Source organism: Staphylococcus sp. FSL H8-0121 (genome assembly GCF_038008425.1).
In the GTDB taxonomy this organism is placed as follows: domain Bacteria; phylum Bacillota; class Bacilli; order Staphylococcales; family Staphylococcaceae; genus Staphylococcus; species Staphylococcus pasteuri.
The window spans coordinates 287,380-345,050 of the sequence record NZ_JBBOZB010000002.1; the positions used below are offsets into that span (position 1 = coordinate 287,380).

Here is a 57,671-nt window from a genome sequence, read left to right on the forward strand (position 1 = left end):
GTAAATTATTCCATATTACATCATAACGATTACTACTTTAATTCACAATAATATTGAAAATTGTTCATTATTTAGTCACAAAAGAAAAAGGACAACCATCATTTTAATAATAATGATTGTCCCTTTATTTACAATTATTCTTCTAATAAAGCTTCTTTATCAACTGTTAATTTATTTCTTAATAAGTAAACGATTAACATCGCTGCTAAAGCACATAATGTTTCTGCGATTAATAGTGACCATACTACCCCTGTTAAACCAAACAAACTATTCATGACAAATAATACTGGAATGATAACTGTACCTTGTAAAATAGCCATAATTGTTGCACCGCGACCTTGTCCAGTCGCTTGTAACATACCAGTGAATAAGAAACCAATACCATTTAATAATAATGATGTCATTGTCACTTGTAACATGAATGTAGCAAGATCAACAATGTGTGAATCTGTACTAAATAATTGAATGATTTGGTGACCAAACACAAATACTATAATCATACTTACTGCAAAAATCGCAGAGATAGAAATGATAACAGCTTTAACCGTATCTTTCATTCTTGATTTATTAGCAACAAAATTATAAGCAATCAAAGGTACAACGCCTTCACTTAATCCCATAATAATTAGTTCTGGAAATTGTACTAATCTAAATTGAATACCATAACTGGCAATAGCATAGTTACCATAATTAGCTAAAAACAAATTCAATACTAATCCAGTTACACCCATAAGTACAACCATTAAGAAAGCTGGAATACCAATTTTGAAAATTTCTGCCATCATTTCTTTATTTGGTTTAGCAAATTTAACATTTACAGAAAGTGATTCAATTTTTTTCATAAAATAAAGAATAAAGAATATTGCAGCTACTAAATTTGAAATTGCAGTACCTAAAGCAGCACCAACTACATTTAAATCAAAACCGAAAATTAAAATCGGATCTAAAATCATATTTAATACAACACTTGCTAACATTCCTACCATAGAAACTATTGGTGCTCCTACTGCACGTGCAAATTGTTCTAAAATAAAGAATAAAATAACAAATGGGGAACTTAAGAACATAATTCTTAAATAATCACTTGTAAATTTGATTGTTTCACCGTGTGCTCCTAAAACTTGTGCAATTTGATCAGTAAACGGTAATGTCACTAATGCAATAATGACGCCAAGTAATAAGCCTCCATACATTGAAAAGCTACTAACGTATTTACTTTTACTGTAATCTTTGGCTCCTAATAATCGTGAAATATAAGTTCCACCACCTACACCAAATAGATTACCGAATCCCATTAATGCAGCAAATATTGGTAATGTTAGTGATATTGCTGAAATCATATGGCTATCATCTAAAAATCCTATGAAATATACATTTAAAATCCCATAAATTACACTTAATAAACTTCCTATCATCATTGGTAATGAGAAATGCATCATTGCTTTAAATATTGGTGCTTTTTCAAAAAAATACAATTGTTCGTCTTTCATTATTCTTACTCCCTTTTAATTAGATGGCTAATAGTTAGATTTCTAACTATATATCGAAAAATATAGTGGCTATTACTCTAAATAATAACCACGCATTATTTCAAGTTTTTCATCATTTGTTCTATAATTTCTTTAAATTTCAGTTGATCTTCATCTGAGATATTTAATAGTAATCTTTCTTCAATTTCATCAAATACTTTAGTAAAAGATTCTACTAATTCTAGACCTTCGTCCGTTAGTTTCAAAATTTTACTACGTGTATCTTCTGGATTAACTTTCCTAAAAACTAAATGATTTGCTTCCAGATTTTTTATTATACTGCTGACCGTTGAACCTTTTCTACCAAAGAATTCCATTAATTCTTTTTGTGATATACCTTTTTCTTGATAACGATATATATATCCTAATGTATGACTTTGTTCTTGTGTAATTCCAAAATCATCTAATCGTCGATCTGCATAATTCTTCATCTCATGTGCTAAGCTTCTTAATAGAAATTGATATGTCACTTCCATCGCTTCACCTCATTTAGTTAGATATCTAATGAATATATTAACACGGTTTTAAAAAATTACAACCGATATATTAAAGTTCTAATTTTCTGATTATTTATCGCTTTTTTTAAATATAAAGAAGGTAATCTCTATATCATTTGTAATAGAAATTACCTTCTTTATTAGTCTGATAACATAATGTCTTAGACCTTTTAAAAATTACAATATTTAATTAGTGATTAACACGTTTCCAAACTAATTTTTGGTTTGGCACATTACCATTAACAATGCTTAAAGTGTCACCTTCAAGTTCGAATAAACGTGGTTGTGTATCGCCTAACCAAGTTGGGTTCATACTTACTTCCATAGTGTGATAAACTGTTGAATTTTCTTCATCTAATTCATATTTACCTGAGTAAGCAACATAACCATGTGCAGCTTCTGCCATTTCATCTTTTGTACCAGTGTGTAAGTCACCAGAAGCATAAGCAGATCTACCTTGTTGCATTAATTGAGCTGACATATAACCATCTGGATTATACATAATAAAACCAGTTGCGTCTTTACCTAAAGGATAGAAGATATTACCATTTTCATCTTCATCTTGATAGTTAACTAATGCCCATGTTCCAATTAATTGTTCTTTTAAATTACTCATATTTATTCCTTCTTTCTATAGATTTTGAAATAATGAATTATGCGTTAGATCCACCAGATACACTAATAGTTTCACCAGTAATAGCTGAAGCACCATCAGAAGCTAAGAATAGAACAGTATCAGCAATTTCATGTGGTTCTAATAAACGATTCATTGGCATTTTACCAGTGATATATTTTTACGTAGCTTCTTGTTCTGTTGAATTATCTTGTTCTGCTAAGTTAGCAAGTTGATTTTCAATTAATTTAGTACGAACTGGTCCTGGTAAAACTGCATTTGATGTAATACCAAATTTAACAGTTTCTAGTGCTACAGTTTTAGCAAATCCGATTTGAGCAAATTTTGAAGCTACATATGCAGATTTGAATGGGTCTGCCATTTCACCATGTGCTGAAGAAATAGTGATGATACGTCCTTTTTCTTGTTGTTTCATACTTGGGATTGTATGTTTTGTCATTAAGAATGTACCTGTTTGAATAACACCTAATACTTGGTTCCATTTTTCTAATGGGAAGTCTTCAACTTTAGAAATAAATTGGATACCTGCGTTATTAACTAATACATCAATTTCACCATATTTACTTCTAATGTCAGAGATAGCAGATTTAATAACTTCTTCATCTGTTACGTCAACTTGATAAGCTACACCATTTTCTAATGAGTCTGCTGCTTTTTCAGCTGCATCTTTACTCATATCAAAGATAAATACACGATCGCCTTGTTTATCAAATCCTTGTGCGATTGCGTAGCCAATTCCTTGTCCTGAACCTGTTACAATTACGTTTCTAGTCATATTAAATTCCTCCTAAAATGTTTATATAAATGCGGATGCGATGATTACAACAATAAGCGCTAATAAATTGGCACCCGTATTAGTAATAAATAAATATTTAAAGCCATTTTTGTGATTTAAACCTGTCAATGCGAATAGTGTTAATACAACACCAGTATGTGGCATAACAGTAAATACAGATGAAGACATTACTGCAACTCTGTGAATTGTATCAGGGTCAATACCCATATCAACATACTGTTTACCAAATGCTTGCATGACAATACCTAGTGAACCTGAAGCAGAACCTGTTATAATACCGAATAACGCAGAAGCTACAGATAAACTTATTAATGGATTTCCTGGTATATTTAATATTAAAGATTTAATACTTGAAAATCCTGGTGCTAAAGTAACTACTGTACCAAATGCAATTGCAGAAGCAGTTAAGAACATTGGTGTTACTGAACTACCAGCACCTTCGTTAATAACTTCTCTATGGATATTGATGTGTTTATGGAATAAAATGGCAGATAAAATAATTGAAATAGCTAAACTAATAAGAATAACGTTATCAATTTTTAATATACTACCAATAATATTGATAATAATTAACACAACGATAGGTAAAATACTTAGATAAAAATTAGGTGTAGATTTTTCTTCATTTTCTAAATCTAAATTACTCGTATTAAAATCATCAAAAGTTTCACCTTTTGCAAGACTTTTATTTAATGCATGTTTCATGTACCATAAACCAAATACTATGGCAACGATTGTTCCAATGATTCCTAATAAAGGTGCTGCTGTTAATGTTGTACCCAAATATTTAGTTGGTACAACATTTTGTACTGAAGGTGTACCTGGTAACATTGTCATAGTAAATGTTCCTAAGCCTAACATGATAGGAATACAAATCAAATTCCATGCAATATTCAATTGTTTGAATAAAGGTTTTGCTAAAGGCACGATAACGAAGACAACCACGAATAAGCTAATGCCTCCGTATGTTAAAATTGCAGTGATTAAAAATATAGAAACTAATATAGAATATGGATTGCTAGTACCAATTTTACTAATTATTTTAGAGGCGATAGAATGTGCTGCACCACTTTGATCCATGTATTTTGCAAGTAATGAACCAAGTAAGAACACGCCAAAGAAACTAATAATAAATTGAGCCAATCCAGTAATATATGATTCTTTAGTTCCAATTAAGGAATTAAAGAAAGGTAAACCGTTTGTTAAAATAACAATAATTGAAGCAATTGGACCTACTATTAAAATAGAATATCCATTCATTGAGAAATAGATAATGAATAATATCCCGATAATAATACCAATTGTACCGATTATTTCCATATTGGCCCTCCCTTAAAGTAGAATTTCAAGTTTAATTTTTGTCTATTTGATGACAATTAATATTATCAACCCAAAATTAGGTTTTGTAAAAGATTGTTTTAGGTATAAAAACTATAACTAAAAGGTTATATAGAGGAAAGAGTGTCTAAATGATAAACACAAGATCAAGTAAATATTTAGAGGAAATCAATAGATTTGGTAGTATTTCCCAAGCAGCAAAATATTTATACATTTCACAGCCGTATTTAAGTAAGTTTATTAAGGAATTAGAAACTGACTTAGGCACAGAGTTATTAAATAGAGAGAAAAATCCAATTACTTTAACGTACGCTGGGGAACGTTATATAGAATATATGAATCAAATTAAATATACGTATGATGAAATGAAATCGGAATTACAAATGATTTCTGGATTAAAAAAAGGTCGTTTAGTCATAGGAATTAATCCTATACTAGCAGCCCATGCATTATATAAGATATTGCCAGAATTTATAAAAGAATATCCAGGTATCGAATTAAAGTTAATAGAAGAATCAGCTCATCGAATTGAGCAATTACTTATTGATAATAAGATTGATATAGCAATTACGATTTTGCCTTTTTATCAAGGTGTATTCCAGTTTGAAACTCTATCTAAAGAACCCATATATTTGATGATTCCATCCAATCATTCATTAATTACAAATGATAATTACAAAAACAAATCAATTTTTGAAATTCATCAAGAACTAGTAAATGATAATTTTATATTGTTAAAACCGAATATGGCTTTGCGTAAAATCACTAATCAAATATTAGAAGACAATGAGCTTGAACCCAATATTGCGATGGAAACGATCAGCATTGATAATGCTTTAAGATTGGTAAATGAAGGCTTAGGGATTACTTATGTACCAGAAAGCGTTAAAAACAGTAGTAAACATTTTGAAGGGTTAAGTATTAAATTAGAGAACCCTAGCTATTTTAATCAAGTTGTAGTGGCATATAAAAGTGATAAATTTAATCACTTGTCTAAAGCTGCACATATGTTTATAGAATTAGCTAAAGCTACATATAATAAAAATGAAGATGAATGAATTTAAAATTATAGCCTGAGACATTAATTGTCCCAGGTTGTTTTATTTTATATAAATTTCAAGAGTAGTAATTATATGAAGACACTAATCAAATAGTGTTTTTAAGTAGTAGTTGAATACAAATGAGCATTCATTTATGTTTCTATGGTGAACTTATTATTTAAAAAATGTAATATGAAAATAAAAATTTATAAAAGTAAGCGTTTGCACTAGGAATTTCATATATCTTATTTTAAAATGGATACATACATAAACATAAGGAGATGGATTAAATGTCAGTATTAGATAAATTCAAATTAGAAAATAAAGTAGCTATCGTAACAGGAGGAGCTTCTGGTTTAGGTAAATCTATGGGAAAAGCTTTAGCTGAAGCAGGTGCTAATCTTGTAATTGCAGATATGAATTTAGAAGTTGGACAACAAACTGCTAAAGAATTTGAAGAAGAAACAGGAAATAAAGCCATTGCATGCAAAGTAGATGTAACAAATGTTGATCAAGTAAACGACATGGTAAAAGAAACAATGGATACATTTGGTCATATTGATATCTTGTTCAATAATGCAGGTATTAATGAACATGTTGATTTTGAAGATATGCCATATGAACGTTGGAAAAAAACAATGGATGTTAACTTAAACAGTATGGTACTAGTTACAAATGCTGTTGGTGAAGTCTTCCGTGAACAAAAGAGTGGTGTTATTGTTAATACATCTTCAATGTCAGGTGTTATTGTAAACACACCACAACCACAAGCAGCATATAATACTTCTAAAGCAGCTGTAATTATGCTTACTAAAAGTTTAGCAAATGAATGGGCTAAACATAATATTCGTGTAAATACAATTGCACCAGGATATATGAAAACAGAATTAACTAAAGATTATTTCGCTAAAGGCGGAGATATGATTGATACTTGGATGAATATGACTCCTATGAATCGTCCAGGTGTACCAGAAGAATTACAAGGTGCAGCACTATACTTAGCTTCAGATGCATCATCATTCGTTACTGGTTCAGTTATTACTGTTGACGGTGGTTACACAGCACTTTAATCGTATTCAAAATTGAAGTGTCTGAGACATTAAGTTTTGAGACAAAGGATAAAAAGCAATTTCTATTGAAAAATATAGAAATTGCCTTTTTCTTTGATTCAATATATACATTACTGAGTAACGAATACATGTTTTATTAACATTTATTTACACAAAAAAACTGCCGATAAGACATATATCTTATCGACAGTTATTGAAATTTATCATGCTATATTATGCTGGAATTTCAGTACGTTTGTTACTATGTTTTCTAAGAGCTGCTGCTAATAAGCTTGATACTACTCCGAAAATCATGAATCCAATAAGCATCCACATTGTTGTATTTAACTCTAGATGATGATTCATATAGATAATTTCTTTTAAGCTTGTTGAGTAATGTGCAAATGGGTTCCAATCATAAATATATTTTTGATAGAACTCAGGTAGCATTTGTTTTGGTAACATTACTAATTGCATACTAAAGAACATTGCAATGAAGAAGATTGGTACTGATTTCATACCTAACCATGTCATTGTTCCAAGAATTAATCCAACGAATCCCATAATAGCTAATGCTACAAATATAGAAACTCTATTTGGATGATCAAAATGGAAATCTAACGCACCTTTCATGAAATATACATATGCGAAACTACCAGCAAATGCTGTAATAGCTGTAAATATCATTTGTGCTACAGACGCAATTAAACGATGTGCAATTTTAACGTTATTACTAGTTCTAAATGCAAAGAATAATAAGATTGATGCAACAATAGAACCCATCCAAACTGGCATGAACATTAAGAATGATGCATTACCGCCACCTTGGTGATCTTTAACTTCATTAATTTTATCGTTATTGATTTTAACTGGATTAGTTACAGCGTTAATATCTTTTGCATCAACTTTAACATTTTGTTTTTCTAATGTTTGAAGACTTTGTTTTGTAATTTGATTATTAATATTGTCACCCATACCTGACAATACGCTACTAGCCATTTGAGAACCTTGTAAACTTGTTCCTTCACTTACAATTGTTTTAAATTGTGCTTTTTTAACGTCAACTTTTTGGTTGCCCATTTTTTTAGCCATTTGTTGTGCTTGTTGAGCTGGAATTTCACCTGATTTTACTTTATCTTGCATTTCAGATTTTTTACTATCCATTACGACTTTTTGAGTTTTACTCATAGCATTTTTTGAAAAGTCTTTTTCAAAAATTGCAGCCCCATAATATTTCTCTTTTTCCATACCTTTTTTAGCGTCTTTTTCACTGTCTACTTTAACCTATTTAACAGCGTCAGAATCGCTATCTAATAGTTTATCTTCTAATTTATCACCAATATTTGTTTTCTTACCTTGAATAGAAGTACCTTCATCGTGATTTACGATAGCAATTGGCATATCTTTTGGTTTAGGATTAAACGCTGGGTAAAATGCAACCGCGAAAATCATTAATATTAAAATGATTGCTATAGGCGTCAACCATAATAATTTACTTTTAAATATATTCATAACTTTTTTTCCTCCCTTGAAACAATTCAACAATTTGTTGAACATTTATCACTTTTACAATTATAATGAGTTTAAATAAATAAACAACAATCAATTAATAGAAAAACGTCTTTTATTGAACACTTTGGTGTATATTGTCTATTAATTATGGGAGGTTTTACATTTTTGAAGGAAGATCGACGTGTCCGTAAAACAAAATCAGCAATAAAGCATGCCTTTATACAATTATTAAAGGAACAAAATATTGAAAATATTACAGTGCAAGACATTGCAGATAAAGCTGATATAAATCGAGGTACATTCTATTTACATTATGAAGATAAATATTTATTATTAACCGATATGGAAGACGAATGTATTGCTCAAATATCTAAATTCACCACCTTTTCAGAAATTGAAGGTGAAAATGTTGAAATGATTTCGACACTATTTATAGATAAAGTATTGCGAAACATCATTCAACATGTATATGATAATCTAGACTTTTATAATACGATTCTTAATTTGGAACGAAAAAGTCGTTTAGAAGAAAAAATAAGCGACCTGATACAATATAATATGAAGAATCAGATCAGTATTAATAATGAAATTGAAGGCATACCAGAAATGTATTTTCATAGTTATGTGTCAGGTGCCACAATCTCAATTATCAGATATTGGGTATTAGATTCTAATCGTATTTCTGTTGATGACCTTGTCACTCATATTTTCAAAATTATTTATTATGGTCCGTTACGAATTATGGCAGAACAAAAATACAATCAGTCTCGTTAAACACATTGCTCGTAAAATATTGTGATGCGTTTGAAGTTAAAAAGCTTGTGAAAGGACTTTTACAAATGATCACTGCATATAAACATTCAAATCAAATTAATAATGAAATTATCGAAACGACTCTTGATCAACAAGCATTGTGGATTAATGTAGTTGAACCTGATAGAGAAGAAATAGAACATTTAATGGAATATTATAATTTACCAGAAGACTTTATTCGAGATCCACTCGACTCAGAAGAAAGTGCTCGTATTGAGTATGACGAAGATACTGGATACTCACTGATTATTATCGACTTACCTCTAGTTAATTCAACAAATCGCAGTGTCCTATCCTTTATTACTATTCCATTAGGCATAGTCATTGGTAATGGTATCGTAATGACTATTTGTGACGCTGAAAATGAATTTTTAGAGAACTTCTCTAGACAAGACAATATTAATCTGAAGTTTCATAGTCGCTTTGCACTAGAAATCTTAACAACGATTGCGAATCATTATAATAGAAATTTAAGATTACTGAATAAATCACGTATTCGTATCGAAAGAGAATTGAAAAATAATATTACTAATAAGCAACTTTTCAAACTAATGGAAGTTGAGAAAAGTTTGGTATACTTCTTAGCGGCTTTGAAAGGTAACGATACAATAATTAAAAAGTTATTCCGTCTACCTGCTATTAAACGTTTTGAAGATGATGAAGAGTTACTAGAAGATTTAATTATCGAAAATAACCAAGCAATTGAAACAACCGAACTACATCAACGTATCTTAGAAAGTATTACAACTTCTTATGCATCATTATTATCTAATGATATGAATACGATTATGAAAACATTAACTATGTTTACTGTATTATTAACCCTACCTACACTGGTATTTAGTTTCTTTGGAATGAATGTACCATTACCACTAAGTGATCATAGTTATATTTCTTGGATTATCGTTGTCGTTATTTCTCTTATTCTTGTTGCAATCGTCAGTGTTTATTTATGGCGAAAACAAAAGCTATAGCTATAACAAAATTAAAAAAATCACTTGGGACATAAATCCCAAAATAATAGCACTAAGACGATTTATTTTAATCATCTTAGTGCTTTCTTTATACCCAATACCCAATACTTCGTATTGTATGGCTCTCTTTGCCCAACTTGCTTTGCTTGTAGAAACTGATTTAATCAGTTTCTCTGTGTTGGCTCCCTTCCCATGGTACAGTTTCAGCCAGAAATACGGCACAGATAAATCTGTGAGTATTTCTAGTGTCTTCAACTAGTACTGTTCCCTCGGGAGTCTCGCCATAAATACTACGTATTTTGTGTGTAATTTTACATTATAATACTTTTAAAGAATAAGGCCTTCTGTATAATTTAATAGATATCATCAAAGTAAATTAACGAGTTGTCTTTTTTATAACCTACTTTATTGAACTTCTTTATATTTATTTCTTTTAGATAGAACAAATGTCACAAGAACTGAAACGACAAATGCTATTACCATTCCTATGAGGTAATGTAGCCACCCACCATGGTTTGGATTGATTGATATAAATCCAGGTATACCTGCTGTACCTAAAGCTATTGCTTTAACTTTAAAGAATGAAATATACGCTGCACCAAGACCTGATCCAATAATAGCACCTATGAATGGGTATCTTAATTTAAGATTTACACCGAACATCGCTGGTTCCGTAATACCTAAAACTGCTGAAATACCTGCAGCTGATGCAACACCTTTTAATTTTTTATTATTTTTAATAATAAAGAATGACGCTAACGCTGCACCACCCTGAGCGATATTTGACATGGTAGCAATTGGGAAGATAAATGAACCACCAGTTTTAGCCTGATCAGCAATTAATGTTGTTTCTACTGCAATGAAACTATGATGCATACCAGTGATAACGATTGGTGCATATAATAAACCAAAGATTAATCCGCCTATTGCACCACCAAATTCGTAAAGCCATGTTAAGCCATCTGATAACCAGTATCCTAATTGTCTTGTAATAGGACCAACAAATAAGAATGTAATAAATGCTGTTACAAAGATTGATAATAGTGGTGTTACTAAATTATCTAATACTGTTGGTATGACTTTGCGAAGCCATTTCTCAATAGTAGCTAATATATAAGCTGCCACTAACATAGGTAAAACTTGTCCTTGGTAACCTACTTGATTAATATGTAATCCAAATACATCCCAATATGGAATTGATTTACCCGCTTCTACTGCTTTCGGAAAATCATAGGCACTCATCAAACTTGGATGTACTAATATCATACCAAGTGCTGCGCCTAAGTATGCATTACCGCCAAATCGTTTTGCTGCACTAAATCCAATTAAAATCGGCAATAATGTAAATGGTGCATTGGCAAAAATATTAATCATCTCTGCTAATCCAGCAAATTGATCATGGACTTCAATCAAAGATTTGCCATCATAAAATAAGTCCTTAGCAGTTAATAAATTGTTTAGACCCATCAACAAACCACCGGCAACGATTGCTGGAATAATCGGAACAAAGATATCAGATAACATTTTCACAAAGCGTTGTAATGGATTCATATATTTAGTTGACTTCTCTTTTACTTCAGAAGTTGTAGACGCTTCTTTACCAGTAATATTCTCCATTTCGTTAAATACTTTATTTACAGTCCCTGACCCAATAATAATTTGGTATTGACCACCAGTTGAGAATGTTCCTTTAACGACATCCATTTTAGATAATGCGTCTTCATCTACTTTACTTTCATCATTTAATATTAATCTAAGTCTCGTCGCACAATGCGCCATTGAATCTAAATTCTCTTCTCCACCTATTGCAGTTAATATATCTTCTGCTGATTGTTTATAGTTCATTTGTATAAACCCTCCCAATTTTTTGGAACCAGTTCCAAAATTACTAACTTTATTGTAAACGGTTGCAATAATTAAATCAACCTCATTCAATAAAGTTTTAAATTTAATCGTTGTCATGACAGTTAATTAACTTATATTAATTTACTCTTCAAATGGGTATAAGAATATAAATAATTAAAAATGAAAGGAGTTAGTTTATTGAAAGAACGTGGATATATTGAAAAGTTATGGCGCGAAGAGAAATATCGTGTATTACTCCATAGTCAAAGTCATTACAATGCTATACGTGAAAGACTTAAACATAATCCCTCATATAATGAAATTAATCTAATAGTAAAAGAAGCAATTCAAATGCCCCCTAGTCAAGGAAGTGTTATGAATGCCTACGATCATATGTGGGGATATTTCAAAAAGTTAGCTACAGAAGAGGAAAAGGAAACTGCTACAAAATTAAAACATCAATTTAAACATCAAGATATTCCAATAGAAGATTTATTATCATTTTTAAGATCGTTAGCGTATCAATATGATGTTCAATATTTAAAAGATAGCACAGTATTAAAAGCATAAAAAAGACAAACCACTCTTTTATAAGTGGTTTGTCTTTTTTGTAAGTAAAGGTAATAAACCTTTATTGACTCATTAAATGTACATTATTATAAATGTCTGAAGAAAGATTAATTCTAAGTTGTATCACTAAATAATTATAAACAATATAAAGGACTTATTTTTACATCCAGTGAAACGAATTGTCATGCTTCATTTAATTTGTTAGTACTTCGGGGGGAGTATTTCAAATTAATGTTTTTAAAAATCGCTACTTAAATATTGATGTTTCATCATACTTTAATTTTCAGAAGATGGTTATTCATTGGATGTCGTTTAAATATTTCTACCAAATATGAAATATGTTGTTGATTCTTGTTGTCATTGCTTCATATATTCAACATTGTTTCATGATGTCTAATTACTAGTTGCTAATGTGTTAGTAAAAATATTTAAAGTATGAATATAATCCTTGTTGTTTATACTAATGTTAAGTTAATCAATTTTTATTCACTAAATATGGTATATGTGATTCTATGTTGTCTCTCTCTTTTTGTTGTTATATCTAAGTTGTGTATATAACGTACATTTAATACCATAGATTACAACCCTTAATCAATTTAAGTTTTTTAAAATTTCTTTTGGATTGGAATCTATATTTATTATGTACTAAAAAATGAGATTACACGCTATTGAAAATTTCCAAATATACAATACTATATTTCTAAAACTCCTTTTATGTTGCAAACAATACAAAAATGGCTACGTTTTCACAAAATTTTTACTATGAACTTTATTTTTAACTATTACTATTTGAAGGCGAATCTATTATAATATCAATTATTATTTAATCGCGTATTAAATGCCACAGACATTGAATATCATAAAAACTATTCAATGCAAACAATTTATAAGTGATGATTTTTTTAGATTTTCAAAACAAACATAGAGGAGCTTCGTAATATCATATGACATGTAACCTAAACCTTTTTCATCAGTACAGCACCAAGCCATTTCGTAATATTAATAAAGTCATCATCTTATTTTCATTAACTAATGACTTGAACATTAAAATCAACGGAGAAGTTAAAGATTTAGATGCACACATTGCTATAATTAATCATGGTGACATATTTGAAGTTGAAAATGCTCATAATATAGTACAATTAACGATTCCGATCTTTTATTTTTATGTAGAAGATGACGACTTTTTCCAGTGCTATTTCGATAGACATTTATTACAATCTAGTGGTTATATCAAAACGCTTATTCTACAAACTATACAACAATATTCAGAGGACCAAACGGTTGATCATCAACTTTGTTCCAAAGTAATTCAGACCTTGTATAAAGAAGCAGTTATAAAATACGATGTTGATTATATCCCCAATATGTCAATTAGTAATACTTTGTTTTCAGAGTGTTTACTTTTTCTTCAAGATAGAATAACTCAAACTATTTCTTTAAAAGATGTCGCTATAAATAGTAGTATTTCAGAATCTTATTGTTCAAATTTATTTATACGTTATTTAAATATGAATTTTAAAGATTACTATACAAGTTTGAAAATTCGTCATGCTATTAAACTATTAATGACTACTAATTTATCAATTAACACTATATCAGAAGAATCTGGGTTTAGTAGCCATACTAATTTTACAAATCAGTTTAAAAACTATTTGAATTTTAGCCCAAAACAGTATCGCTCTTATATAGTCAAAATGGATGCTTTGCCTCATTTAAATATAGAAGATAAGGATTATTCACCTTTTATACCATTAATTAATCATTTTGATTTTAATAATCAATTAGCTACAGAGATTACTGAAATCAATATAGATAACTTTGATCCTAAAGATTATTCCAAACCCTCAAAAGCATTTATTAGACTTGATAATTTTAATGAATTATTTCATTTTACGTTCAATGAGTATTTTGATATTGATTTTTCATTTTTACCTGAACCAGTCATTCTTATTGAAAATGTTAGCGACGTAACTTCTAATCAAATTAACTATCATTTGTTACATAGATGCCTTGATAAATTATTTGAGAGACATATTGGTTTAGCAATAAAAATTAAATCTACAAATCAATTTAATGTAGTTAATCAATTTATTTTGAAGTTTTTACAAGGACATAATGACTATAAATTAAATAAAAAAGTCGTAAAATTAATGCTTATTTTTGATTCGTCTAAAATGTCTACACAAGATATACATCTTTGTCATTTAAAAATTAAAAATAAAAATAAAGATATCCAATATGGTATGACTGTAGACGGCCTATTACGTCAAAATCAGACTGTAGAAAAAACATACGATACTTTAAAAAGACTTAATTTTGATTACTATTTAATTGATATAGAAAATATTGAAACGAAATTATCTTTAATTAATAAAAGAAGAACATATAATCATTCGACGACACATTTTGAAAATTATAAGCAGTTCATTTTAGATTCAGGCATAGACTCCACTCATTTTGTGTATGATTATTTATCTTTGAAATGTTTCAAATATGCTAGCAATAGTTCTAATCCTTTACAACTAGCTGATTTAGTTTGTCATATCATTGCTTTACTACGCTATGGTGGTGGTATTAGTTACCAACTCATTGCAGACGAAACGAAGTACTTGTCATTATTTAATGAATTCGGTAATGCATTACCTCTAATTCACATTTATAAAATGACTCACCCTTTTGTAAATGAAGAATTACAAATTTGTAATAACTACATTATGAGTCGTAAAGATGGCAATTATCACTTCATATTATTTAATAAAATAAACGATCGTTATTTATCTGATAGTCAACAAAAATTTATTTTCAAAAACACATTGAAATCACATTCATTGACAATAGTTCAAACTTTGAATAGTGAGCATGGGACAATAGATAATTTATTACCACAAACTAAAGAACAACTATTTCTTGATAAAGATATTATTAATCAATTGGATCAATGCAATCATCCAAAAACAGAACTATTTATTCAAGAAAATGATAATCAAGATGTTAATGTTGTTCTCAAACATGATGAAGTAAAATATGTATGTTTCAAACCTATTTAGCCATCGATTGTAGAATGATGTTGTCATAAGTTTAACAATCTCTGATTAAGGATATATTTAGTATTAAGGAGATGATAGGATTGGATAATCAAAAAGCAACTGAAGCAATTGAAAATGTATTAGACCATTCAAAAGTGGGTGTATTATCAACCGCTTATAATAATAAACCTAATAGTAGATATATGGTATTCTATAATGATGAATTGACACTATATACTAAGACAAATATTAATTCTATAAAGGTTGAAGAAATTGAAGACAATCCTTATGCTTATATTTTATTAGGCTATAACGAAACGACTAACAATAGTTTTGTTGAAATCGATGCAACTATTGAAGTTGTTAAAGATGAAAAAACAATTGACTGGTTATGGGAAACTCAAGATAAATCATTTTTCGATTCTAGTAAAGACCCTGAATTATGTGTATTAAAAGTAAATCCTAAATCAATTAAATTGATGAACGACAAAGATTTAGACACACCCTTCACAATTGAGTTATAAATGAATGATTAATCTCAACTTAAATAAGTTGGGATTTTTTGATGTGATACAAATTCGTATATTTGATGAAAATTTCAAATTATAATATCCACTTATATTTTAAATTTAATTGCAAATCACTCTATTTTTCTGTATAAATAAAATAGTAGATAGATAAACAATATCAAAGGAGATTTTGCTAAATGAAAGGTAAAAAAGGACTCGCTTATAGCCTTATTGCAATCATGGTCATTATATGTATTGTTTTAGTTATTGCTATGATGGCAGGCGGTAAAAAAGAAACATATTATGGCGTAATGAAGAATGGTACAACAATTGATAAAATGATTAGTGAAAAAGACGAAAAAATCGAAAAGAACGTTAAACTTCCATCAGATGCTGATGTATCTGTTAAAAAAGAGGATTTCGTAAGAATTACTAAAAATGAAAAATCTGGCAAAATTGCTAGTGTTAAAAAAGTAGATCATGATGATGTACCACATGGATTAATGACTCAAATCCATGATATGGGCGATATGCATATGTAATTTTAAAAGAAGCAAGTCGATAATGACTTGCTTCTTTTTTATGTTATACGAACGAATATGTTAAGTTATAATCTATCAACCACTGCCTCTAACCATTAAAATGGAAGTACTTTTAAGGGTCACAGTAGCTTTCGCTACTGCTTAAAGGATATATAGTTACTCTCCTGAATTAATTAGTCACTTTTAATCTATGGTGTTTATTAATGGAACACATGAGGTGAACTCATGTGTAAGAAATACTAATTTCTAAAGAAAAAGTATTTCTTTAAATGCATAAGAGCCCCTAATCGCTAAAGCGATTTTCTTCTTGGTTCGCCTTAGCTTTGCTAATGCATAAGAGCCCCTAATCGCTAAAGCGATAAGGGGCTCTAAAATGTCAGATTTATTATTTTATAATGTTTTTAAGTACTCTTGACCTTGTTTTTTATCATAAACGTTTTCCCATTTAGCAATGACAACTGTAGATAAAGCGTTACCCATAACGTTAACTACTGTACGTACCATGTCTAATAAACGGTCAACCCCTATAATTAAAGCAAGTCCTTGAGCTGGTAATCCCATTGCACCTAATGTTGTTAATAACACAACGATTGAAGTACCTGGAACTGCTGCCATACCTTTTGATGTAAGCATTAACGTTAACATTAAAACTAATTGTTCAGTTAATGTTAAATGCATGCCATACATTTGTGCTACGAATAATGCAGCGATAGATTGATATAAAGCTGATCCATCTAAGTTAAATGTATAACCAATTGGTATAACAAACGATGTAATATCTTTCGGCGAACCGAATCTTTCCATCTTTTTCATCATTACTGGTAATACTGCTTCTGAACTTGAAGTTGAGAAAGCCAAAAGTATTTCGCTTTTTAGTATTTTCATAATAGAGAAAATACTAATGCCACACATTCTAGCTACAATTCCTAATACTACAACTATAAAGAATACCATTGCGAAAATTACAACTAATACTAGTTTTAGTAAAGGAAGTAACGCTGATGCTCCGAATGTAATGATTGTTGTACAAATAAATGCAAAGACACCAAGTGGTGCTAATTTTAATATTTTATTAATCATCCAGAAAACTGCTTCTAAAGTTCCACTTAAGAAAGATTTTACTGGTTCTGCTTTTTCGCCAACGGCAGCTAAACCTAAACCGAAAAATACAGCAAAAAAGATAATAGGTAATAATTCACCTTTGTTTAAAGCTTCAAAAAAGTTTGTTGGTACAATGTTTACTATAGTATCAATAAAATGATTACCATATGTAGTTTGTTCTGCAGCATGTGCAGATGTTTGATATTTAGAAATATCGCCCTTTGGTAATTTTGATGGATCTAATCCAGAACCTGGTTTAAATAGGTTTCCGAAAATTAATCCAAGACCAATAGCGATTGTTGTTATAATTTCAAAGTATAATATTGTTTTCCATCCGTAGCGACCTACAGTTTTCGATTCCCCAACGTTCGAAATAGATAGTGCTAAAGAACAGAATACAACTGGAATAACAATCATTTTAATTAAGTTTAAAAAGATGTCTCCAAATGGCTTTATGTAGTTAGCCGCTTCTTCATTTCCATATAATATAAGTCCAACGACAACACCTAGAACCAATGCAATTAATACTTGCACAGGTAGACTGATTTTTCTCTTAAACAGAGCCATATTGCAAACTCCCCTTCATCTGACATCACTTAATTATATCAGATAAGTTAAAAATAGCTATAATTATTTATATAACAAATATAAATAATTGTATTGAAATGTTTTAACTTTTATGAATCAAGAGTAGTTTACTATGTTTATTTTTAAAGGTTCTTCATTTCTATTCTTTAATTTTAACTGATACCCAAAATAAAAAAGTTACCAAATGTTTTTCAACTTGGTAACTCATCTTATTGCAATTATTTTGAAGGTTTATAGTTTTTATTAAAGTAATTATGCTTAGCACTTTTTATACTTTTCTTAGTTTCAGTATCAAAACCTTCGGCAAAAACACCTTTTCTAGTACTAATAGGTTGAATGACATAAGTTATTTTAGGTTCATCTTTAAAAATAACTTCCTTATAATAAACACCCTTTTTAGCGCTATAAAGAGTTTCTTGTTTTTTAACTTTATCTTTTAAATGGTGTTCTTTTAAATAACTATCAACCATTTCAATATTTTTGTGACCTTGATATGATTTAAGCGCGAAGAAAAACGCAAACGCAATCACTAATGAAATAATTAATATAATAATAATTCTGATTAATTTCTGCTTCTTACTCATTTTATAGACTCCTTTTGCCTTATCTTAATTAGTATGAACGAAATTTATGCATTTTTAAAGTCTTATAAAAATTTTGTAACAAAATATTCTTAACTCATTGATATAATGCAAAGATGATTCATATGTTAATTAAAGATACTGTCTTACATCATCAAGTGGTAAACGTGCTGATTCATGGGCTTCTTGTGCACCTTTACCTATAGCAATTGCTACAACTGGTACAAATCGATCGCTATCTATCCCTAACACATTTGCAATATTAGCTTTATCAAATCCGCCTATAGCATTAGTATCGTAGCCATGCGATTTAGCCACAAGCATTAATTGCATTGCCATTAAACTACTATCAATATTAACGATATCTTTCATACCTTCTCTAGATAATCCTTTATAATGAGGCAATACCCAACTTAACATCTTATCTTTAATTTCTTCTGTCATATGATTCTTGCTTACTGCGTCACCGTATATCTGTTCAGCTTTTTCATAATTTTTCAAGTCTCCAAATATGATTATCATAGCTGAAGAAGTATTGACTTGTCTCGAATTCTTACCGAAAGATGGTAATATTTTCTCCTTACCTTCATCAGAATCTACAACTATTAATCTCCATGGTTGCATATTCACTGAAGATGGTGCTTTGGTTGCTTTTTGAATGATATCATCCATTTCTTCATGGCTGATTTTATGTTCTGTATCAAATACTTTTACTGATCTTCTTCCTTTTAATACATCGTCAAATTGAGTGATTTTCTCCATTATATATACTCCTTATTTTTTATAAGTCATTGGATTTTTCAAATCAATAATCTTTAATTATGATTTTCTAATATTTAAATGAAAAGCAATTTAACTTTACTATCAAAATAGGCACTTGACAAGTCACACACTTCATAATATGGTTACCTTAACAAGGAGTGATTTAATGTATGTCGAAAATAGTTATTTAAGCAAACAATTGTGCTTTTTATTCTATGTTTCATCAAAAGAAATTATCAAAAAGTATTCCAATTATTTAAAGGAATATGAACTCACGTACACTGGTTATATAGTGCTAATGGCGATTGAAGAAGATGAGAAACTTAACATCAAAACTTTAGGTGATAGAGTTTTCTTAGATTCAGGCACTTTAACACCATTACTAAAAAAATTAGAAAAGAAAAATTACGTTGTTCGAACTCGTGAAGAAAAAGATGAACGAAATCTTCAAATTTCACTAACAGAACAAGGTAAAAGTATTAAAAAACCTTTATCAGAAGTTTCGCAAAAGGTATTTGGCGAATTTGATATAGATGTAAATGAAGCTAAGGAATTAGTTAACCACCTTCAACTTTTTGTTTCTAAAAACTTCGATAAATCCTCAGAAAAATAATCTTATATAGAGAAAAAAGGCAAAAGTAAACTTGCCCACTTTCATCCCTTTCTTATGCTTTGATAAAATCAAGTTTTGTAAACTTTTGTCTATATTCTCTAGTACGAATTATCACTCTATTAATAATCCATTTTACTTTACCTCATAACAAACACTTCATATAATGAATTTACAATTAAATATAGTTAATTTATAACTGTAAAAGGAGCTAATAATATGCCAAATAATGACTTCTTTAATAATTCATTTTTGAAAAATGATCCAACTGATTTATTTAGAGATTTAGGTAAACAAGTATTCAATCAATTTTCATCTCAAGCTTTCCCTGTTAATTTATATAATGAAAATGATCATTACTTAATTGAAGCTGAACTTTCAGGTGTGAAAAAAGAAGATATTTCATTAACTTTTGAGCAACATACGTTAACTATTAAAGCTAATAAATATATTGAATCACATAATGGACAAACGCAATTAAATGAACGTTCTAGTGGTGAATTGGTGCGCAGATTTGAATTCGAGGATATAGACAAGTCTCTTATCAAAGCAACATTTGAAAATGGCATTTTAAGCGTACGCTTGCCTAAACAACAGCAAGAAGCTGAAGATGCAACAACAATTTCAATTTCATAATATAAAATATTAGACCTTGTTATGGATTTACCATAGCAAGGTCTGTTTTTTTAATTAATTGTTTTCGCGTCTTTTTTATTAACTAAAAACATTGTAATTACAGCAATAATAGCAAATATTGCTAATAATATAAATGCGAGATGGCTTGTACCAGTGATACTAGATACATAAGTGATTACTATTGGTGGGAAGAATCCTCCTAAGCCACCCATCATTGATACGATACCATTTGCTGTCCCAGCTTCTTTTGAAAAGTATGATGGTACAAGTTTAAATATTAATCCGTTACCAATACCTGCACATATACTAATTAATAAGCAACCTATTGTAAATAATACAATGTGAGAAGAAATGCCCAGGATTACTGCGCCTATAATCATAGCAATGAAATCTATAATTAATACTTTAACAGCATTTAATTTATCACCAAGCATGCCTCCGATTGGTCTAAGGAATGTTGCTAAGGCGATAAAAATACCTGACCGAATTCCTGCATCTACTTTATCAATACCAAAATGATTAACTAAAAAGTTAGGTAAGAATAGACCAAATGCTACAAATGAGCCAAATGTTATAAAATACCATAAGCTTGTATAATATAATTTAGGATTTTTAGCTAATATTTTAGTTTGTGCCACTAAAGGTACTTTAACTTTTGTTTCTTTATTATCACCAAAAATAAACATTAATATAGCAAATAAAGCAATAAATATTAAATACATTCTTACTGTTGTTTGCCAACCGATAATGCCTGCAATAGGTGGTGCTAAGAATGATGAAACTGCTGTCCCTATGTTCCCCATGCCGTATATACCATTTGCTAACCCTACTTTTTCTTTAGGGAAGTATTTAGGAATGGAAGTGACACCTACTGAAAATATAGCGCCCCCTACTCCTAAAAAGAACCCTGAAAGCATTAGCATTCCCGGAGATTTAGCTTGAGCTAAAAAGAATATTGAGAATAATAGTATTATGAAACTACAGAAGAAAACCCATTTAGCTCCAATAATATTTGTGAGATATCCAAACGGAACTCGTAAAATGGATCCTAAAATTACAGGTATTGCTAAAATAATCGATAGTTGTGATGCTGGAATTTTAATATCTTGTGATATGTAAGGCATTAAAGGAGATATGATACTCCAAGCCATAAATCCAACTACTAAACTTAACGTTTGTAAACCTAGTTGAAAACCACCTTTTCTTTTGTCCATGTCTTCACCTTCATAAATTATAATTATTTAGTACTTTAAATGAATAAATCATTTAATAATTGTGAGTGTTACTACTTCTATGCAAAGTACTAACTATAACTATATTTTATGATGTTTGTGAAAAATTGAACATTAGTGTAATCCCTTATTTGTTTACCTTTTTCCCCTATAAAAATAAATGAGTTCAGTAAAATTAAAAGCATTTATTAATAGAACATATGAGGCATGTTCATGCGTTGGAAATACTAGTGGTTATAGTGGAACACATGAGGTGAACTCATGTGTAAGAAATACTAATTTCTAAAGAAAAAATATTTCTTTATCGTCTTTTCTCCCCAGCATAGTTGACTAGGTTAATCATGAGTTTTATGAAATGAGTAACCAGTCAACCACTGCCTCTAACCATTAAAATGGAAGTACTTTTAAGGATCACAGTAGCTTTCGCTACTGCTTAAAGGATATACAGTTACTCTCCTGAATTAATTAGTCACTTTTAATCTATGGAGTTTATTAATGGAACACATGAGATGAACTCATGTGTAAGAAATACTAATTTCTAAAGAAAAAGTATTTCTTTAAATGCATAAGAGCCCCTAATCGCTAAAGCGATTTTCTTCGGTTCGCCTTAGCTTTGCTAATGCATAAGAGCCCCTAATCGCTAAAGCGATTTTCTTCTTCGGTTCGCCTTAGCTTCGCTAATGCATAAGAGCCCCTAATCGCTAAAGCGATAAGGGGCTCTAAAATTCTAATAGTTTCTTTTTCATAGCGTATTCAACTAATTCTGGTTTTGTTTTTAATCCTAATTTGTTCATAATATGTGTTTTATGTGCTTCTACTGTTTTTACAGAAACAAATAATTTTTCAGCAATTTCTTTATTACCGTACCCTTTAGCTATCAACGGTAATATTTCTAATTCGCGTTTTGATAAAATTTTAAAGGGATCAGACCCATCTGTAGGTTCTTGGTTGTTGTTATTAACGAATTCATTAACAAGTGATGTTGTTAATTTCATATCGACATAAGTATCTCCTTGATAAACAGTTCTAATCGCAAGAATTAATTGTTCATCAGGCGCATTTTTTAAAATATAGCCCTTTGCACCATTTCTAAGTACATGAAATAAATATTCTTCGTCATCATACATTGTTAATATTAATATTTTAGTATCCGGAAAACTTTCATTGATTTTGCTTGTCGCTATTAAACCAGATTCACCTGGTGGCATACTTAAATCCATAAGAAGAACGTCTGGTTTATGTTCTAACACCTTTTGATATGCTTCAACACCGTCAGCAGCTGTAGCCACTACTTCCATATCTTGTTGATAGTTTAATATCATGGAAAAACCTGTTCGAACAACTGCATGATCATCAGCTATCACAATTTTCAATTTAATTCCCCCAAAAATTTTCACAAAGGTACTTCTAATGTAACTATTGTACCTTTATCAATATGTGTTTCTATATCTACATGCCCGTACACTAATTCAGCACGCTCGCGCATACCGTATAAACCTAGTCCAGATCCTTTTGGTTGAGAATTTGGATTAAATCCGTATCCATGGTCAATAATTTCTGCAATTAAATTATCATTATTTTTTTGAATCATTACATCTACTTCACTAACACCTGCATATTTTAACGCATTATAAATCGCTTCTTGAACTACACGATAAACAACTGTTTCAACTTCACTATCAAAACGTTGCTGTGAAATATTAGATGTGTAATTAATTTGCATTCCGAAATTTTCTTCAAACTGTTTAAAATAAGATTTAAATGCGGCTTCTAAACCTAAATCATCTAATGAAGCTGGTCTTAATTCAACAGATAAATTTCTAACATCATCGACTAATTGAGACATGATACCCTCAATATTTTCAACATCATTCAATATTTTTTCTCTATCCTGTTGGTACTTTAATAAGCGTAATTGAACGTTTATATTTAAAAGTTCTTGAACTAGACTATCATGTAATTCTCTCGAAATACGTTTACGTTCATTTTCTTGTGCAGAAATGGTTTTTCTTATCATCCTACGTTGGTTCATTTTTTCTTGACGTTCAATCTGAGGTGCAACATCTTGCAAAGTAAATGCATTGATACCTTTTTCTTTATCAATTGTTTGATATGTAGCAGTAAATGGTGCAATTTCTCTTTGATTAGTTTTCATAAAAACTTGAAATGTAGATCTATTAGGTTGTTCTACATCTAAAAAACAATTTTTACATGATTGCAAATCAAATTCATTGGTATAACCTTCACATCTACGACATATTGCATTGGTCATCGTACTATAATTATCTTCCATTGAAATCACTTCATTAGCTGCTTCATTCATAGCTATTACTTTGCCATCATTATTAACAAACACAATTTTCTCATTTGTGCACTCATAATATTTTTTCAATAAAGTTTCAAGTTTGATATCATCATGTCCCAACAATTTAATCACCTAATATCTTCTTTTAATTCACCTAGTCGCTCATTGATAATAATATTTTCTATATTATCAGGCAATGGTTTGTGATTTCTTTGGCCAAATAGTATTACACCATAAACTTGGTTATTAAAGCAAAGTGGTACTGCTATCACCGCTGTTAAACTTTCACTTAATAAAATGGGATATTTTACTTTTTCATCTGGTGACAGCGCCATATCTACATTAGAAATTAGCATTCTTTTCCCTGTTTTCATGACGTTACCAGCTAATCCACGACCTTTTCGTAGAACGATAAGTTTATATCTATCGTTGTTATTTCCGGATACATATTGCCATTTTATTGGGGAATAAGTACTTGAATGCTCACAAAATGCAATCGCTGCAAAATCGACGCCTTCTTCTTCTCTTAATTTATCAATATTGTATTGAATATTTTGCAGTTTCATATTTAAACCTGGAGTCATTATCATTCCACCTTTGGATCATTACAATTTATTTTTTCGATATATAATATATCTTCTATTAGTATAAGATAACGGTACACTCCATACATGAACTAAACGTGTAAACGGCCAACATGCTAATATTGTGAATCCTAATAATACATGAATTTTAAATTGAAGTGGTACCTCTAACATTAATTCGGCATGAGGTCTAAATAAAAATAACTGTCTAAACCACACTGAAATTGTTTCACGATAGTTAAATCCTTCATTTGTTATATTAGTAACAAGCGTTGAGTAACATCCCATAAAAATAATTAAAAGTAATAAAAAATTCACGAAGATATCAGAAAATGAACTCAAGCGTCTTACATTTTCAAATGTTATACGTCTTGCTGTTAACAATAACATACCAATCAATGTCATTATACCAAAAATGCTTCCTATATAAACGGCACCAAAATGATAAATTCCTTCAGTAACACCTAATGCTTCTGTCCATGATTCCGGTATTGCCAAACCAACAACATGACCAAAAAACACAGGAATAACTCCTAAATGAAATAATAGACTTCCCCATTTAAGTTGTTTCTTTTCAATTAATTCACTAGACTTGGCTGTCCAAGAAAATTGATCATATTTATATCTTGCAATATGTCCTATAATAAAAATCATCAAACATAAGTAGGGATAAATGACCCACAAAAATTGACTAATCATGTTGCGTCACTCCTTCTGGTGACTTTAGACATAATTTTAATGTCTTACGTAATGCTTGGATAACATATCCATAAGGATGATTATGTTTACCAAGCTCATTTGCCAATGCATACGTACCGTCTTCAATAATCATAATTACAAGTTGAATATTTTCTTCCGCTCTATCATCGCCATACCATTCGATAGTTTGTAGAAATTCTAACATTAACGGTAGATAATCAGATAATTCATTATCTACCATTTTTAATCCAAACATTTCGTATAATACTTTAAGTTTGGCTAACATTTGTCCTCGTTCTTTTTGAGTTTCAAATTTGTTATATGTCATATATAATGGAGAATTTTTACTGAAATCAAATGTATCTGTATAAATTTGTTTTGCTTCAGACAAAGTATAATTCATCATAACTTCTCTAAAATTAACAATATCTTGATAACCAGGATGTTGTGAAGTAATGGATTCATTAAATACATTTTCATTAAATGTTAATTTTTCTGGAAAGCTTAATAACATTGCTATATAACCAAAACTATCTTGATATTTTTTTAAATTATCGAAATTAATCACGGAATATCCCTCCATAAAAGTTTTCGTTATATATTTCTTGACCTGTTTTTCCAGAACCAACTGCAACGCCGCATCCTTCACAATTTGCACCGAAGTTCTCTCCACCATATCCTTGAGATCCTTGAGCATGATAAGTATCTAAATATGTTTCTTTATGTGATGTTGGTATTACAAAACGTTCTTCATATTTTGCTAAACCTAATAATCGATACATATCAGAAACTTGTCTTTCAGTAAGATCTAAAGCATCTAGCTTTTTAACATCAAATGGTCTATTAGTCACTTTAGCTCTCATATAGCTACGCATCATTGCCATTTTTTGTAAGGATTTTTTCACAGGTTCAGTATCTCCAGCAGTAAACATATTAGCTAAATATTCGATAGGTAATCTCATTTCTTCAATTGCTGGGAAAATCATGTCTGGATCTTGTTGCGTATTTTTACCTTCGAAATAACTCATGATTGGGCTTAATGGTGGACAATACCAAACCATTGGTAAAGTACGATATTCTGGATGTAATGGAAATGCTAATTTATATTCAATAGCCAATTTATATATTGGTGATTGTTGTGCCGCTTCAATCCATTCGTGGTTGATACCATCTTTTTCAGCTTGAGCAATAACATCTTCGTCATATGGATCTAAAAATAATTCTAATTGTTTTTCATATAAGTCTTGTTCATTTTCAGTTGATGCGATTTCTTCAACGCGATCAGCATCATATAAAAGTACGCCTAAATATCTCATACGACCTGTACATGTTTCTGAACATACAGTAGGCATACCTGCTTCAATTCTTGGGAAACAAAATGTACATTTTTCTGCTTTATTTGTTTTCCAGTTGAAGTAAACTTTTTTATAAGGGCAACCAGTCATGCAATATCTCCAACCTCTGCATGCATCTTGGTCAACCAATACAATACCATCTTCATCTCTTTTATACATTGCACCTGAAGGACATGATGCTACGCAACTTGGGTTTAAGCAGTGTTCGCAAAGTCTAGGTAAATACATCATGAATGTTTCATCAAATTGGAATTTAATATCTTCTTCAATTTTTTGGATGTTAGGATCTTTAGGGCCTGTAACATTAGCACCTGCTAAATCATCTTCCCAGTTAGGTCCCCATTCAATATCCATATTTTTCCCAGAAATAACGGAATACGCTCTTGCTACTGGTGAATGGTTACCTTGTTTAGCTGAAGTTAAATGTTCATAGTTATAATTCCATGGTTCATAATAGTCTTGTATTAAAGGCATATCTGGGTTATAAAAGATTTTACCTAAAGCAATCTTAGACCATTTACTACCTGATTTAAGTTGTAATTTTCCTTTTTTATTTAAAACCCAACCACCTTTGTAATGTTCTTGGTCTTCCCATCGTTTCGGATATCCTGTACCTGGTTTAGTTTCAACGTTGTTAAACCACATATACTCAGCACCTGGTCTATTTGTCCATGTGTTTTTACATGTAACACTACAAGTATGACATCCTATACATTTATCTAAATTCAACACCATTGCGATTTGCGCTTTAATCTTCAAGCCAATTGACCTCCTTCATTTTTCTAACTGCAACGTAAACATCTCTTTGATTTCCTATCGGACCGTAGTAGTTAAAATGATAGCTAATTTGAGCATATCCTCCGACTAATTGTGTCGGTTTCAAATGTATTCTAGTTGGTGCGTTATGTGAACCACCTCTTGTATCTGTAATTTCAGATCCAGGTGTTTGAATATGTTTATCTTGAGCATGATACATAAACATTGTTCCTTGAGGCATTCTGTGAGAAATAACCGCTCTAGCAGTAACAACACCGTTTCGGTTGTAAACTTCTAACCAATCATTATCTTTAATATCATGTGCCTCAGCATCTACATTCGAAATCCAAACATTTGGACCACCTCTGAATAGTGTCAACATATGTTTATTATCTTGATACATTGAATGAATATTCCATTTACCATGTGGTGTAAGGTAACGTAATACTAATGCATCCGTGCCACCTTTAATTTTTTTATCTCTTGTACCAAATACCATTGGCGGTAAAGTTGGTTTATATATTGGTAGACTTTCACCAAATTGTTGGAACACTTCATGGTCTAAATAATAACTTTGTCGTCCAGTTAATGTTCTAAATGGTACTAAACGTTCAATATTAGTTGTAAATGGAGAATAACGTCTTCCATTTTTATTTGAACCTGGAAATACCGCTGTTGGTATAACTTCTCTAGGTTGCGATGTAATATTTAAAAATGTAATTTTTTCAGAAGCTCTTTCACTAGATATATCTGCTAATTTCATACCTGTTTGTTGTTCTAAATCTTGGTAAGATTTTTGAGATAATTTCCCATTAGTAGCTGATGAAATATTTAGCATGGCATCTGCAACATTTCGTGCTGAATGAATACGTGGTTTATCATTTTTAATTGAGTCTGGATCGGTATCATTCCATGTACCTAACATACTTTTAAGTTCTTCATATTGATCTTTAACGCTAAAGCTAACTCCATGTGCGCCTATTTTACCTGTCTCAAGTTTAGGTCCTACTGTAACGTATTTATCATAGATTAGTGTGTAATCTCTTTCTACGATTGAAAAGCTAGGCATTGTTTGACCAGGAATCGGATCAATTTCACCTTTAGACCAATCTTTTACAATTCCGAGTTGCGTACCTATTTCTTGTTTTGAGTCATGACCTAATGGTGATGTAACCACATCTTTAAATGTACCTGGAAGATAATCTTTAGCCATTTCAGATACTGCTTTAGCTAATGTTTTATAAATATCCCAATCTGAACGTGATTCCCATAATGGATCAATAGCCGGATTAAATGGATGAACATATGGATGCATGTCTGTTGATGATAAATCGTGTTTTTCGTACCAAGTCGCTGCCGGTAAAACAATATCAGAATATAATGGCGTTGCTGTCATTCTAAAATCAAGTGATACTAATAAATCTAATTTTCCTGTTGTTTCTTCTCTCCATTTGATTTCTTCAGGTTTGTCATCTTCGTTTGGTGAAGCTAATAAACCTGATTTCGTACCTAATAGATGTTTCATGAAATATTCTTGTCCTTTAGCAGAACTTGATATTAAATTTGAACGCCAAACAAACAATGTTTTAGGATGATTTTTTCTTAAATCTGGATCTTCTACTGCAAATTTAGTTTTCTTAGATGTCACTTCATCTATAGCGCGTTTAAGAATTGCTTCATTTGAATTGTCACCATTTTCTTTAGCTTCTTCACCAAATAACAAACTATTTTTGTCAAATTGAGGATATGATGGTAACCAACCTAATTTTGCTGCTGTCACATTATAATCAGCAGGATGTTTATGTTTAATATTTTTAGCTAAAGGTGATTTTAATTTATCTACATCTGATTCTTCGTATTTCCATTGATCAGTAGCAAAGTAAAACCAACTAGTTCCATTTTGTAAACGTGGTGGTCCTTGCCAGTCTTTTGCAAATGCAAGTGTATTCCAGCCTTCTATTGGACGACATTTTTCTTGACCAACGTAGTGAGCCCATCCGCCTCCGTTAACGCCTTGGCAACCACATAACATAACTAAATTGAGTATTGCACGATAAATAGTATCTGAATTGAACCAATGGTTTACGCCAGCGCCCATAATAATCATTGAACGACCTTCAGTATCAATAGCATTTTGTGCAAATTCTTTAGCTACTTGAATGACTAAATTACTTTTAATACCTGTTATTTCTTGTTGCCATGCTGGAGTATATTTAGAATCTTTATCTTCATAACTATCTGCTTCTAAATCATGGTTAAATCGACGTACGCCATATTGACTTGCCATTAAATCAAATACTGTTGTGATATATGTTTCTGTTCCGTCAGCTAAAGTGACTTTTTTAGTAGGAATTGGTCTTTCAAATATTCCATCACCATTACTATCAAAATATGGAAATTGAATTTGCTGTAATTCATATTCACTATCAGCCATGGATAATGAAGGATCTATTTTGTTTCCTTCATCATCTTCTAATTTAAGATTCCATTGTTTGCCTTCTTCCCATCTTTGTCCCATTGTGCCGTTAGGTACTGTTAACTCATTTGAAATTTCATCAAAAATTAATGGTTTCCATTCCCCATTTTCAGTTTGTTGACCTAAATCAGTAGCTCTTAAAAATCTGCCTGCTTTAAATCCATTTTCATCTTTATCTAACATCAATACGAAAGGCATATCAGTGTATTGTTTAGCGTAATCAATGAAACGTTGGTTTGGTTTGTTTATATAATATTCTTGTAAAATGACGTGTGTCATTGCTTGCGCCACTGCTGCATCTGTACCAGGATTAGGCGCTAACCAATTGTCCGCAAATTTAACGTTCTCTGCATAATCCGGTGCTACAGAAATAACTTTAGTACCTTTATATCTAACTTCTGTCATAAAGTGAGCGTCCGGTGTACGTGTTAAAGGTACATTTGAGCCCCACATAATAATATATGATGCGTTATACCAATCACTTGATTCAGGTACATCAGTTTGTTCTCCCCAAATCTGTGGAGAGGCAGGTGGTAAATCTGCATACCAATCATAAAAGCTAAGCATTTCGCCGCCGAGTAAATTAATAAAACGTGCACCTGCAGCGTAACTCACCATTGACATTGCAGGTATAGGCGTAAATCCTGCAATTCTGTCAGGTCCATCTTTTTTTATTGTGTATAATAATTGAGCTGCTATGATATCAGTAACATCTTTCCAATTAGATCTTACATGGCCACCCATACCTCTTGCAGATTTATACTGTTTAGCTTTTTCTTCATCTTCAACAATAGATGCCCATGCCGCAATTTTATTACCTTGATTTTCTTCTAGTGCTTCTTGCCAGAGTTCTAATAATTTTCCTCTTATATATGGATACTTAACTCTTAAAGGACTATATTCGTACCATGAGAATGATGCTCCTCTTGGGCAACCTCTAGGTTCGTATTCTGGCATATCAGGACCACAGCTTGGATAGTCTGTTTGTTGGTTTTCCCATGTAATAACACCATTTTTAACAAATACTTTCCATGAACATGATCCAGTACAGTTAACACCATGTGTAGTTCTAACTTCTTTATCATGGCTCCAACGTTCTCGATACATTTTCTCCCATTCTCTGCTTTTACTTTCTAATACTGACCAGTTCCCGTTAAATTTTTCTGTTGGTTTAAAAAAATTCAATCCAAATTTCCCCATATATATCCTCCTACACTAGCAAAGTGATTATCTATGTCCGTTAATTAATTTCGCTACTTTTTCTTATATTCAAATTGTATATTTTTTCACAAACTTTTTATATTAGGGAAAGTCCTAATTGAAGGTATAAATCCCCTATGATTTTTTATAATCTTTCAATATTCTTTTTAATAAAAAAAGACCACCTCTTATAGGTGGCCATACTGAAGTCTAAGACAAAGATATAATGTACTCTCTTTTTATTATTGAGTTAGTCATATTTAGGGCTAGCTCCCAAAGGAACAATATAGAATCTAGACTTTAATAAATTGATGATAATATTGATTTTTGATTTTTTCATATAATTGTTGTTGTGAAATATGGTATTTGTTTTTATTTTTTACTTCAATTATGCAACCATATCCTTCATCACTTAATATTTCGCATTTTTCCATTGCTCTTCCTTTTTCCCCTTGGACAATGTAAAAAGGTTGGTCTGGTTTACTATCAATTTTAGATTCCACATAGTTAACGATATCTCCAATAATACAAACGCCTGGCATACCTTCAAGTTGATGAGATTTTATCTTTTGTTGAATATCGCTTAATGTTCCAATAATTACTTTTTCATCAAATAAGGAAGCTCGGAAAATAATAGCGATTGGAAAATTGATATCACTGAATTGTTGTATCTGATTTATTATTTTTGGAAGTCGTTTCACTCCCATATATATTGCTAATGTACCTTTATTAAGGAGCGGAGTAATATCCAACTGATTTTCTTGATTATCTTTAAAATGACCAGTTGAAAAAGTTACGTTTTTAGCTATACTTCTCATCGTCAACCCAATATTCATGGATTGTGCAGCAGCACTTGCAGAAGTTACTCCTGGAACTATTTCAAAATTGATATCTAAATCACTTAGTGTCTCAACTTCTTCATGTAAACGTCCAAATATCGCTGGATCTCCGCCCTTAAGTCTCACAACATGGTTGTGTTCTGAAGCTGCTTTAACCATGAGTTGATTAATATTATCTTGTTGAATATGTTTGGTATAAGGTTTCTTTCCTACATCTACAATTTCTATTTCAGGTTTAGCATACTGTAAGATTAATGGATTTACCAATCTGTCATATAGAATAATATCTGCATTTTCTATAAGACGTTGTGCTTTCTTAGTTAGAAAATTAGGATTACCTGGTCCAGCACCTACTAAATATACTTGACCATAGTTACTTACAGACATATGAATATATCTCCATCGATAATTTCCACAGGATAAGTTTCTACACAACCGGTATCTGGTTCTTGCACATTACCAGTAGTTAAGTCTATTTTTTGGTCATGTAATGGACAATAAACAAAATCTCCACTTACTGTGCCTTCTGATAATGGTCCTTGTTTATGTGGACATACATTATTCACTGCAAAAATTTTACCTTCATTCGTTAAAAACAAACCAATTTCTTTATCTTTTACAATTACTTTTTTTCCAATGAGTGGTGTTAATTCATTCAAATTAGAAACTTTAATCTTTTCCATACTTTTCATAACTATACCCTCTCAACTTCAAAGATTTTTTGTGATGCTTTGTCATTGGCTATTGCTTGCCATGGTTCTTCTTTAATTGCTTGTTTAGCATCCATCACTCTATCGAATAAAGCTTGTTGGCGTTCAGGGTCCAATAAAACTTCTTTTACATTTTCAAATCCAAGACGTTCTAACCAAGGCGCTGTTCTTTCAGCATATATACCAGTTTCACGATAATATTGCATTAACGCACCGCACATACGTATTACGTCATCTTCGGTTTCTACTGTAGTTAAGAACTGTCCTTTTGTTACTTCAGTTCCTCCATTGCCACCAATATATAATTGGTATCCATTTTCAACAGAAATAACACCAAAGTCTTTCACACCAGATTCTACACAACTTCTAGGACAACCTGATACGCCCATTTTAAATTTATGAGGTGTATCAATATATTCAAAGGTTTTCTCTAATCTGATACCTAATCGTGTTGTATATTGCGTTCCAAAGCGACAAAATTCTTTACCAACACAACTTTTAACGGATCTTGTTTTTTTACCATATGCTGAAGCAGAACGCATACCTAAATCTTTCCATACTTGTGGAAGTTCATCTTTTTTCAATCCATATAACCCAACACGTTGTGATCCTGTTACTTTTACAAGAGGTACATCATATTTTTTAGCAACTTCACCAAGTCTAATTAATTGATCTGCATCTGTCACACCGCCACGCATTTGAGGTATTACAGAGAAAGTACCATCATTTTGAATATTTGCATGATATCTTTCATTTGCAAAACGTGATTCTTTTTCATCTTTATGTTCATATGGATATACCATATTCAAATAGTAATTAATAGCTGGACGACATTTAGGACATCCATTTTTATCTTTGAAATCAAGGACATGTCTAACTTCTTTTGATGTTTTTAAACCTTTTGCTCTAATTTGAGTTACAATTTGATCACGTGTTAAATCTGTACAAGCACATATTCCTGAAGGTTTAGCGGCAACAAAATCATCACCTAAAGCATATTGTAAGATTTCTCCTATTTGACCTTTACATTTACCACATGAATTACCTGCTTTTGTTGCTTTAGTTACTTCATCTACAGAAGTTAGTCCGTTCTCTTTAATAGCTTTGACAATAGTGCCTTTGTCTACACCATTACATCCACATATTGTTTCATCATCAGCCATATCTTCTATAGAGTTACTAGCTTCCTCTCCACCTTTAGTTAGTAATGAAACTAATGTATAATCTTCAATTGATTCGTGCTTTTTCATCATATTGTAAAATCGTGAACCATCATCTGTATTTCCATATAGTACTGCACCAACGACTTCGCCATCTTTTAGAAATACTTTCTTATAGTTATTATCTACACTATTAAAAATTTCAATACCTTTAATTTCAGGTGATTCAACTATTTGACCGGCGCTGTATAAATCACAACCAGATACTTTTAATGACGTAAATGTTGTTGAACCTTTGTAACCTTCTGTGTCATTATCAGTTAAATAGTCAGCAAGTACTTTACCTTGTTCATATAATGGTGCAACTAATCCATAAACTTTACCTTGGTGTTCAGCACATTCTCCTACAGCATATATATTAGGGTCGCTCGTTTGCATCATATCATTAACTACAATACCTCTATTTACTTCTAAATCACTTTGTTTAGCTAATTCAGTATATGGTCTTATTCCAACAGCCATAACGACTAAATCCGCTTCTAAAACACGTCCATCAGCTAAACGTACAGCTTCAACATCTTCTTCACCTAAAATTTCTTTTGTATTAGCTTGTAATTCAAAATTCATTCCTTGCTTTTCTAAGTCAGCTTTTAACATTTGTCCAGCTTTCGCGTCTAGTTGCATTTCCATAAGCCATTCAGCTAAATGAATTACCGTTACTTCCATACCTTGGTCTAGTAAACCTCTCGCACATTCTAAACCTAAAAGGCCCCCACCAATAACAATTGCATGTTTTTTAGATTTAGCAATTTCCATCATGCGTTTAGTATCATCAATCGTTCTCCATCCAATGACACTTGGAAAATCAGAACCTTGGATTGGTAAAACAAATGCTTTAGATCCAGTTGCAAATATACATTGATCATAATCAACTTCGATGCCACTCTCTGTCATAACTTTTTGATTATTACGATCTATTTTAATAGCTGGGTCATTATTAATAAGTTGGATATTATGCTCATCATACCAATCATATGAATTCATTATCGTCTCTTCTACTGACATTTTATTTTGTAAAATATTGGATAACATTATTCGGTTGTAATTTGGATATGGTTCCTTACCGATAATAGTAATATCAAAACGTTCATCGTCTCTTTCAAGAATCTCTTCAATCGTTCTCAAACCTGCCATACCATTTCCTATCATCACTAATTTCTTTTTAGCCATAAATATGCCCCTTTATCACTTGTGAATAGTTTTTATTAAAGGATTGGATAATTAGGCACATAGATTTTTCTTATACATATAATGCTTCGAATCGCTCTCTAATGATTAATTTAAGTGAATCATCAAAGTTAATTGAAGGTGTGATGTGTAGATTGCAGTGAATAGGCATCTCATCAATCACTCCTTTCACTTTGTTGACTAATCTGCCATCAAAAAAGAACAAAGGCACTATAATAAGTTCATCATATTGTTTTGATATTTCTTCTAAGTCATTTCTAAATGTTAATGCACCGTACAATGTGCGTGCATACACAGGTTGTTTCGAATCAACTGCTTTTACAAAGTCTTTAAGTTCGTCATGAGCCTTTGTAAATCGACCGCTACCATTACCATGTGCGATAATAACAACCGCTGCGTTGGAAACATCGGATAATTTCACATCATCAATTCTTCTTTCAACTAATGCTTTCATATATGGATGTGTTCCTAACGGTTCACTAATATGACTAGAGATATTCGGATACTTATTTTGCATTTTCATTAAAATATCTGGAATATCACTCATATAGTGCATTGCACTAAAAATAAGTAATGGTACAATTCTAAATTCTTTAATACCTTGATGAATCATTCTTTCCATCGTTAATTCTAAACTTTGTGTATCACTCTCTAAAAATGCTAATTCATAATGGTAGTCTTCGTCTTTCAATAAAGTTGCAATAAATTCTGCTAAGGCCTTATTCTGTTTTCCTTTTCTCATACCATGTGCCACTAAAATATTGCCTACCATAAAAACCAATCCTTTCACCTTGAATTGTAAACTAATTCTATGTATTTTTGTGATTATTTTCACATTTTAAGGAAAAATCAGGGAATCCCCTTATATAACAAGTATTATTTATATAGGTTTTTTGGTCTTATAAAAAGCTATGAATAAAGATTTATTTTACATGAAATAAGATATATAATTGAATAGTTGGTTGTTAATATATTACACAAGTAATCACTATTCTAAATGAATAGTCATATACATAATGATTCGCACCTAATTATTAATTAACAACTTAATCTATTTTCATATTAGAGAGGAGATATGTTCATGAAAAGATTTACCTTTTTAATTATTATTGTATCTTTTATTTTAGCGAGCTGTAGTAATAATAACGCTTCTAAAAAGGATACTTTAAATGTTGAGATACCCTTAAAAACAACATCTATTGCGCCTTATGAAACTGACGTACCTGTCAAAGTTGGAGCATTAGAATCTTTATTTAAAATGTCTAAAGACGGTAAAGTGAAACCTTTGTTAGTGAAATCATACAAACAAAAATCTAATGACACATTAACACTTACACTTAAAGACAACATCAAATTCCAAAATGGTCATAAATTAACTGGTGATGCAGTGAAACGAAGTCTTGAACAAGGTATAGAAAAGAGTGATTTATTAAGAGGTTCATTACCAATAGATAACATTACTGCTAAAGGTCAAAAAGTGACTATCAAAACAAAAGAACCTTATCCTGAATTAAAATCAGAACTTGCTAGTCCATTTGCTGCTATTTATGATACGAAAGCAAAAGAAAAAGTCGCTGATCAACCTGTTGGTACAGGTCCTTATAAAATTGACAATTATAAACGTTCACAAAAAATTGAACTATCAAAATTCAAAGATTATTGGCAAGGTAACCCTAGATTAAGTAAAATTAACGTCACTTATCATGAAGATGGTAACACTCGTGTTAGTCACTTACTATCTGGCAAATCTGACTTAACAACAGACGTACCAATCGATCAAGTCAATGATGTAAAGAAATCTAATAAAGCAAATATCCAAAGTACTTCAGGTTTCCGAACTCATTTATTACTTTATAACCATGACAGTAAAAAAATGAATAAAAATGTTCGTGAGGCCTTTGATTCAGTCATCAATCGTAAAGAAATAGCGAAAACTATTTCAAAAAATTATGCTAAACCGGCATCTGGACCTTTCAATAGTAGATTGAAAAATATTGATGAAGGTAAAGTTCAACCTCAAGATATTAACAAAGCTAAAAAATTATTGGCTAAAGAAGGATACTCTAAATCTCATCCATTAAAAATAAATATGGTAACTTATGATGGTCGACCAGAATTACCTAAAATTGGACAAGTCATTCAGTCTGAAGCTAAAAAAGCTAATATTGATGTAAAACTTCGAAATGTAGATGATATTGAAGGTTACTTGAAAGATAAAAATGCTTGGGATGCATCGATGTATAGTTATTTAACTGTCCCTAGAGGAGATACTGGTTACTTCTTTAACACTGCTTATTTACCAAAAGGTGCTAATAATAAAGGAAACTATGATAATAAAGAAGTCACTCAACAAATCAAACAACTTAATCAAACATTTGGTCAATCTCAACGTGAACAAATGACTAATAACATTTTGAGAACATCTAACAAAGATATTCCAAATAGTTATATTACTTATAATGATCAAATTGATGGCGTAAGTAAAAATGTTAAAAACTTTAATGTTACACCAGAATCAATCTATTTAATTGATTATAAAGTAGATAAGAAATAAATATTAAAAGAAACTAGGACATAAATCCTAGAAAAATAGCCAGTAAATGAGTTTATCCAAAAAACTCATTTACTGGCTTCTTTATTTATAATACTTCGTATTATCGGCTCGCTTTCTTAGGGGACAGCTTCAGCCTGTAGTCTTCAGCTTGTCCTGTTCACTCAAGAGTCTCGCCAAAATACATCGTATTTATATGTAATTTTACATCAAAACAATTTAAAAAAATAAGACCCCTTCGTATAATTTAATAAACATCACTAAACAAACTTAACGAGATACCTTATGTATAAAGATCATAACATGACTCAACTTACACTACTAATGGAAACTTCAGTTCTTATCCCCACAAATGATATGTCACGACATGTTAATAAAATCGTTGAAACTATTCCACATAATGAATTCGATGAATTCAAACATCATCGTGGAGACACATCATATCATCCTAAAATAATGTTGAAAGTCATTTTATATGACTATACACAATTTGTATTTTCTGGTAGTAAAATAGAATAATTACTTAACGATAGTATACGAATGATGTGGCTTTTACAAAATCAAACGCCTTATACATTTGTATGGAAAAAGAGTTTTCAAAATTATGAATCCAAAATGAATAAAGATTCTAAAGCACTTTATCATGAACTAGTGACAAATCAGTTCGGAACATGTCAGTTCCGAGCTTTTGAATTTTAAAATGGCGGTTGTCCTAATATTTTTTCTTCAAAGCGTTCTGGAATTAAAATTTTTCTCATGATAACGCCTAAATCTCCATCGTCATTTTCATGCTTTGCATAAATTTCATAGCCTCTTTTTTCATAAATACTTAATAACCATGGATGTAAACGTGCTGACGTACCTAATGTCACCGCTGCTGCTTTTAATGTATCTCTTAAAAAATCTTCTTCTACATATTTCAATAACTGACTTCCATAGCCTAGTCCATCAAATTCTGGTTTAGTTGCAAACCACCATACAAACGGATAGCCAGAAATACTTCTAACACTTCCCCACGGATAACGAACCGTAATTGTTGAAATAATTGTATTATCTAATTCTAATACGAAAGTTGTATTATTCTTGATATTATCTTTGACCATTTCAACGCTAGCATTGACTGATGGCCAATCTATACCTAATTCTCTTAAAGGTGTAAAAGCATCATACATTAATTGGTGAATTTCCTTAGTGTCTTTCTCGTTTGCAATTCTTATATTGAAATTACTCATCTTATTCACGTCCCCATTTTTCTCATTTCATGATTTTAAGCGTAAAAAGAAATGAGTATATAGTCAATTAACTTGATTCAGCTTACATTAATTTCTAAAAAAAGCATAAGTCGTTCAATGTTTATTATGAACGCTTACGCTTTATTATCAATTTATTTTAATTGATTTCTTTGGCCATTTAGATACGCATAGACTAATCCTACAAAAATACCGCCACCAATGTAGTTACCAATTAAAGCAAATACGATATTTTTCAAAACACCTAAACCTGATAAGGCATCTATATTAAAAAATAACATCCCTGAAAATAGTCCTGCATTGAAAACAACGTGTTCATATCCCATGAATACAAAAACAACAACGCCACATGCAATAAAGAACGCTTTAGCCAATCCTTCTTTAAATTGCATAGAAACAAATATTCCAATATTAATGAAGAAATTACAGAAAATACCTTTAACTAGAATAGTTAACCATGTGGACGCTTCTGTTTTCTTATGTACTGTTTCGGTTAATGCACTTGTCATTTCTGGAGTCATAATATGTGCATATTTCATTAAGAAAAATAAAATGATGCCCCCAATAATGTTGCCAATAAAACAAAATGTAAATATCCAAATCATCTTATTTAAGCGAATCGCTTTATAATACCAACCTACAGTTAAATACGTAAAGTTACTAGTAAGTAATTCTGAATTGGTCAATACGATTAATACTAAGGCTAAACTAAATGCAATAGCACCTAATAAATTAATCAACCCATCAATATGTGTAGATGCAAATTGTGTTTTAATGGCAAGCATAAACACAGTAACAATGGCTAACAAAAAACCAGCCATCATTGATTTTAAAGCATATCTCATAGGTGTTTTATCAGCCATCACTTCTTTCATTTGTGTTTGGCCGACGATTGTTTCTATAATCTCTTTCGTCACATATGTATCCTTAGTGCTTTTACGATTTTCTATCATTTCTATCCTCCATAAATATCTCACTCTTTATTCTAACCACACTTATTATATGTGGAATTAAAGATAAAAAATAGAGGCAAATCTACTAAAAATTAAAGTTTCACTATTATTAAACTACTTTTCACTTTAATAAATATCAAAAAATACTACCTACATCAACAACTATGACGTAGGTAGCTAATATTCTTATATTTAGTAATTAATACATTATTTTGCTTTTCTTTTTAATTTAGCAAAGTAATGTAATCCTGTAGCAAAAATACCATATCCTAATAATGTTCTTAATACAAAGCGTAAATAACGATTAGATATACATTTTGAACTAACAGTTATAGCTGAGACTAAATGTGTTAATGAGTATAATACTAATACAATAAGATATCTTTTCTTCATTTAAAATCTACCTCTTCTTTGATTTGTTTATACCTATATTATACATCACTCATCCAACACTAAATGGTACAATTCGTTAACAATTATGATTCTAATAATTTTTCTAGTTGATCTAATGTTGAATTCATACCTTGTTCAACACCCATATCAAGCGCTTGTTGAGCAGCATCTTCTGTTGGGAAGACTGACGTCGATGTTACTGTTGTTTGATTGGGTTTTTCTTCGTTAAATTCGATAACAATATGCATACCTGGCATACTTGTATCCTTTTCCCCATCAGGTGTAGCAAAGAAGTCTAAATACTCTATATAATTCGGTTTCTCAACTTTTTTATACTCTGACAAAGTGTAACTTGTTACGCTAGGTGTATGAATTGCGAAAAACGCGTGCCCACCTTCTTCGACATTAAATTCAAATACTTCAGTTGAAGCGCCTGCAGGGTGAAACCATTGCTTAAATAAATCCTCTTGAGTATAGGCATTGAACACTTCATGTATTGTACCTTTAAATGTTCTTGAAAAAATAATTTTATTTTTATCAATGTTAATAGTCATAGTCCATCTCCTAATTCATTATGTTTTAACCAGTTTAATCATAGCAAAATATAGAAATAGTTACTAAAGAATTTATTTATTAAAAAAGCACTTCAAAAGTTAAATGCTTGGCTAACTTTTAAAGTGCTTAATATAGGTTTAGGGGGTAAATCTATTAGTGATGATGCTCGTGCTCATCGTCTTTGACTTTAATCTTACTATCTAATGCTTTTTTAATATTTTTAATATTTTCTTTCATTAGGGATTGATAAGATAGTCCTTTTTCATTTTGTTGTTCTTTTGTTACTGATTCCATATTATTAAATTTCAATGGTTTAGCATCAGTTTCTTTTCGAATCGTTTCAGTGATTTTATTTGATACATTTTCTTCATATAAAATATATTCCACTTTATTCTTTTTAATTTCTTTTACTATGTTAGTTAAATCTTTTTGAGATGGATCTTCAGCACTCATATTTTGTACACCTACTTGTTTAAATCCATATCTATTAGATAAGTAACCTAAAGATTCATGTGATATAAATACTGCATTACCTTTTTTACCTTTAGTAGCATCTTTCATATTTTTATCAATATTCTCTAAATCTTTATTTAATTTCTTATAGTTCTTTTCATAATATTCTTTATGATCTGGATCTTTTTTCACAAGTTGGTCTTTAATTTCTTTAGCAAATGTTTGGTCCATTTTTGGATCTAACCAAATATGTGGATCATATTTACCATGATGGTGTTCTTCTTCTCCATGATGTGCCTCTTCACCCTCGTGATGATGGTGATCTGCTAATAAATCGTTCTTGCTAATTTTATCTTGTAGAGATAATTTTTTATTATCATTTTTGATTGTTGAAGCTACTTTTTTTGCGACTGGATCTAAATCATCGCCTGTATAGATGAATAAATCTGATTTAGCTGCATTCAACATGTCTTTTTGTGTTGGTTCATAACTATGTAAATCAGTACCTGCTGGATAAATTGATTTTACATCAACATGCTTTCCACCAATTTGTTCTGTAAACGACTTAAGTGGATATACCGTCGTGCTAACTTTGAGCTTATCTCCTTTGTTGTTAACACTATCGTTGCTGCAGGCTGCTAGTGCAAATATCATTAGAGGAATAAGAATTAATAAACTTAGATTTTTTTTCATATCGCTTCTCCTAAATAGTAATTATTACGATTAATGATTATATACCTTCTTTCTTTAAAAAACAAGTACCTGATTATACTTTTATATACTTATTATGTCTTTATGTATATTTAAATTTATTTATTCGAATACTCAATTTATTTTTGATATATAAAAAACTGCTAGCAAAGCAGGACGCTTTGTTAGCAGTTCAATATTAATTCTCTTTTAAGACTTTATCATATTCTTTGAAATGATATGGATCTTCAATTTTCTTTCCTTTTATAAATACTGTAGGTGCTGTAGAAATATGATGTTCTTTGGTATCTTTTTTATCTTTTAAAGCTGCTTTCCATGATTGACTATTCTTGGTTTTATATTCCTCTTTGATTTTCTCTTTTTGATCTGAGGTAATATTAAGATGATTAATTTGTTGGTCAACCACCTTTTCAGTAATCCACTGTTTCTTTTCATCTTTTTGGTGTTCGAACATTAATTTTTGAAATTCTAAATAAGATTTAGGGGCAATTTGTTGGACAGCATGCCCTGCTCGGGATCCTATAATTGAGTCTTTACCTAAAAATGCCATATTTACATATTTAATTTTAGCTTTATTTTTGTCTAAAAAATGGTCTTTAAGTTTAGGCATGACATTTTTCTCTACTTTTTTACAGTAAGGGCATTTAAAGTCACCATAAATGACGATAAGTGGTTTGCCATCTTTTGTTGCCTCGGGTGCTTTTTCTTGTTCTTTCCCGCAACCACTAATTAACACAACAATTAAACATGCGCTTATTATTCCTATTAACTTTTTCATTGTTGCTCCTTATAACTAATAGCTAATGCATATTTTCTTCTTTGTAATCAGGATCATGTTGTTGATAATAACCTTTTGAATTGAAATTTTCTTTATATTTAGCTTTCTTGCCTTTAAATTCATAAGTGTAGTAATGTACTTCTTCATCATCATTTAAAGGTTTATAAGCCAAAATGACATATTTCCCTTTATCGTACACATAGATGTTAGCGTCCTTTTTATCAAAGTGTTTAACTTCGTCGCCAGCATCTCTTTTAGCTATTTTTGATTGTTTCTTTTCTTGTAATTTAACTGCTTTATCAATTTTGTCAGTATACTTACCGCTACTACATCCAACTAATACAAGCGTCAATACAGCAATAACTGCCACTATCTTCTTCAATATATTCACTCCCGATAATATGAATCACTTTATATGAAATCTTGTTTTAAATCCGTGTCATCTTTCACTTTAAATTTTATCACAGAATTCATAGCATCACAGTAATAATTAACGTAAAAATAACGTTTTTAAAGGATTTTTTTAATTTAATTAAATACTTAGTATTTGTTATATCATACAAAAGTATGACGCTATTTTTTATGTTATGATGTGTAATGATTGCAGGAATTTGATAATATAAATATTAACGATTCATTTAATAGTTCTATTTCTAGAGGGGAAGATATATATTGAAATTTGTTAACTTAACATCAGAGGAGTTCGGTAAATTTACAGCCGAACATTTATCACATTATACACAATCAAGTATCCATTACGATAATCGTAGTGAGATGAAAGGAGACGTCCATCTTGTCGGCGTAAAAGACGATCAAGATGAAGTTATCGCTGCTTGTCTTTTAACAGAAGCACGTACGTTAAAATTCTTTAAATATTTTTATACACACCGAGGACCAGTGATGGACTTCAAAAACTTATCACTTGTTCGTTTCTTCTTTAAATCTTTAACATCATATTTAAAAAAACACAATTGTTTATATGTACTTGTTGACCCATATATTCTTGAAAATGTTAGAAATGCTGACGGTGAAATTTTAACATCTTACGATAACCGTGCATTTGTTAAAACAATGGAAGACCTAGGTTATAAACATCAAGGTTATACTGTTGGATATGATTCAATGAGTCAAATTCGTTGGCTTTCTGTATTAGATTTAAAAGATAAAACTGAAGATCAATTGATGAAAGAAATGGATTATCAAACACGTCGTAATATTAAAAAGACTTACGAAATGGGTGTTAAAGTAAGAACGTTACCTATTGAAGAAACAGATACGTTCTTTGATTTGTTCAGAATGGCAGAAGAAAAACACGGTTTCAAATTCCGTGAAAAACCTTATTTCGAAGAGCTACAAAAGACATACGAAGATCAAGCTATGTTGAAACTTGCTTATATTGATTTGCAAGAATATCTCACTACTCTAGAAGATAAACATAAAGAATTATCAAAACAACTTCAAGAAGTAGAAACAGCGTTACAAGAAAATCCTAATTCTAAGAAAAACAAAACGAAACATACTCAAGTTAAACAACAACATGATAGTAATGAAAGAAAAATCAATCAGACAAAAGATGAAATTGCTCAAGAAGGCCAAGTATTGAATTTAGCTGCTGCAATATATATTTATAATGACCATGAAGTATATTATTTATCAAGTGGTTCTAATCCAAAATATAACCCTTATATGGGTGCATATCGTTTACAATGGGAAATGATTAAATTCGCTAAAGAACATAACATTGATCGCTATAATTTCTATGGTATCACTGGCGACTTTAGTGAAAATGCTGAAGATTTTGGTGTGCAACGCTTTAAAGAAGGCTTCAATGCTGATGTCTATGAATATATTGGCGACTTCATCAAACCTATTAAACCAGTATTCTATCAAGTAAAAGAACTTCTTGAAAAAAGAAAATAGCACGTTTATTTCCAACTTAATAACATATAAAAACCCAGTGAAATTAAATTCACTGGGTTTTCTATATCGTCATTTATTGTATTACATTTAAAAAGCGTTTAAGTTCGTCCGTTTTCGGATGATTGAAGATATCTTCTGGGGAACCTTGTTCACCAATTTTACCTTCATGAATAAACACTATTTGATTTGAAACTTCTTTCGCAAATCGCATTTCGTGAGTGACAATAACCATTGTCATACCTTCTTGTGCTAAATCTTTAATAACTTTCAACACGTCATTAACAAGTTCAGGGTCTAATGCTGATGTTGGTTCGTCAAACAACATCACTTTAGGATTCATAGCTAATGCTCTTGCTATCGCTACACGTTGTTGTTGTCCACCAGACAATGCATGTGGTCGTTGATCTTTAACGTGGGTTAAACCAACTTTTTCAAGTAAATCTAACGCTTTATTTTTAGCTTCTGATTTACTTTGCTTTTTAACTGTGACTAAACCTTCCATCACATTTTCTAATGCTGTTTTGTGCGGAAATAGATTATAACTTTGAAATACCATTCCAGATTGTTTTCTAACTTCTATTTGTGACTTTTTATCCTTTTCAGTGTATGTCTTGCCATTTACATAAACTGTTCCTTCAGTAGGAATTTCAAGTGCATTCATCATACGTAAAAGAGTCGTTTTACCTGAACCGGAACGTCCAACTAATGTCACAACTTCGCCCTGATCTACTTTTAAATCAATACCTTTAATCACTTCTGTTTGATTAAATGATTTATGAATATTCGATAATTCAATCATGAGCGATACCCTCTTTCAATGTATGATTCATAAAAACTTTGGATTACAGATATAATGAAACAAATTACCCAATACATTAATGCAACAAGAATATAAATTGTTAAATATTCATAAGTTGTTGAAGCTACTTCTTGAGCTTTACGGAACATTTCAGCCACTAAGATAAATCCTAATAGAGATGTATCTTTAATTAGGCTTAAGAACGTATTACCTAGTGCAGGGATGGAGACTCTTATCGCTTGCGGTAAAATAATACGTTGCACAGTTTGGCGGTAATTCATTCCGATTGAATATGCCGCTTCTGTTTGACCTTTTGGTATAGAAATAATTCCGCCACGAATGATTTCTGATGCATATGCACCTACATTGAGTGACAAACCAATAATTGCTGCTACAACAGGAGCTAATGTCCATTGATTATCAGCATCATTGGTTATTAATCTGCCTAATTCCGGAATACCATAAAATATAATAAATAATTGAACAATCATCGGTGTACCACGAATAATCGATACATAAACTCTTGCTACACCTTTTAAAAATTTACTTGTAGAGATACGCATTAATGCTGTAAATAAGGCAATTATTAAACCTAATACGAATGTAACAAGTGTAATCGGGATAGAATATTTAACTAACCCTTCTAACATTGGTCCAAATGCTTGCTTTGCAGCGTCTAATGCATGAAGTTGCTCACTATTCAGGTTTAGAGACATCTTGACCAAACCATTTCTTACCTATTTTTTTAAGTTCGCCACTCTCTTCGATTTTTTTCAATCCATCGTTGAATTTTTGAACTGTTTTATCATCAACTTTTTTAGAGAAGGCAAATGCTGATTTATTTTTCTCTGCGTCACCTTTGATTGCTTTGATTTTAGCATTAGACTTTTGTTTTTTATAATCTAAATAAGATAGGCTATCATTAAATGTAGCATCTACACGTTTAGATAATAATAAATCCATAGATTGGTTAAAACCATCTACTTTAGTAATTTTAGCACCTTTATCTTTTGCTAATTGACCGTAATTAGAAGTAAATGTTTGTGCTAATTTTTTACCTTTAACATCATTAAAAGATTTAATATTCTTTTCGTTATCACGAACTACTAACACTGCGCTTGAATAAGTATATGGATTAGAGAATTTATATTTTTTCTCTCTATCTTTATTAATACCTACTTGGTTAGCTATAACATCAAAACGACCTGCGTCTAATCCAGCAAACATAGAATCCCATGATGTTTCATTAAATTTTAATTTAAGTCCTTCTTCTTTAGCTACTGCTTTAATAACGTCGATATCATAACCAGTTAATTTGTCTTGTTTATTGTGGAACGAGAATGGTGCATATGTACCTTCTGTACCCACTTTAATCGTATTATCATCTTTACTGCTTGATTTACTGTCTTTACTAGAATTATTACCACATGCTGCTAGTACGAATACTAATGCAACGACACAAAATAATAGTCTTTTCATTAAACATTTCTCCCTTATCCTTATTATTCTAATCGGAATAAAAATATTTTAATCCTTAATGGGTGTGAAGTCAATAACTTGTTTCGTGATTCTTACTGTCATTTCAACTTTCAACCACTTATTTATCATTTGGAGTTTGAGCATTTCTTTTTAACATAAACGAACATAAGAAACTTACTATTGTAATAATAACTGCAAATAAGAATCCAGCATGATAACCATGTAACATTGTATCTATTTTAATTTGACCTAACATTTCACTGCGTTTCATTCCATCATAATCACTCATATTAGGCGTATAGTTTTTACTAGCTTGGCTTAAGATTGTAATTAAAACTGCTGTCCCTATTGAGCCGGCAATTTGTTGAGCTGTATTCGTCATAGATGAACCATGTGCATTCATTTCATATGGCAATTGATTCATTGTATGTGTCATGACAGGCATTAAACCAAGCGCAATACCAATCATGCGTATACCATATACCGTTGCCAACATTGTCGAACTTGTATTTTCATCCATCACAACAAAGTAAGTAGTTGTGATGACTACAATTAACATACCTATTAATGCTAAAGGTTTAGCACCAAATTTTTCATAAAGTGATCCTGAAGCAAATGACATAATTGCCATTACAATTGCACCAGGTAATAAAATTAAACCAGAATCTAGAGGCGTACGATTTAGTAAGTTTTGGACAAACATAGGTAAAACAGTTTCTGAACCAATCATTGAAATCATCGTTACTGCCATAATTAAAATACCAATTGCGAATTGTGAATTTTTGAAAACATCAAAGTTTAACAATGGGACCTCGAGTTTTGATTGTCTCCAAATAAATAACACAACTAAAATAACGCCACCAATAATAGTGGTTAATACAATTGGATCGTTCCAGCCATCGTGTGATATAGAACTAGTACCATACAGTAAGCCTCCAAATCCTAAGACAGACAATATGATAGACAATACATCAATTGGGGCCTTAACAATTTGTCCTACATTTTTAACTGTAAATATTGCGATAATAAATACGAGTGCCGCGATAGGCGCAACAACATGGAATAATGATCTCCAGTTAAAATATTCAACTAAATATCCTGATAAAGTGGGACCAATTGCCGGTGCCAAACCAATCACTAAACCAAACATCCCCATATACTTACCGCGTTCATGTGGTTCAAATATATTTAAAATACTAGTCATCATGAGGGGCATCATGATACCTGAACCTAACGCTTGAATAATTCTTGCAATTAATAAAATAGTGAAATTAGGACTAAATCCACCTAATATTGTTCCAATAAAGAATACTAAAATAGCTATTAAGAAGACCTGTCTAGTGGTATATCTTTGAATAAATAAAGCTGATAGTGGAATGACTATGCCGTTCGTTAATAAAAAGGCGGTTGTCAGCCATTGCACTTGTGAATATTGGATATCAAAATCTTTCATAATACTAGGTAGAGCTGTTGTTAATAATGTTTCATTTAGTAAACCAAAAAAGCCGCCTAGTAACATCGTAATAATCATTACCAATTTTGCTTTAAGTGTCACGTTAATTCCTCCTTACTTTCCTTTTCAATTATCACAACATTATACATAAGTTATATGCAATATGCATTTTATTAGTTTAAAATTAATTTTTTCTTACAAATCGTAATAATTACTATTTACATTTTCGAAACTTTAATTCATAATATTACTACATAAAGGAGGTCATTTTATGAAAACTGATTTACAAACTGCACGCCGTAATTTGAACAGCCCAAACATTAAAACGAGAAAACGTGCTTTAAAAATTATTAAACAACATAAAAAAATAAAATAATTAGACATATCTGTTTTTGCAATGCTCATATATTTAATTTCTAATCATACTAAGCATCAAGTTAGATAATAAAATGCTTAAATTCTTATTTAAATTACTCCACAAAAAAGGTCACTTATTGATGCTTTTCAACATCAGTAAGTGACCTAATTTTTTATTTTATAAGTAATATTTATCTTTAACTTCTAAATCATCAGTCAATTCGTAAACAAGTGGTGCACCTGTTTTAATTTCATAACCAATAATATCTTCATCAGAAACATTTTCTAAATATTTGATTAATGCTCTAATGGAATTACCATGAGCTGAGACAAGTACAGTATTACCATCTAATAAATGTTGAGATATTTGATCTGTCCAAATAGGCACCACACGTTCTAAAGTATCTTTTAAACTTTCAGAATATGGCATCATACGATGATCTAAATGACGATATCTTCTATTTTTTAGGTATTCATTACGTTGTTCTTCACTTTCTGCTGGTGGCTGTACATCATAAGAACGTCTCCATTGATGAACTTGTTCTTCACCGAATTGCGCTTTAGCATCGTCTTTATTTAACCCTTGTAACGCGCCGTAATGACGTTCATTCAAACGCCAGCTTTTATTAACAGGAATCCATTGTTGTTCAGATTGAGCTAAAATATGTTGTGTTGTTTCAAGTGCTCTTGTTAATAATGAAGTATATGCAACATCTATTTCTAATTGGTTTTCTAATACTTTTTTACCTGCTGTAGTCGCTTCTTCAATTCCTTGTTCAGATAATTTCACATCTGCCCAACCAGTAAATAAATTTTTCGCATTCCATTCACTTTGACCGTGACGACATAATATAAGTTTTGGCATAATTTAACACCTTCCTATTTATATAACGAACTAACTTGGATGTTAGTTGATACAATTAATGATTTAAATATAAAATAGATGACATTCATTACTAAATGATGACATGATTCTATTTATATTTTTACTGTATATCTTTATTATAGAACGCACTTGTAGATTTTCAATCAATAACGTTTGCTTTAGCTTTTGTAACTTTTGAAATATTCCTTTTTAAATTTGAAATGCTTGTATTCTAACTAAAATGTGTGTCATTACCTTTTTATATTCATGTAACCTATGCAATACCTTTAAATGATATAGTATGAACACACCTTAAGAAATCAACACATTCAAATATGAACAGACACATATCCTTGGGATTATTTTTTAAGTCTGATTGAAATCACACACTAAAGGAGTTAACTATTATGAAAAAATCAATATTAGCAATTATCGCTACAGTTTCTATAGGAGCAACAGGTTTAGAAGCGCATCAAGCACATGCAGCTGAAAACAATCAACCTTCACAATGCTCTCCTCAACAAAATCAATCGTTTGGTAACCAACAACAAGATAAGTCTTCATCAGTTTCTTCAAATTACCAAACAACTCAAACGTCTACACAAAGCACTAGTTCGGAGAGTAAATCATCATCTAGTGAAGATTCATCATCAAGCAGTGAATCATCAAGTGATGTCTATAAAGAATTTATAGAAGCAGGTGGCACAAAAGAATTATGGGATAGCGTAGTAATGCCAGAATCTGGCGGTGATCCAGATGCTTCAAACGGACAATATCATGGTTTAGGTCAAACGAACCAATCATGGGGCTATGGTTCTGTAGCTACTCAAACTAAAGGTATGATTAACTACGCAAAAGAACGTTATGGTTCAATTGATGCAGCTATTTCTTTCCGTGAATCAAACGGTTATTGGTAAGATTGCTTTATATAAATAATAACAAGCGCCAAACAGAAATCGACGTTGATTTCTGCTTGGCGCTTATTTTGTTTAAATTTCTATACTTAATTATGTATCTCATTACTTAAATTATCATTCATATTAGGTTCAGGATGTACATATACAGAAGAAATTCCCTTCTCATGTAGATGATCTTCAACTTTATCGCAAATTAAATGTGCTTGACTAATAGATAAATTGGGCTCTACCACTATCGTAACGTCTAAGAAAATACTACTTCCATGATAACGTCCCTTAATACTTCTAACATCTAACACATCGTCCACTTCTAATATATCATTTCTGTATTCTTCCAAATCTTTTTCATTAAATCCATCACTCAATGTAAAAATAGACTCTCTAAAAATTCCAAATCCTGTATAAATAATAAGCAAACCTAGTAAGGTTGCTAAAATAATATCCACGATTGGAAAGCCAATCTGAGTGAAAACCAAACCAATTGCTGTACCTATACTAACTAAACTGTCAGATAAATTATCTTTAGCGGCTGATTTTAGTGAACTACTTTTGGTTTTCTTTGCTAATTTTTGATTCACTAAAAATACACCTAGCATGATTAAACCACTTATAATACTTACTAAAATTGTAATTGGACTCGGTACATTTTTATCTTGTGTTAGAAGCCTTGGCGCATTTTCAATAACAACTTGTATACCTACAAACATGATTATAAATGAAACCAACAATGTAGATATATTTTCTGATTTTAAATGGCCATATGGATGGTTTCTATCAGCTGGTTTAATTGATATTTTTAATCCAATAATCACAGCAATAGAGACAACTATATCTGTCATATTATTTAATGCATCGGCTCTCACGGCAGCTGAATTAAAAACGAATCCTGTAACATATTTTGCTATAGATAATATGATATAAACGACTAAACTTAAATATGCACCTCGTTGTGCAATCTTTAAATTTTCATTTTGAGACATGACCTTTGACCACCTTGAATTCCTTTAGTAATCATAGTATGAATCATAAAAAATATTTTTACAACGTTTTTTAATTTCTATATTTTTTATATAATTAAGCTAATTATTTTTTTAGACTTCCCTAAAAAATTAACTCTTTTCTATAGAATAAACACCATAGGGTAACATCAAGATCCAGTTAAGAAAAAGTATCCGAAACATTAAGTTTTTGGACAAGTGGAAAAGAGTGATTTTTATTGAAATAATATAGAAATTGTCTTTTTCATTATTTTTTAGTCTTTTAATATAAAATTACATATAAATACGTAGTATTTATGGCAAGACTCCCGAGGGAACAGTACTAGTTGAAGACCTTAGAAATTCTCACAGATTTATCTGTGTAGTATTTCTGGCTGAAACTGTACCATGGGAAGGGACCCAACACAGAGAAACTGATTAAATCAGTTTCTACAAGCAAAGCAAGTTGGGCATAGCGTAGCCATACAATACGAAGTATTGACAAAAAGAAAGCACTAAGATGATGAAAATGTACTGAACCCCAAAAGTTGTACTCTGGTTTAGTATACTATTTTAAAGGTTTGTTTCCTATATTGCTTAGGAGACAAGCCTTTTAATTTTGCTTTAATTCTTGTATTGTTATAAAAATTGATATATTTATGAATAGATTGTTCTAATTCTTGGAATGTTTCAAATGATTGTCCATAATACATTTCTTGTTTTAATAACCCAAAGAAGTTTTCCATTGAGGCATTATCTAGGCAATTTCCTTTTCTAGACATACTTTGAAATACATCATGTTCTTTTAATGACTCAATATAGTTTCTATTTTGATAATGCCATCCTTGATCTGAATGAATTGTCATTCGATAAAAAAGTTGAGGTCTCATAGTTAGTAATTCATTTAAAGGTTCAATCACAATATCTATAGTAGGACGCTTTGATATACGATAACTTAAGATTTCCAAGCTATATAAATCCATAAAAGGTGACAAATATGCCTTTGTTCCATCAAGTAATTTAAATTCTGTAATGTCTGTAACCACTTTTTGATAAGGTCGATCTGTATTAAAACGACGTTTTAATATATTTCTAGCTACTTTACCTATTGTGCCTCTATAAGAATTGTATTTTCTTGTTTTATGATTAAATTTCTTACATGTTAATTGATGTTCTTTCATAATTCGTCTTACTTTCTTATGATTGACTGTCATTCCTTTATTAACTAATGCTTGAGTAACTCGACGATAACCATAAGTATAATCGCTTTCTTTACATATTTGCTTAATAGATTTAACTATATCTATATCTTTTTTGGGTTTTTTGAAACGTTTAATCCAGTAGTAATACACGGATTTAGCTATTTCCGTAACTTTAAACAGAAGACTTAACCCAAATTGATTCATTTCATGTAATTCTTTAATGACCTTTACTTTTTCGGATGTTTGGTTCCGTAATGTTGGGTCAATCTTTGTAACTTTTTTTGATAAGCAATACCTGCTTTCAACATTTCATTTTCATTCCTAAGTCTTTCTAATTCTTCGCGTTCATCTTCTTTTAAAGGCAACTGATTTTCATGTTCAACTTTTGTATGTTTTCTTTTCATTTTAGAAGGATGTCCTTTCTGTTTATTGTCTAAACCGAGAATACCTTCTTCATCAAATTTACGCTGCCATTGAGCTAATGTAGCAGGATTGGTAATTTTAAAATGATTCGCTGTTTCTCGATAAGACAATTGATTTTCTTGTCTAAATCTTAAAACAGATACTTTAAAATCTCTAGTATATGAGCTATTTTTCATTTTTTTATCTAATCCTTCTGGGCCCGATTCCAAATACTGGTTAACCCATCTTTGAAGTAAAGAATGATGAGAAAGATTATATTTTTTAGTTAATCTCTTATATCCTAAACTACTATTTAAATATTCGTGAACTATTTTTAATTTGATTTCAAATTTATAATGTTTACCCATAAAAAATGCACCCCCTAAAGTTAGATTTTCAGTCCAACTTTTGGGGTGCACATCAAAATAGGTCATCTTAGTGCTTTTTATTTCGGGATTTATGTCCGTCTATTTTAATTATGTATTTCATTTTTAGCATTAATCTTTTAATATCCATTTAGATAAAATAAAGGTTATAGGTATCGTAATGATTAATCCCGCAAATGGTGCAATTTCTGACGGGAAATGAAACCACTGTACAAAAACATATAATAGTAACGTTTGCATTCCCATATTCACAATTTGTGTCAGTGGAAAACTTATAAATTTACGTAATGTTGGTTTCACTTTATACACAAAATAACAATTTAAATAGTAAGAAATGATGAAACTAACTAAAAATCCAGTAATATGACTAATTAAATAATTCACATCTAGTAATTTTAATAATAGTAAATAAACGATGTAGTAATTTAATGTGTTCAAGCCACCGACTATTATAAATTTAATAATCTCAATATGCGTTTGAGTTAATTTCATACTTAATCTCCTTCAAGTCTCGCCAAGCTTGAACCATAAGGTACTATTTTCAGCTTAACATTCTGAGGTATATCATAATACATTTTAAATGATTTGTGTTGCATATTAGAAGTTGGTGTTGCCTTATTTAAGATATTTTCAAATGGTAACCTCTCTAACACGACAACATGTTTGTATCGATGTGTATCAAGTTGTTTGTTTATCACATCAATGCGTTGAATATTATTAAAATATATCACACTCATTGTAACAATAAAAATAAATGCCAATGCTATAGAAAATCCTTTTAAACCAATCCATATTGACTGACACTGTATTTTATATTGAGAAATTAATAATAATAAGTACAAACACCACAATACATAAATAGTATAAAAATTACCTGCCCCTAATGGAGATACTAATAATAACGGCAATGTTACCAGTGGTATCGATCCAAGTGCATAATAACCTAGATTCCTTATAACTTGTTCTTTAAAAATAAAACGAACTGAAATTACTAATGCTATAAAAAACCATCCACATATGAATGTGTTTAGCAACGCAACCGCTAATGAACCTTTTAATAGATTAAATTGAAGAAAATCATAAACAAAAAGTTTATAAAAAGGCAATATCGCTATACTTAATATTAGAAGTATCTTCCAATATAATTTCGTATGAGCAAACAACTGATTTTTAATAAGAAAACCAATTGTGATAAATCCAATCATACTTACAATTAAAAATTGATCGATAAATATATATTCTGGTATTTGCTTTAACAATGTATAACCTATTTTATGCTTTAACCCGAGTTTATCTGAGAAACAAAAATAACTATCTCCTCCTCGATAAATGCTAATGTAAATAGGATTGATAAACATTAACATGGCACCAATTAAACTCAACATAAAACCTATAATTAAATAATAATTAAAATTACGATGTCTTATCATAAATACAATATTACCAATAAGTAATATCAATATATTGTAAAGGGTTATATTTTCTACAAAAAATTGCCCTATCAATGTACAAATCAAGAATAAGACTATCCATTTTGTTGATAGCATTTCTAATTTATATATCGTTAATACGACAATAAATAATATAAATACAGAGATTAAAGTACTTGGCACATATCTAAAAAACCCATCAAAGCCCCCGTATGTTTCTCTGTAAATCACTCTTGGCATTATTAATAGTAATATAAATGATACTACGATATAAAAATTGAAGTGTTGCTGTTGTTGCTGTTGTTGCTGTTGTTGCTGTATTAGTGCTAGTAAATAGACAAGTCCAAATGAAATAATCGCATATAATATGTAGCGTAAAATATTAATCTTCATAGCTGTCATTGCTAATAAATGACATAAATACCTTCCATCCGTATATTCAATCATTTCTCTATAATTAGATGCTTTATTTACAACAGACCATTTAAAATCATCTGCTGACAAAGGCGTTAATATACTGATTAATAAATAAAATAAAAAAATGAAAATACATCCAACGTATAATTCATTCATTCTAAACTTTATCATGTTGTACATTTCTGGTTGTTCTCCCTACTCCTAATAATTACTAAGTTATTTTATTATACTATTATATAATAAAATTTTCATATAGACGTTTCCATAGTAGCAACGTTATCTCATATATAAATACTTATATTTTGTCTTTTGTTTTAACCTGACCTCTTATAAAATAAAGATAAATAAAACGATGAGGAAGTGTTGATTCATGAAAATAGTCATCGCACCAGATTCTTTTAAAGAAAGTATGTCTGCAAGACAGGCAGCCGAAGCTATACATCAAGGCTTTTCAAAAGTATTACCATCTTCAACGGTTTATGATCTGATTCCCATGGCCGATGGTGGTGAAGGTACTACTGAAGTTTTAATGGAAGCATTAAAGGCAAGTACTATTGAAGTTGATGTTAAAGATCCACTCCTTAGAGATATATGTGCACGGTACGCTTATGCACAACACAATCAAACTGCGATCATTGAAATGGCAGCCGCTTCAGGGTTAGATTTATTATCTACGAATGAGAAAAATCCAATGACAACTAGTTCTTATGGTACTGGACAACTTATCAATCATGCTTTAGAACAAGGCGCTAAAAAAATTATACTTGGCATTGGTGGCAGTGCTACAAATGATGGTGGTGTCGGCATGTTACAAGCATTAGGCGTAAAATTTTCAGATTCAAATCATAATAGTATTGCCCCAGGAGGCATTCATTTGCTTGATATAGATAATATAGATATTTCACAGTTAAATCCAAAACTTAAAGACGTTGAAATTAAAGTAGCTTGTGACGTCACTAACCCTTTACTAGGAGACAATGGGGCTACTGCCATTTATGGCCCTCAAAAAGGCGCAACTGCAAAGATGATACCAAAGTTGGATACCGCATTAAGTCATTATCATGATAAGATAAAATTACAACTAGAAAAAGATGTCAAAGATGTACCTGGTGCAGGTGCTGCTGGCGGTATGGGGACTGCATTACTGGCTTTCCTAGATGTAGATTTAACTAAAGGCATTGATGTTGTCTTAGAAGAAACCCGTTTTACATCTAGAATTGAAAATGCCAATCTTGTAGTAACTGGTGAAGGAAAAATTGATAATCAAACAATATTAGGTAAAACGCCTATTGGTGTTGCTCAAGCGTCAAAACAAATCAATATTCCAGTTATAGCCATTGGAGGAAGTTTAGGAGAAAACTACGAAGCTGTTTATGATTATGGTATTGATAGTGCCTTTAGTATTATGAATCAACCCAGCGACCTTAAAAATGCTTTAGATAACGGATATGAACTTTTAACTAAAACAGCCCACAATATAGCCCGTACACTAGTGTTAAATTTGCCATTAAATTAATAATCCAGAAATGCCATTAAAAATGAGGTGGACAGTATGAAAAGAACTGATAAGTATAAAGATTCTTATCGATATGATGATCAATATCAAAATCATCGTAGACAAAGTGAAGAACGAGATTATAGAAACCAAAGTCAATATGATGATCGACGTGAATACAATGAAAACGAATATGAACAAAATCCAGAACGCTATTACAACGGTAGAGATTATAGAAGAGAACAAGAGCTACAGGAAGAAAATCAAAAAACACGTAAATCTAAAAAATGGTTGATAGCCATTATCGTTATTCTGTTAATTATTGTAGCTATCTTCGTAACCAGAGCTGTATTAAATCATAATAATGATAAAGTTAGTAATGATCCTGACGTATCACAAAACTATAAAA

Annotated in this window: 52 protein-coding genes and 4 pseudogenes (1 of these 56 running past the window's edge); 17 read left to right on the forward strand and 39 right to left on the reverse strand. The window is 30.7% G+C overall.

Annotated features, from left to right (window positions below; all coding sequences use genetic code 11):
* Nucleotides 1-134 precede the first annotated feature (134 nt).
* From LFT63_RS06920 to LFT63_RS06940, 5 genes and pseudogenes are all read right to left on the reverse strand, one after another.
* Nucleotides 135-1,490, reverse strand: coding sequence for an MATE family efflux transporter (locus LFT63_RS06920; protein ID WP_029055773.1), 1,356 nt, complete (start codon nt 1,488-1,490; stop codon nt 135-137).
* 95 nt (nt 1,491-1,585) lie between these two features.
* Complete coding sequence (locus tag LFT63_RS06925) at nt 1,586-2,005, reverse strand: MarR family winged helix-turn-helix transcriptional regulator (protein ID WP_017636827.1); 420 nt, start codon at nt 2,003-2,005, stop codon at nt 1,586-1,588.
* Nucleotides 2,006-2,216: 211 nt separating this feature from the next.
* Nucleotides 2,217-2,642 (reverse strand): lipocalin-like domain-containing protein, encoded by a 426-nt coding sequence (locus LFT63_RS06930; protein ID WP_017636828.1) that lies wholly within the window; start codon nt 2,640-2,642, stop codon nt 2,217-2,219.
* Between the two features lie 37 nt (nt 2,643-2,679).
* Nucleotides 2,680-3,435, reverse strand: a pseudogene (locus tag LFT63_RS06935) (SDR family NAD(P)-dependent oxidoreductase).
* A 21-nt stretch (nt 3,436-3,456) separates the two neighbouring features.
* A complete protein-coding gene (locus LFT63_RS06940; RefSeq protein WP_017636830.1) occupies nt 3,457-4,776 on the reverse strand; it encodes a GntP family permease in 1,320 nt (439 codons plus the stop codon).
* A gap of 149 nt (nt 4,777-4,925) precedes the next feature.
* Here LFT63_RS06940 and LFT63_RS06945 point away from each other — a divergent pair, with 149 nt between their 5' ends.
* Together LFT63_RS06945 and LFT63_RS06950 are read left to right on the forward strand one after the other, a co-directional pair.
* Nucleotides 4,926-5,852 (forward strand): LysR family transcriptional regulator, encoded by a 927-nt coding sequence (locus LFT63_RS06945; RefSeq protein ID WP_017636831.1) that lies wholly within the window; start codon nt 4,926-4,928, stop codon nt 5,850-5,852.
* A gap of 272 nt (nt 5,853-6,124) precedes the next feature.
* The gene (locus LFT63_RS06950) at nt 6,125-6,904 is read left to right on the forward strand and encodes an SDR family NAD(P)-dependent oxidoreductase (RefSeq protein ID WP_017636832.1); all 780 of its coding nucleotides are present in this window, start codon (nt 6,125-6,127) and stop codon (nt 6,902-6,904) included.
* Between the two features lie 213 nt (nt 6,905-7,117).
* Here LFT63_RS06950 and LFT63_RS06955 read toward each other — a convergent pair.
* Nucleotides 7,118-8,395 (reverse strand): annotated as a pseudogene (locus LFT63_RS06955) (YhgE/Pip domain-containing protein).
* A gap of 165 nt (nt 8,396-8,560) precedes the next feature.
* Between LFT63_RS06955 and LFT63_RS06960 the strand changes: the two are divergent.
* Both LFT63_RS06960 and LFT63_RS06965 read left to right on the forward strand, forming a co-directional pair.
* A complete protein-coding gene (locus tag LFT63_RS06960; protein WP_029055770.1) occupies nt 8,561-9,169 on the forward strand; it encodes a TetR/AcrR family transcriptional regulator in 609 nt (202 codons plus the stop codon).
* 65 nt (nt 9,170-9,234) lie between these two features.
* The gene (locus tag LFT63_RS06965; protein ID WP_017636835.1) at nt 9,235-10,182 is read left to right on the forward strand and encodes a magnesium transporter CorA family protein; all 948 of its coding nucleotides are present in this window, start codon (nt 9,235-9,237) and stop codon (nt 10,180-10,182) included.
* Between the two features lie 405 nt (nt 10,183-10,587).
* Here the strand turns inward: LFT63_RS06965 and LFT63_RS06970 are convergent, their stop codons facing one another.
* Nucleotides 10,588-12,027 carry a sucrose-specific PTS transporter subunit IIBC gene (locus LFT63_RS06970; protein ID WP_029055769.1) on the reverse strand — a complete coding sequence of 480 codons (1,440 nt, stop codon included), beginning with the start codon at nt 12,025-12,027 and terminating at the stop codon, nt 10,588-10,590.
* A gap of 198 nt (nt 12,028-12,225) precedes the next feature.
* Between LFT63_RS06970 and LFT63_RS06975 the strand changes: the two genes are divergently transcribed.
* The 4 genes from LFT63_RS06975 (at nt 12,226) to LFT63_RS06990 (ending at nt 16,677) form a co-directional block, all read left to right on the forward strand.
* A complete protein-coding gene (locus tag LFT63_RS06975) occupies nt 12,226-12,597 on the forward strand; it encodes a YbgA family protein (RefSeq protein ID WP_029055768.1) in 372 nt (123 codons plus the stop codon).
* 944 nt (nt 12,598-13,541) lie between these two features.
* Nucleotides 13,542-15,647, forward strand: a complete 2,106-nt coding sequence (gene rsp / locus LFT63_RS06980) for an AraC family transcriptional regulator Rsp (protein ID WP_340768456.1) — start codon at nt 13,542-13,544, stop codon at nt 15,645-15,647.
* 71 nt (nt 15,648-15,718) lie between these two features.
* Complete coding sequence (locus LFT63_RS06985; protein WP_371683225.1) at nt 15,719-16,150, forward strand: pyridoxamine 5'-phosphate oxidase family protein; 432 nt, start codon at nt 15,719-15,721, stop codon at nt 16,148-16,150.
* A gap of 182 nt (nt 16,151-16,332) precedes the next feature.
* The gene (locus tag LFT63_RS06990) at nt 16,333-16,677 is read left to right on the forward strand and encodes a DUF4889 domain-containing protein (protein WP_017637748.1); all 345 of its coding nucleotides are present in this window, start codon (nt 16,333-16,335) and stop codon (nt 16,675-16,677) included.
* A gap of 390 nt (nt 16,678-17,067) precedes the next feature.
* On the opposite strand, the gene LFT63_RS06995 is transcribed toward LFT63_RS06990, so the two are convergent.
* From LFT63_RS06995 to LFT63_RS07005, 3 genes are all read right to left on the reverse strand, one after another.
* Nucleotides 17,068-18,345 (reverse strand): dicarboxylate/amino acid:cation symporter, encoded by a 1,278-nt coding sequence (locus tag LFT63_RS06995; protein WP_017637747.1) that lies wholly within the window; start codon nt 18,343-18,345, stop codon nt 17,068-17,070.
* Nucleotides 18,346-18,584: 239 nt separating this feature from the next.
* On the reverse strand, nt 18,585-18,950 hold the full coding sequence (locus LFT63_RS07000) for a DUF3139 domain-containing protein (protein WP_017637746.1): 366 nt from the start codon (nt 18,948-18,950) through the stop codon (nt 18,585-18,587).
* 129 nt (nt 18,951-19,079) lie between these two features.
* The gene (locus LFT63_RS07005) at nt 19,080-19,709 is read right to left on the reverse strand and encodes a nitroreductase family protein (protein ID WP_340768460.1); all 630 of its coding nucleotides are present in this window, start codon (nt 19,707-19,709) and stop codon (nt 19,080-19,082) included.
* Nucleotides 19,710-19,875: 166 nt separating this feature from the next.
* Between LFT63_RS07005 and LFT63_RS07010 the strand changes: the two genes are divergently transcribed.
* Nucleotides 19,876-20,322, forward strand: coding sequence for a MarR family winged helix-turn-helix transcriptional regulator (locus tag LFT63_RS07010; RefSeq protein ID WP_017637744.1), 447 nt, complete (start codon nt 19,876-19,878; stop codon nt 20,320-20,322).
* A gap of 216 nt (nt 20,323-20,538) precedes the next feature.
* Nucleotides 20,539-20,955 (forward strand): Hsp20/alpha crystallin family protein, encoded by a 417-nt coding sequence (locus LFT63_RS07015; RefSeq protein WP_029055764.1) that lies wholly within the window; start codon nt 20,539-20,541, stop codon nt 20,953-20,955.
* A 50-nt stretch (nt 20,956-21,005) separates the two neighbouring features.
* On the opposite strand, the gene LFT63_RS07020 is transcribed toward LFT63_RS07015, so the two are convergent.
* The 12 genes from LFT63_RS07020 to LFT63_RS07075 all read right to left on the reverse strand — a co-directional run bounded on the left by LFT63_RS07020 (nt 21,006) and on the right by LFT63_RS07075 (nt 36,291).
* Nucleotides 21,006-22,169: a nitrate/nitrite transporter gene (locus LFT63_RS07020; protein ID WP_340768462.1), complete on the reverse strand. Its 1,164-nt coding sequence runs from the start codon at nt 22,167-22,169 to the stop codon at nt 21,006-21,008.
* A 737-nt stretch (nt 22,170-22,906) separates the two neighbouring features.
* On the reverse strand, nt 22,907-23,560 hold the full coding sequence (gene nreC / locus LFT63_RS07025) for a nitrate respiration regulation response regulator NreC (RefSeq protein ID WP_340768465.1): 654 nt from the start codon (nt 23,558-23,560) through the stop codon (nt 22,907-22,909).
* Between the two features lie 20 nt (nt 23,561-23,580).
* Entirely contained in the window at nt 23,581-24,612 is a 1,032-nt protein-coding gene (gene nreB / locus LFT63_RS07030; RefSeq protein ID WP_017637740.1) for a nitrate respiration regulation sensor histidine kinase NreB, read from the reverse strand.
* Nucleotides 24,613-24,620: 8 nt separating this feature from the next.
* Entirely contained in the window at nt 24,621-25,076 is a 456-nt protein-coding gene (gene nreA, locus LFT63_RS07035; protein ID WP_029055761.1) for a nitrate respiration regulation accessory nitrate sensor NreA, read from the reverse strand.
* Between the two features lie 21 nt (nt 25,077-25,097).
* The gene (gene narI / locus LFT63_RS07040) at nt 25,098-25,775 is read right to left on the reverse strand and encodes a respiratory nitrate reductase subunit gamma (protein ID WP_017637738.1); all 678 of its coding nucleotides are present in this window, start codon (nt 25,773-25,775) and stop codon (nt 25,098-25,100) included.
* Nucleotides 25,768-26,343, reverse strand: coding sequence for a nitrate reductase molybdenum cofactor assembly chaperone (narJ, locus tag LFT63_RS07045; protein ID WP_017637737.1), 576 nt, complete (start codon nt 26,341-26,343; stop codon nt 25,768-25,770). Before narJ ends, narI begins: the two co-directional genes overlap by 8 nt.
* Nucleotides 26,336-27,889 (reverse strand): nitrate reductase subunit beta, encoded by a 1,554-nt coding sequence (gene narH, locus LFT63_RS07050; RefSeq protein ID WP_017637736.1) that lies wholly within the window; start codon nt 27,887-27,889, stop codon nt 26,336-26,338. The genes narJ and narH overlap by 8 nt, the downstream gene beginning before the upstream one ends.
* Complete coding sequence (locus tag LFT63_RS07055) at nt 27,879-31,562, reverse strand: nitrate reductase subunit alpha (RefSeq protein ID WP_340768467.1); 3,684 nt, start codon at nt 31,560-31,562, stop codon at nt 27,879-27,881. The genes narH and LFT63_RS07055 overlap by 11 nt, the downstream gene beginning before the upstream one ends.
* A gap of 293 nt (nt 31,563-31,855) precedes the next feature.
* On the reverse strand, nt 31,856-32,788 hold the full coding sequence (gene cobA, locus LFT63_RS07060; protein WP_029055759.1) for a uroporphyrinogen-III C-methyltransferase: 933 nt from the start codon (nt 32,786-32,788) through the stop codon (nt 31,856-31,858).
* Nucleotides 32,779-33,093 (reverse strand): nitrite reductase small subunit NirD, encoded by a 315-nt coding sequence (gene nirD, locus LFT63_RS07065; RefSeq protein WP_017637733.1) that lies wholly within the window; start codon nt 33,091-33,093, stop codon nt 32,779-32,781. The genes cobA and nirD overlap by 10 nt, the downstream gene beginning before the upstream one ends.
* A gap of 2 nt (nt 33,094-33,095) precedes the next feature.
* Entirely contained in the window at nt 33,096-35,501 is a 2,406-nt protein-coding gene (nirB, locus tag LFT63_RS07070; protein WP_017637732.1) for a nitrite reductase large subunit NirB, read from the reverse strand.
* A 70-nt stretch (nt 35,502-35,571) separates the two neighbouring features.
* On the reverse strand, nt 35,572-36,291 hold the full coding sequence (locus LFT63_RS07075; RefSeq protein WP_017637731.1) for a sirohydrochlorin chelatase: 720 nt from the start codon (nt 36,289-36,291) through the stop codon (nt 35,572-35,574).
* A 309-nt stretch (nt 36,292-36,600) separates the two neighbouring features.
* Here LFT63_RS07075 and nikA point away from each other — a divergent pair, with 309 nt between their 5' ends.
* Together nikA and LFT63_RS07085 are read left to right on the forward strand one after the other, a co-directional pair.
* Entirely contained in the window at nt 36,601-38,073 is a 1,473-nt protein-coding gene (nikA, locus tag LFT63_RS07080; protein ID WP_017637730.1) for a nickel ABC transporter substrate-binding protein, read from the forward strand.
* 282 nt (nt 38,074-38,355) lie between these two features.
* A pseudogene (locus tag LFT63_RS07085) lies at nt 38,356-38,733 on the forward strand (transposase); the annotation flags it as partial.
* Nucleotides 38,734-38,765: 32 nt separating this feature from the next.
* Here LFT63_RS07085 and LFT63_RS07090 read toward each other — a convergent pair.
* The 7 genes and pseudogenes from LFT63_RS07090 to LFT63_RS07120 form a co-directional block, all read right to left on the reverse strand.
* A complete protein-coding gene (locus LFT63_RS07090) occupies nt 38,766-39,302 on the reverse strand; it encodes a GNAT family N-acetyltransferase (RefSeq protein ID WP_029055756.1) in 537 nt (178 codons plus the stop codon).
* 152 nt (nt 39,303-39,454) lie between these two features.
* Nucleotides 39,455-40,273 (reverse strand): formate/nitrite transporter family protein, encoded by an 819-nt coding sequence (locus tag LFT63_RS07095; RefSeq protein ID WP_340768473.1) that lies wholly within the window; start codon nt 40,271-40,273, stop codon nt 39,455-39,457.
* Nucleotides 40,274-40,480: 207 nt separating this feature from the next.
* Nucleotides 40,481-40,666: a hypothetical protein gene (locus tag LFT63_RS07100; RefSeq protein WP_017637726.1), complete on the reverse strand. Its 186-nt coding sequence runs from the start codon at nt 40,664-40,666 to the stop codon at nt 40,481-40,483.
* 83 nt (nt 40,667-40,749) lie between these two features.
* Nucleotides 40,750-41,220, reverse strand: a complete 471-nt coding sequence (locus tag LFT63_RS07105; RefSeq protein ID WP_017637725.1) for an SRPBCC family protein — start codon at nt 41,218-41,220, stop codon at nt 40,750-40,752.
* A 157-nt stretch (nt 41,221-41,377) separates the two neighbouring features.
* Nucleotides 41,378-42,367 (reverse strand): annotated as a pseudogene (locus tag LFT63_RS07110) (metal ABC transporter solute-binding protein, Zn/Mn family); the annotation flags it as partial.
* Between the two features lie 196 nt (nt 42,368-42,563).
* Nucleotides 42,564-43,163, reverse strand: coding sequence for a thioredoxin domain-containing protein (locus LFT63_RS07115; RefSeq protein ID WP_029056308.1), 600 nt, complete (start codon nt 43,161-43,163; stop codon nt 42,564-42,566).
* Nucleotides 43,164-43,185: 22 nt separating this feature from the next.
* Entirely contained in the window at nt 43,186-43,545 is a 360-nt protein-coding gene (locus LFT63_RS07120) for a DUF4467 domain-containing protein (RefSeq protein WP_017637722.1), read from the reverse strand.
* Nucleotides 43,546-43,835: 290 nt separating this feature from the next.
* On the opposite strand from LFT63_RS07120, the gene LFT63_RS07125 reads away from it, so the two are divergent.
* Nucleotides 43,836-45,083 carry an aminoacyltransferase gene (locus LFT63_RS07125; protein ID WP_029056307.1) on the forward strand — a complete coding sequence of 416 codons (1,248 nt, stop codon included), beginning with the start codon at nt 43,836-43,838 and terminating at the stop codon, nt 45,081-45,083.
* 73 nt (nt 45,084-45,156) lie between these two features.
* On the opposite strand, the gene LFT63_RS07130 is transcribed toward LFT63_RS07125, so the two are convergent.
* The 4 genes from LFT63_RS07130 to LFT63_RS07145 all read right to left on the reverse strand — a co-directional run bounded on the left by LFT63_RS07130 (nt 45,157) and on the right by LFT63_RS07145 (nt 48,916).
* Nucleotides 45,157-45,882, reverse strand: coding sequence for an amino acid ABC transporter ATP-binding protein (locus tag LFT63_RS07130; protein WP_017637720.1), 726 nt, complete (start codon nt 45,880-45,882; stop codon nt 45,157-45,159).
* On the reverse strand, nt 45,879-46,598 hold the full coding sequence (locus LFT63_RS07135; protein ID WP_017637719.1) for an amino acid ABC transporter permease: 720 nt from the start codon (nt 46,596-46,598) through the stop codon (nt 45,879-45,881). Before LFT63_RS07135 ends, LFT63_RS07130 begins: the two co-directional genes overlap by 4 nt.
* Entirely contained in the window at nt 46,579-47,361 is a 783-nt protein-coding gene (locus LFT63_RS07140) for a transporter substrate-binding domain-containing protein (RefSeq protein WP_017637718.1), read from the reverse strand. The genes LFT63_RS07135 and LFT63_RS07140 overlap by 20 nt, the downstream gene beginning before the upstream one ends.
* Before the next feature lie 118 nt (nt 47,362-47,479).
* The gene (locus tag LFT63_RS07145) at nt 47,480-48,916 is read right to left on the reverse strand and encodes an MDR family MFS transporter (RefSeq protein WP_017637717.1); all 1,437 of its coding nucleotides are present in this window, start codon (nt 48,914-48,916) and stop codon (nt 47,480-47,482) included.
* Nucleotides 48,917-49,085: 169 nt separating this feature from the next.
* Here LFT63_RS07145 and LFT63_RS07150 point away from each other — a divergent pair, with 169 nt between their 5' ends.
* Nucleotides 49,086-49,190, forward strand: a complete 105-nt coding sequence (locus LFT63_RS07150; RefSeq protein WP_017637716.1) for a putative metal homeostasis protein — start codon at nt 49,086-49,088, stop codon at nt 49,188-49,190.
* A 159-nt stretch (nt 49,191-49,349) separates the two neighbouring features.
* On the opposite strand, the gene LFT63_RS07155 is transcribed toward LFT63_RS07150, so the two are convergent.
* Complete coding sequence (locus LFT63_RS07155; RefSeq protein ID WP_029056306.1) at nt 49,350-50,036, reverse strand: 2,3-diphosphoglycerate-dependent phosphoglycerate mutase; 687 nt, start codon at nt 50,034-50,036, stop codon at nt 49,350-49,352.
* Between the two features lie 407 nt (nt 50,037-50,443).
* On the opposite strand from LFT63_RS07155, the gene LFT63_RS07160 reads away from it, so the two are divergent.
* Nucleotides 50,444-50,953 (forward strand): hypothetical protein, encoded by a 510-nt coding sequence (locus tag LFT63_RS07160; RefSeq protein WP_029056305.1) that lies wholly within the window; start codon nt 50,444-50,446, stop codon nt 50,951-50,953.
* Between the two features lie 86 nt (nt 50,954-51,039).
* Here LFT63_RS07160 and LFT63_RS07165 read toward each other — a convergent pair whose 3' ends face one another.
* The 5 genes from LFT63_RS07165 to LFT63_RS07185 form a co-directional block, all read right to left on the reverse strand.
* Nucleotides 51,040-51,933: a cation diffusion facilitator family transporter gene (locus tag LFT63_RS07165; RefSeq protein ID WP_017637713.1), complete on the reverse strand. Its 894-nt coding sequence runs from the start codon at nt 51,931-51,933 to the stop codon at nt 51,040-51,042.
* A 557-nt stretch (nt 51,934-52,490) separates the two neighbouring features.
* On the reverse strand, nt 52,491-53,336 hold the full coding sequence (locus tag LFT63_RS07170) for an IS3 family transposase (protein WP_244971544.1): 846 nt from the start codon (nt 53,334-53,336) through the stop codon (nt 52,491-52,493).
* Between the two features lie 23 nt (nt 53,337-53,359).
* Complete coding sequence (locus LFT63_RS07175) at nt 53,360-53,902, reverse strand: helix-turn-helix domain-containing protein (protein ID WP_225880630.1); 543 nt, start codon at nt 53,900-53,902, stop codon at nt 53,360-53,362.
* A 129-nt stretch (nt 53,903-54,031) separates the two neighbouring features.
* Nucleotides 54,032-54,412: a GtrA family protein gene (locus tag LFT63_RS07180; RefSeq protein ID WP_017637712.1), complete on the reverse strand. Its 381-nt coding sequence runs from the start codon at nt 54,410-54,412 to the stop codon at nt 54,032-54,034.
* 2 nt (nt 54,413-54,414) lie between these two features.
* On the reverse strand, nt 54,415-55,947 hold the full coding sequence (locus tag LFT63_RS07185) for a hypothetical protein (RefSeq protein WP_340768487.1): 1,533 nt from the start codon (nt 55,945-55,947) through the stop codon (nt 54,415-54,417).
* Between the two features lie 190 nt (nt 55,948-56,137).
* Here LFT63_RS07185 and LFT63_RS07190 point away from each other — a divergent pair, with 190 nt between their 5' ends.
* Nucleotides 56,138-57,283, forward strand: coding sequence for a glycerate kinase (locus LFT63_RS07190; protein WP_029056151.1), 1,146 nt, complete (start codon nt 56,138-56,140; stop codon nt 57,281-57,283).
* A 36-nt stretch (nt 57,284-57,319) separates the two neighbouring features.
* Nucleotides 57,320-57,671, forward strand: partial view of a hypothetical protein gene (locus LFT63_RS07195; RefSeq protein WP_017637587.1) — the 5' portion only. The gene runs 332 nt beyond the window's last position; the window shows 352 of its 684 coding nt (coding positions 1-352); it begins with the start codon at nt 57,320-57,322; the stop codon falls past the right edge of the window.

Bases quoted from the DNA above. Each gene is read 5' to 3' on its own strand.
- LFT63_RS06920 (WP_029055773.1), bottom strand. From the start codon at position 1,490: ATGAAAGACGAACAATTGTATTTTTTTGAAAAAGCACCAATATTTAAA.
- LFT63_RS06925 (WP_017636827.1), bottom strand. From the start codon at position 2,005: ATGGAAGTGACATATCAATTTCTATTAAGAAGCTTAGCACATGAGATG.
- LFT63_RS06930 (WP_017636828.1), bottom strand. From the start codon at position 2,642: ATGAGTAATTTAAAAGAACAATTAATTGGAACATGGGCATTAGTTAAC.
- LFT63_RS06940 (WP_017636830.1), bottom strand. From the start codon at position 4,776: ATGGAAATAATCGGTACAATTGGTATTATTATCGGGATATTATTCATT.
- LFT63_RS06945 (WP_017636831.1), top strand. From the start codon at position 4,926: ATGATAAACACAAGATCAAGTAAATATTTAGAGGAAATCAATAGATTT.
- LFT63_RS06950 (WP_017636832.1), top strand. From the start codon at position 6,125: ATGTCAGTATTAGATAAATTCAAATTAGAAAATAAAGTAGCTATCGTA.
- LFT63_RS06965 (WP_017636835.1), top strand. From the start codon at position 9,235: ATGATCACTGCATATAAACATTCAAATCAAATTAATAATGAAATTATC.
- LFT63_RS06970 (WP_029055769.1), bottom strand. From the start codon at position 12,027: ATGAACTATAAACAATCAGCAGAAGATATATTAACTGCAATAGGTGGA.
- rsp (WP_340768456.1), top strand. From the start codon at position 13,542: ATGACATGTAACCTAAACCTTTTTCATCAGTACAGCACCAAGCCATTT.
- LFT63_RS06985 (WP_371683225.1), top strand. From the start codon at position 15,719: ATGATAGGATTGGATAATCAAAAAGCAACTGAAGCAATTGAAAATGTA.
- LFT63_RS06990 (WP_017637748.1), top strand. From the start codon at position 16,333: ATGAAAGGTAAAAAAGGACTCGCTTATAGCCTTATTGCAATCATGGTC.
- LFT63_RS06995 (WP_017637747.1), bottom strand. From the start codon at position 18,345: ATGGCTCTGTTTAAGAGAAAAATCAGTCTACCTGTGCAAGTATTAATT.
- LFT63_RS07000 (WP_017637746.1), bottom strand. From the start codon at position 18,950: ATGAGTAAGAAGCAGAAATTAATCAGAATTATTATTATATTAATTATT.
- LFT63_RS07005 (WP_340768460.1), bottom strand. From the start codon at position 19,709: ATGGAGAAAATCACTCAATTTGACGATGTATTAAAAGGAAGAAGATCA.
- LFT63_RS07010 (WP_017637744.1), top strand. From the start codon at position 19,876: ATGTATGTCGAAAATAGTTATTTAAGCAAACAATTGTGCTTTTTATTC.
- LFT63_RS07015 (WP_029055764.1), top strand. From the start codon at position 20,539: ATGCCAAATAATGACTTCTTTAATAATTCATTTTTGAAAAATGATCCA.
- LFT63_RS07020 (WP_340768462.1), bottom strand. From the start codon at position 22,169: ATGGACAAAAGAAAAGGTGGTTTTCAACTAGGTTTACAAACGTTAAGT.
- nreA (WP_029055761.1), bottom strand. From the start codon at position 25,076: ATGACTCCAGGTTTAAATATGAAACTGCAAAATATTCAATACAATATT.
- narI (WP_017637738.1), bottom strand. From the start codon at position 25,775: ATGATTAGTCAATTTTTGTGGGTCATTTATCCCTACTTATGTTTGATG.
- LFT63_RS07055 (WP_340768467.1), bottom strand. From the start codon at position 31,562: ATGGGGAAATTTGGATTGAATTTTTTTAAACCAACAGAAAAATTTAAC.
- cobA (WP_029055759.1), bottom strand. From the start codon at position 32,788: ATGTCTGTAAGTAACTATGGTCAAGTATATTTAGTAGGTGCTGGACCA.
- nirD (WP_017637733.1), bottom strand. From the start codon at position 33,093: ATGAAAAGTATGGAAAAGATTAAAGTTTCTAATTTGAATGAATTAACA.
- nirB (WP_017637732.1), bottom strand. From the start codon at position 35,501: ATGGCTAAAAAGAAATTAGTGATGATAGGAAATGGTATGGCAGGTTTG.
- LFT63_RS07075 (WP_017637731.1), bottom strand. From the start codon at position 36,291: ATGGTAGGCAATATTTTAGTGGCACATGGTATGAGAAAAGGAAAACAG.
- nikA (WP_017637730.1), top strand. From the start codon at position 36,601: ATGAAAAGATTTACCTTTTTAATTATTATTGTATCTTTTATTTTAGCG.
- LFT63_RS07090 (WP_029055756.1), bottom strand. From the start codon at position 39,302: ATGAGTAATTTCAATATAAGAATTGCAAACGAGAAAGACACTAAGGAA.
- LFT63_RS07095 (WP_340768473.1), bottom strand. From the start codon at position 40,273: ATGATAGAAAATCGTAAAAGCACTAAGGATACATATGTGACGAAAGAG.
- LFT63_RS07100 (WP_017637726.1), bottom strand. From the start codon at position 40,666: ATGAAGAAAAGATATCTTATTGTATTAGTATTATACTCATTAACACAT.
- LFT63_RS07105 (WP_017637725.1), bottom strand. From the start codon at position 41,220: ATGACTATTAACATTGATAAAAATAAAATTATTTTTTCAAGAACATTT.
- LFT63_RS07115 (WP_029056308.1), bottom strand. From the start codon at position 43,163: ATGAAAAAGTTAATAGGAATAATAAGCGCATGTTTAATTGTTGTGTTA.
- LFT63_RS07130 (WP_017637720.1), bottom strand. From the start codon at position 45,882: ATGATTGAATTATCGAATATTCATAAATCATTTAATCAAACAGAAGTG.
- LFT63_RS07135 (WP_017637719.1), bottom strand. From the start codon at position 46,598: ATGTCTCTAAACCTGAATAGTGAGCAACTTCATGCATTAGACGCTGCA.
- LFT63_RS07140 (WP_017637718.1), bottom strand. From the start codon at position 47,361: ATGAAAAGACTATTATTTTGTGTCGTTGCATTAGTATTCGTACTAGCA.
- LFT63_RS07150 (WP_017637716.1), top strand. From the start codon at position 49,086: ATGAAAACTGATTTACAAACTGCACGCCGTAATTTGAACAGCCCAAAC.
- LFT63_RS07155 (WP_029056306.1), bottom strand. From the start codon at position 50,036: ATGCCAAAACTTATATTATGTCGTCACGGTCAAAGTGAATGGAATGCG.
- LFT63_RS07160 (WP_029056305.1), top strand. From the start codon at position 50,444: ATGAAAAAATCAATATTAGCAATTATCGCTACAGTTTCTATAGGAGCA.
- LFT63_RS07165 (WP_017637713.1), bottom strand. From the start codon at position 51,933: ATGTCTCAAAATGAAAATTTAAAGATTGCACAACGAGGTGCATATTTA.
- LFT63_RS07170 (WP_244971544.1), bottom strand. From the start codon at position 53,336: ATGAATCAATTTGGGTTAAGTCTTCTGTTTAAAGTTACGGAAATAGCT.
- LFT63_RS07175 (WP_225880630.1), bottom strand. From the start codon at position 53,902: ATGGGTAAACATTATAAATTTGAAATCAAATTAAAAATAGTTCACGAA.
- LFT63_RS07180 (WP_017637712.1), bottom strand. From the start codon at position 54,412: ATGAAATTAACTCAAACGCATATTGAGATTATTAAATTTATAATAGTC.
- LFT63_RS07185 (WP_340768487.1), bottom strand. From the start codon at position 55,947: ATGTACAACATGATAAAGTTTAGAATGAATGAATTATACGTTGGATGT.
- LFT63_RS07190 (WP_029056151.1), top strand. From the start codon at position 56,138: ATGAAAATAGTCATCGCACCAGATTCTTTTAAAGAAAGTATGTCTGCA.